Origin of the sequence: Cereibacter ovatus (genome assembly GCF_900207575.1) — a bacterium.
In the GTDB taxonomy this organism is placed as follows: Bacteria; Pseudomonadota; Alphaproteobacteria; order Rhodobacterales; family Rhodobacteraceae; genus Cereibacter_A; species Cereibacter_A ovatus.
In genome coordinates this window covers 336,866-392,442 of the sequence record NZ_OAOQ01000002.1, presented here as the reverse complement: position 1 = coordinate 392,442, position 55,577 = coordinate 336,866, and the positions used below count along the sequence as shown (strand labels likewise).

Sequence of the window (55,577 nt, the reverse complement as noted above, 5' to 3'; positions counted from 1 at the left end):
AATAGAACTCGCCCTGACTGTCATCGCCGCGCAGGATGCAGGACGGATATTTCCAGGTGATCGCCGAGCCGGTCTCGACCTGCGTCCACATCACCTTCGAGCGCGCGCCCCGGCAGTCGGCGCGCTTGGTGACAAAGTTGTAGATGCCGCCGCGGCCTTCCTCGTCGCCCGGATACCAGTTCTGGACGGTGGAATATTTGACCTCGGCATCCTCCAGCACCACGATCTCGACCACCGCGGCGTGAAGCTGGTTGGTGTCGCGCTTGGGCGCGGTGCAGCCTTCCAGATAGCTGACGTAAGACCCCTTGTCGCAGATGATCAGCGTGCGTTCGAACTGGCCGGTGTTCTCGGCATTGATGCGGAAATAGGTCGAAAGCTCCATCGGGCAGCGCGTGCCCGGCGGGATGTAGACAAAGCTGCCATCCGAAAACACCGCCGAATTCAGCGTGGCGAAATAGTTGTCGGTCTGCGGCACGACCGAGCCCAGATACTTCTGCACCAGTTCGGGATGCTCGCGGATCGCCTCTGAAATCGAACAGAAGATCACCCCTGCCTTGGCCAGCTCCTTCTGGAACGTGGTGCCCAGCGAGACCGAATCGAACACGGCATCCACCGCCACCTGTCGCGGCGCGTCCATCCCCTCGGCGCCCTCGATGCCGGCCAGCAGCATCTGCTCTTTCAACGGGATGCCCAGCTTTTCATAGGTGGCCAGCAGCTTGGGGTCGACCTCGTCCAGCGACTTGGGCTTCACCTCCATGCTCTTGGGCTTGGCGTAGTAATAGATGTCCTGATAATCGATCTCGGGATAGTTGAGCATCGCCCAGCGCGGCTCTTCCATCTGCACCCAGCGCCGGAACGCCTGAAGCCGCCATTCGGTCATCCATTCCGGCTCGGCGTTCTTGGCCGAGATCAGCCGAACGATGTCCTCGTTCACACCCTTGGGCGCGAACTCCATCTCGATCTCGGTTTCCCAGCCGTATTTGTATTTCCCGGCCATCGCCTGGACGGTCTCGATCGTCTCGCGATCGACACCGTCACGAACCTCGGGAACCGCCGTTTCTTCCAGTGCCGCCATCGGTCTTACGTCTCCGTTCCAGGGGCGCCCGGCGCCCGTCATCCTCATGCCGCCCGCGCACGAAACCGCTCGCGCGCCGCCACCCAGGCCTCGGCGAAGCGCATCGCATCGGCCTCTGCCACCTCGGGCCCAAGCGACAGCCGCAATGCCGAAGCCGCCGCCACCTCGTCGAACCCCATCGCCGTCAACACCCGACTGGCCCGAACCTTGCCCGACGAACAGGCCGACCCGGCCGAGACGGCGAATCCCGCAAGGTCCATCTGCATCACCTGCGTCTCACCCTTCCATCCCGAAGTGACAAGACAAAGCGTGTTCGGCAAGCGCCGCGCCGCTTTCCCGACAGAAATAGTTCCTTCGCCGTCGCGAGACAACGCCAATTCTAGAATATTTCTAAGTTGCTCGACCGGCTCCCAGACACCATCGGCCAGATCCCGCGCGGCGGCCTCGGCCGCAGCGCCAAATCCGGCAATGCCGATCAGGTTCTCGGTGCCGGCACGCCGACCCATCTCCTGCCCGCCGCCCTTCAGCCGCGCCTCCAGATCCAGCCCCCGCCGGATCACCAGCGCACCCACCCCCTTCGGCCCGCCGATCTTGTGCGCCGAGACAAACCCCACCGCACAGCCCAGCCAGTCGAACGCGAACGGAACCTTGCCAAAAGCCTGCGTCAGATCGCAAACCGCCAACCCCTCGGGCAGATCCTGAATCACACCCGTCTCGGAGTTGGCCATCTGCAACGCCGTGCACCCGGGGTCGGCCACCGCCACCCGGCCCAGCCCATCCACAGCCAGAGACACATCGCACCAGGCCGAAACCGCCTCATGCTCGATCCCGGCACAGACCAGCCCACGGCCCGCACAGGCCAAAGCCGCAGCCTCCGTCGCCCCGGATACGAACACCACATCCGCAGCACCCGCCCCCAGCGCCGACGCGACCTGCGCCCGCGCCCGCTCCATCAGCGCCTTGGCCGCCCGCCCCTCGGCATGAACCGAGGACGGATTGCCCACAAGCTCCATGGCCGCCGCCATGGCCGCCTTCGCCTCAGGGCGCAACGGCGCCGTGGCATTCCAGTCAAGATAGACGCGCAAGCCCACCCTTTACCCTTCATTCTGGCAGAAATATCCGCGGGGGTCCGGGGGCAGCCGCCCCCGGCGGCCGGCCGCGAACGCCTCCACCTCAGTCCTCATCAACCACTCGAAACAGCGCCGGCACCGCCGGACAAGGCCGCATGTCGTTTCTGATGATGTCCGACAGCCGGGTCTGGTGAAGGAAGACATAGACATGGGCAGACAGCCCCTCCCACAGCCGGTTGGTCAAGGATTGTGCACGAGAGCCGGAAACGCCTCCATGTGCGCCAGCGCCGGTATGCATCGCATTCACCGTCTCCTCCACCGCCTCCATGATCTCGCTCACCCGGATCGAGTCCGGGCTGCGCGCCAGACGATAGCCACCACCCGGGCCGCGGACCGCCTCGACCAACCCGGCCCGGCGCAACTTCACGAACAACTGCTCCAGATAGGGCAAGGATATGTCCTGCCGCTTCGACACTTCCGCCAGCGACACCAACTCATCCCCGGCCCTCAACGCCAGCGCCAGATCCGCCAGCGCCACCATCGCATACCGACCCTTGGTCGACAGTTTCATTTTACGTTCCCGCCAAATCCATTGACGCCAAGCGGCAGGCCGCTTAACTCGTTACGGTTCCAGGGCGGGCAACCCGCCCAGGTAGAATGGTTCTAATTTATCCGAGCGTTTTTGTCAACAAATGCGCCACGGAAGAAAAGGCGAGGCGATGCCCGAAGTCATTTTCGCAGGCCCCGAAGGCCGGCTCGAAGGCCGCTACCACCCCCAGAAGGATCGCGACGCCCCCATCGCCATCGTGCTGCACCCCCATCCGCAGTTCGGCGGCTCGATGAACAACAAGGTCGTCTACAACCTGCACTATGCCTTCTACCGGCTGGGATTCACAGTCCTGCGCTTCAACTTCCGGGGCGTCGGCAGGTCGCAGGGCGAATACGATCAGGGCATCGGCGAATTGTCCGACGCCGCGGCCGCGCTCGACTACCTTCAGTCGATGAACCAGAACGCCAAACACTGCTGGGTGGCAGGCTTCTCGTTCGGCGCCTGGATCGGGATGCAGCTTCTGATGCGCCGCCCCGAAATCACCGGCTTCGTCTCGGTCGCCCCGCCGGCGAACATGTATGACTTCTCGTTCCTCGCGCCCTGCCCATCATCGGGCCTGATCATCAACGGCACGGCCGACCGGGTGGCGCAACCGAAGGACACGGTCACACTGGTGAACAAACTGCACGAGCAGAAGGGCATCACCATCACCCACGAACAGATCGAAGGCGCCGACCACTTCTTCAAGGACGAGGAAGCCCACATGGCCCCGATGATCGCCACCGTTTCCGATTATGTGAAACGCCGCCTGACCGAGGCCACAAGGTGACAGACAGGCTCAGCCGGCAACTCGCCTTCCTGTCCGAGGCGGACCGGCTGAAATCCGTCCTGCGTGCCAACCCGCTCTGCGACGCCTCGCGCCGCGAGAATTCGGGCGAACACAGCTGGCATATCGCGCTTTACGCGCTGGTCCTGTCCGACCACGCCGCCCCCGAAGTCCGGATCGACCGCGTGATCCGGATGCTTCTGCTGCATGACCTGGTCGAGATCGACGTAGGCGACACGCCGATCCACGGCAGCCACGATCCCCAGGCGACCGCCAAAGCAGAGGCCGAAGCCGCCAACCGCATCTTCGGCCTGCTCCCCCCGGATCAGGCGACAACCCTCCGCACCCTGTGGGAGGAATTCGAGGCCGGAGAAACCCCCGACGCAATCTTCGCCCGCGCCATCGACCGGGTGCAGCCGGTGATGCAAAACCTCGCCTCGGGCGGTGGAACCTGGCGCGACTTCGCGGTGACCTCGGACCAGCTCGACGCCCGCGTCGGCACCAAGATCGAACGCGGCGCCCCGCAACTCTGGGCCCATGTCCGCAGCCTCACCCGGCGCTATTTCGACGCGCCTGCGCGATAGTCGGTATACCGCCGCATACAGCACTTCCCTTGGCGTGGTTTTTCGGCTATCCGATCCCAGACCAATCCAAACCCGGAGACTCCCATGTCGAAGATCAAGGTAGCGAACCCCGTCGTCGAACTCGACGGCGACGAGATGACCCGCATCATCTGGGACTTCATCAAACAGAAGCTGATCCTGCCCTACCTCGACATCGACCTGCACTACTACGACCTCGGCATCGAGGAACGCGACCGGACCCAGGACCAGATCACCATCGACGCCGCCCATGCGATCAAGAAATACGGCGTCGGCGTGAAATGCGCGACCATCACCCCCGATGAGGCCCGGGTCGAGGAATTCGGCCTGAAACAGATGTGGAAATCGCCCAACGGCACCATCCGCAACATCCTCGGCGGCGTGATCTTCCGCCAGCCGATCATCTGCAAGAACGTCCCCCGCCTTGTCCCCGGCTGGACCCAGCCCATCGTCGTCGGCCGCCACGCCTTCGGCGACCAGTATCGCGCCACCGACTTCCGCTTCCCCGGCAAGGGCAAACTCACGCTGAAATTCGTGGGCGAGGACGGCACCGTGATCGAACGCGACGTGTTCGACGCCCCCGGCGCCGGCGTGACCATGGCGATGTACAACCTCGACGAATCGATCCTCGACTTCGCGCGGGCCTCGATGAACTACGGCCTGAACCTCGGCTGGCCGGTCTATCTCTCGACCAAGAACACCATCCTCAAAGCCTATGACGGCCGCTTCAAGGATCTGTTCCAGAAGGTCTACGAAGAAGAATTCGAAGAGAAATTCAAGGCCAAGGGCATCCACTACGAACACCGCCTGATCGACGACATGGTGGCCTCGGCGCTGAAATGGTCGGGCGGCTATGTCTGGGCCTGCAAGAACTACGACGGCGACGTGCAGTCCGACACCGTGGCCCAGGGCTTCGGATCGCTCGGCCTGATGACCTCAGTGCTGATGACCCCCGATGGCCAGACCGTCGAGGCCGAAGCCGCCCACGGCACCGTCACCCGCCACTACCGCCAACACCAGGCCGGCAAGGAAACCTCGACCAACTCGATCGCCTCGATCTTCGCCTGGACCGGCGGCCTCAAGCACCGCGCCAAACTCGACAACAACGCCGACCTGATGCGCTTCGCCGAAACGCTGGAACGCGTGACCGTCCAGACCGTCGAGGACGGCCACATGACCAAAGACCTCGCCCTTCTCGTCGGCCCGAACCAGAAATGGCTGACCACGATGGGCTATCTGGAAAAGGTCGACGAATATCTCGACCGCGCACTGGGCGCCTGACCCGGCAGGGCGCGGCGGGGCAACCGCCCCCCCCCCCCCCACCCCGACCCCTTGCCCTTTCATTCTGGCCCAAATATCCCGGGGTCCGGGGCAGCGCCCCGGACGCGTCCCCAAGGCCCCCCCGGAATGACCGAGACCACCACCGCCCACAGCCCCCTCGAAGACGCGCAGGCACTTGCCTTCGGCGTCACCATGGCTGCCTTCGGCATCACCATCCTGACCCATCTCGGCCTTGTTACCGGCCAGACCGCGGGACTGGCGGTGCTGATCTCCTATGCCACCGGCTGGGGCTTCGGCGCGGTGTTCTTCCTCATCAACATCCCGTTCTACCTGATCGGCTACCGCCGCATGGGGCTGGCCTTCACGCTCAAGACCTTTCTGGCCGTGGGCCTGATGTCGGCGCTGGTGCACCTCATGCCGCAGTGGGTCCGCTTCGACACGCTGCACCCCGGCTTCGGGGCGGTGCTGTTCGGCATGGTCTCGGGCTCGGCGCTGCTGTCGCTGTTTCGCCATGGCGCCAGCCTTGGCGGCATCGGCATCCTCGCGCTGCTGATCCAGGACCGCACCGGCTTTCGCGCCGGCTGGACGCAACTGGCCTTCGACGCGGCGCTGTTTGCCGTGGCGCTGACACTGCTTGACTGGCCGCTGGTCGCCTGGTCCTTCCTTGGTGCGCTGGTCGTCAACCTGGTGATCGCGATCAACCACCGCCGCGACCGCTACATCGCCACCTGACGCCGAAAGCCTCTGGCTTTTCGGCGCCGGCTGATGTAACGCCGCGACAACCCCTGAACACAACCGAAAGTGTCCCCCGATGGAGCTTCGCAACATCGCCATTATCGCGCACGTCGACCATGGCAAGACGACCCTGGTGGACGAGCTTCTCAAGCAGTCCGGCGCCTTCCGCGACAATCAGGCCGTGGCCGAACGCGCCATGGATTCGAACGACATCGAACGCGAGCGCGGGATCACCATCCTTGCCAAATGCACCTCGCTGGAATGGGGGGGCAAGCGCATCAACATCGTCGACACCCCCGGTCACGCCGATTTCGGCGGCGAGGTCGAGCGGATCCTGAACATGGTCGATGGCGTGGTGCTGCTGGTCGATGCCGCCGAAGGCCCGATGCCGCAGACCAAGTTCGTCACCTCGAAGGCGCTGGCGCTGGGGCTGCGGCCCATCGTGGTGCTGAACAAGGTCGACAAGCCCGACGCCGAACCCGACCGCGCCCTGAACGAGGTGTTCGACCTGTTCGCCAACCTTGGCGCCGATGACGATCAGCTTGATTTCCCTGTTCTTTACGCCTCGGGCCGTTCGGGCTGGGCGGATGAACAACTCGACGGTCCGCGCAAGGATCTGTCGGCGCTTTACGAACTGGTGCTGCGCCATGTCCCCGAACCGCGCCAGCTTGCCCACCGGGACGAGCCGTTCCGGATGCTGGCCACCACGCTGTCGGCCGATCCGTTCATCGGCCGCATCCTGACCGGCCGGATCGAATCCGGCACCGTCAAGGCCGGCGACACGCTGAAGGCGCTGTCGCGCACCGGCGAACGGCTGGAACAGTTCCGCGTCTCGAAAGTGCTGGCCTTCCGCGGCCTGTCGCAAAGCCAGATCGAACTGGGCGAACCCGGCGACATCGTCACGCTTGCCGGCATGTCCAAGGCCACCGTGGCCGACACGCTTTGCGCGCCCGAAATCGACGTGCCGCTGCCGGCGCAGCCGATCGATCCGCCGACGATCTCGGTCACCTTCGGCATCAATGATTCGCCCCTCGCCGGCAAGGACGGCAACAAGGTGCAGTCCCGCGTCATCCGCGAACGGCTGATGAAAGAGGCCGAGATCAACGTGGCGATCAAGGTCACCGACACCCCCGGCGGCGAGGCCTTCGAAGTCGCCGGCCGCGGCGAATTGCAGATGGGCGTTCTGATCGAGAACATGCGCCGCGAAGGGTTCGAGCTGTCGATCTCGCGCCCGCGCGTGCTGTTCCGTGAAGAAAACGGCCAGCGGCTGGAACCGATCGAAGAAGTCACCATCGACGTCGACGACGAATACACCGGCGCCGTGATCGAAAAGCTGACCGGCCCGCGCAAGGGCGATCTGGTCGAGATGAAGCCCGCCGGCGCCGGCAAGACCCGGATCATCGCGCATGTGCCGTCGCGCGGGCTGATCGGCTATCACGGGCAGTTCCTGACCGACACCCGCGGCACGGGCGTGCTGAACCGGGTGTTCCACGAATGGGCGCCGCACAAGGGCCCGATCGAGGGCCGCCGCGTCGGCGTGCTGATCTCGATGGAGAACGGCAGTTCGGTGCCTTACGCCCTGTGGAATCTGGAAGAACGCGGCCATCTGTTCATCGGCGCGCAGGAAGCCGTCTATGAAGGCATGATCATCGGCGAGCACAGCCGCGAGAACGATCTGGAAGTGAACCCGCTGAAGGGCAAGAAGCTGACCAACGTCCGCGCTTCGGGCACGGACGAGGCGGTTCGCCTGACGCCCCCGGTGCGGCTGTCGCTGGAACAGGCCATCGCCTATATCGACGACGACGAGTTGGTGGAAGTGACGCCCAAGATCGTGCGGATGCGCAAGCGGCACCTTGACCCGCACGAACGCAAGCGCGCGGCCCGCGCCGCCGAGTAACACCGATCACAAGGGCGCCCGCCATCCCGGCCGGCGCCCTTTTCATAGCAGGCCAAGGCCGTTCCGAAAGCCCGGTCACGGTCGCAGGTGGCGTCAGGCCGCCGCTGCGTATCCCAGCGGAGCAAAGGGTTCGATCCGGACCGACTCGTCCTCGAAGACGCAGAACGACCCGGGCGCGACTTCCAGCCAGTCGCCTTCGTCCTGCTCCAACGGTTCTGACACCACGGCGCGGCCGCCGCGCCGCAGACTCCAGCGGTGATACAGCGTCGGCGCCTGATCGTCGCTGGCATAGCGCACCGCGTATAGCCGCTGGCCATCGGAAAAGGCCGCGGTCAGCCGCAGATGCGGCGCGCCGCCCTTGTCGCGGGCAAGCGCCTCGAACCGGCGCACGCTGCGTTCCAGCGCGCCCTTGGGGTCGGTCTCCAACCCTTCGGCCAGTGCGACAAGGAACAGCGCCTCGCTGTCTGTCGCGCCCTTGCGGTGGCCGTAAAGCGCATCCGGGATCAGCATGTCGGCATCGCGCCGCAGCGCGTCATAGCCCCCCACCTGACCGTTGTGCATGAAGGCCCAGCGTCCGACCACAAAGGGATGGCAGTTGTTGCGGCTGGTGGCTGTTCCGGTCGAAGCGCGGACATGGGCCAGAAACAGCCCCGATTTCACCTGCGCCGTCAGACTGCGCAGGTTCGGATCGCTCCACGCGGGAAAGACGTCGCGGTAAAGCCCGGGCTCTGGCCGCTCGCCATACCAGGCGAGGCCGAAGCCGTCCGCGTTGATCGCGGTCCGGCATTCGGTGGCGCAATGGCTTTGATGGATCAGGGAATGGCCGGGGCGGCTGACGATCTCCTCAAGGAAGATCGGCGCCCCGATATAGGCGGCCCAACGGCACATGATCTACAGCGCCCCGGGGGCGCGACGGAACGGCGGCACCTTCATGACTGCTCCGGCGTCTTGCTTTGCAGTCATCCTAGCAGGGCCGCCGCAACGCCGCATCACGATTTCGTCGCAAATCCGTCGCACCGGCGAAACGCCGCGCGGTTACTCGACTTCCTCGACCACCACCAGATCGCGGACCGAAGCCCCCCGCGCGTGATCCAGCGCCGCCTGATATTCGGCCGAGTGGTAGCAGGCCACCGCCGCCTCGACCGAAGGGAACCGCGCCACGACATTGCGCGACCGCTCGCGCCCTTCCAACTGGACAAAACGGCCGCCACGGGCAAGGAACACCCCGCCATGCGCGGCAATCGCCGGCCCCGCGCCCCTCGCATAAAGGCCATAGGCTTCGGGGTCGGTCACTTCGACATTCGCAATCCAGAGTGCGGTCGCCATCTCAGCCCCCGATCACGGATTCGGCCGCTTTAATGGCCTGTTCCGCCTGCGAGGCATCGGCCGCGCCTGCCTGGGCCATGTCCGGCCGCCCGCCGCCGCCGCGCCCGCCCAGGGCCTCGGCCGCGGCCTTGACCAGCGCCACCGCCGACAGCCGGTCGGTCAGATCCGCCGTGACACCCGCCGCCAGCGCCGCCTTGCCCCCGGTGTCGGAAATCAGCAGCACCGCGCCCGAGCCCACCCGCGCCTTCATCTCGTCGATCAGGCCCGGCATGTCCTTGCCAGGAACGCCCTGAACGATCTGCGCCAGGAACTTCACGCCGGCGATCTCTTTCGCCTCGGCCCCGGCACCGCCGCCCATCGCAGCCTCGCGCCGCAACTGCGCGACCTCATTCTGCAAGGCGCGGCGTTCGTCGACCAGCGCCTTCACCCGGTCCACCAGCTCGGCCGGGGCGGCTTTCAGCGCGGCGGCGACCTCGGCCAGCCGCTTCATCTGCTCGTTCAGGTAGGCAAGCGCGCCTTCGCCGGTCAGCGCCTCGATCCGGCGAACGCCGGCCGAGGATGCCGAATCGCCCAGAATCACGCACAGTCCGATGTCGCCCAGCCGCGCAACATGGGTGCCCCCGCACAGTTCCAGCGAATAGGTCCGCCCGTCGGCGCCCTTGCCGGACCCGTCCAGCGCCCCCATCGAAACCACGCGGACCTCGTCGCCATATTTCTCGCCGAACAGCGCCTGCGCGCCCAGCGCACGGGCATCGTCGGGCGTCATGATCCGCGTCTCGACCGGGCCGTTGGACCGGATGAAGCTGTTGACCTCGGCCTCGACCGTGGCCAGCTCCTCGGCCGACAGGGCCTTGGAGTGGCTGAAGTCGAAACGCAGACGATCCGGCGCGTTCAGGCTTCCGCGCTGGGCCACATGATCCCCCAGCGCACGGCGCAATGCTTCGTGCAGAAGGTGGGTGGCCGAGTGATTGGCCCGGATCGCAGACCGCCGCGCGTGATCGACAGCCAACTGAGCGCCCTGCCCCTGCCGGATCTCACCCTCGGTCACCTCGGCGAAATGCAGGAACAGACCCTGGGACTTCTTCACATCGGTGATGCGCGCCCGCCCCGAATCGGTGGACAAGTCGCCCATGTCGCCCACCTGACCGCCCGATTCCGCATAGAACGGCGTCTGGTTCAGAACGATCTGCACCGACTGGCCGGAAGTGGCCACCGCCTGCGCCGCGCCGCCCGCGACAAGGGCCACAACCTGCCCTTCGGCGGTTTCGGTGTCATAGCCCAGAAACTCGGTCGCGCCGTGCTTTTCGGCCAGATCGAACCAGATCGCGGCATCCTTGGTTTCGCCCGAGCCTGCCCAGCTGGCCCGCGCCTTGGCCTTCTGCTCGGCCATCGCGGCTTCGAACCCGTCGGTATCGACCTTGCGGCCCTTCTCGCGCAGCGCATCCTGCGTCAGATCCAGCGGGAACCCATAGGTGTCATAGAGTTTGAACGCCGCCTCGCCCGGCAGCGCCGCGCCCTCGGGCAGGTGGCCCAACTCATCCTCAAGCAGCCGCAGACCACGGTCAAGCGTCTGACGGAAGCGGGTTTCCTCAAGCTTCAGTGTTTCCTCGATCAGCGCCTGACCGCGCACCAGTTCGGGATAGGCCGCGCCCATCTGGCGCACCAGCGCCGGCACCAGCCGGTGCATCACCGGATCCTGCGCACCCAGAAGATGCGCGTGGCGCATCGCGCGCCGCATGATCCGGCGCAACACATAGCCGCGGCCCTCGTTCGACGGCATCACCCCATCGGCAATCAGGAAACTGGTCGAGCGCAGGTGATCCCCAATCACCCGGTGGTGGGTCTTGCCCGGACCATCCGGGTCCGACGAGGTCGCATTGGCCGACGCCTCGATCAGGCTGCGCATCAGATCGGTGTCATAGTTGTCGTGCTTGCCTTGCAGCAGGGCGCCGATCCGTTCCAGCCCCATGCCGGTGTCGATCGACTGCATCGGCAAGGGCGTCATCGAGCCGTCGGGATGCTGCTCGTTCTGCATGAACACAAGGTTCCAGATCTCGATGAAGCGATCGCCGTCTTCATCGGCGGACCCGGGCGGGCCGCCCCAGATGCCGGGGCCATGATCAAAGAAGATCTCGGTGCAGGGGCCGCAGGGGCCGGTCGGACCCATCATCCAGAAGTTGTCGTTGGTGGGAATGCGGATGATGCGATCATCAGGCAGGCCCGCCACCTTCTTCCAGATCGCCGCCGCCTCGTCATCGGTGTGATAGACCGTGACCAGAAGCCGATCCTTCGGGATGTCGAAATCCTTGGTCAGAAGTTCCCATGCAAAGGGGATCGCATCGGATTTGAAATAGTCGCCAAAGGAAAAGTTCCCCAGCATTTCAAAGAAGGTATGGTGCCGCGCGGTGTAGCCGACGTTGTCCAGGTCGTTGTGCTTACCGCCCGCACGCACGCATTTCTGCGCCGTGGTCGCGCGGGTGTAGTCGCGACGCTCCAACCCGGTGAAGCAGTTCTTGAACTGCACCATCCCCGAGTTGGTGAACATCAGCGTCGGGTCGTTGCGCGGAACAAGCGGGCTCGACTCGACCACCCGGTGGCCATTGCGTCGGAAATAGTCGAGGAAGGTAGAGCGGATATCGTTCAACGACGGCATGAGAGGGCCCCTGTCAGGCGGATCTGAGCTTCGCCGACCCGTTTAGCCCCCCGCGCCGAGGCTGTCCACCTCGACGCGGGGCCGCGTCACATGTCCACCAGATCGTCGTCCTTGCCGGACTCTCCGGTCGAGAAATCAAGCCCGTGCGAGGCGCGGATCTTGTCCTCGATGTCATGGGCAACCGAAGGGTTCGAGCGCAGGAAAGCCTTGGCATTCTCGCGCCCCTGACCGATGCGCTCGTCGCCATAGGAATACCACGACCCCGACTTCTCGACGACACCGGCCTTCACGCCCAGATCGACCAGTTCGCCGGTTTTCGAGATGCCCTCGCCATACATGATGTCGAATTCGACCTCGCGGAACGGGGGCGCCACCTTGTTCTTCACCACCTTCACCTTGGTGGTGTTGCCGATCACGTTGTCACGGTCCTTGATCGCGCCGGTGCGGCGGATGTCCAGGCGGACGCTGGCGTAAAACTTCAGCGCGTTGCCGCCGGTGGTGGTTTCGGGGTTGCCGAACATCACGCCGATCTTCATGCGGATCTGATTGATGAAGATCACCATGCAGTTCGACCGGCCGATGCTGGCGGTCAGCTTGCGCATCGCCTGGCTCATCAGACGGGCCTGAGAGCCCATCTGCATGTCGCCCATGTCGCCCTCGATCTCGGATTTCGGCGTCAGCGCCGCCACCGAATCCACCACGATCAGGCTGACCGCGCCCGAGCGCACCAGCGTATCCACGATCTCCAGCGCCTGTTCGCCGGTGTCAGGCTGCGAGATCAGCAATTCGTCAAGGTTGACGCCAAGTTTCTTGGCATATTGCGGATCCAGCGCATGTTCGGCATCGACAAAGGCGCAGACCCCGCCCTTTTTCTGTTCCTCGGCCACCACATGCAGCGTCAGGGTGGTCTTCCCCGAACTTTCCGGCCCGTAGATCTCGATGATCCGCCCTTTGGGCAGACCGCCGATCCCCAGCGCGATATCGAGGCCGAGCGAGCCGGTCGAGGTCGCCTCGATCTCCATCACCGGGCTGTTCGCGCCCAGCTTCATGATCGAGCCCTTGCCGAACTGCCGTTCGATCTGTGCCAGTGCGCTTTCCAGCGCCTTCGCCTTGTCCATCTCGCGCCTTTCGTTCAAGTCGAGCAGGTTCGCCGTTCCCATGTCGGGTTCCTTATCCCACAGCCGCGCCGGGCCAGCAATCTGTTGCGATGTTCGCCTTATGTTCGTCAATATGCGACCCAATGGCGAACATGGCAACCGGATTCTCCGATGGATGCAGCTTCCGGCAAAAACGGTTAAGGGCTAGTTTACAACGATAGGGCACGAGAGAGGCCCGGCTGCAAAAAGGGACAGAATGCTCGTATTCTGGGAACAACGGCTGGCGTTTCTGGCCACGCCCAAAACGGGGACGACCGCCATCGAGGCGGCCCTCGAATCGCTCGCCACGGTGTCGATCCAGCGCCCGCCCAACCTGAAGCATACCACCGCCCAACGCTACCGGCGCTTCATCGGCCCCTATCTCGAGGCCGCCGCGGGTGAGGAGTTCACCCTTGTCGCACTGATGCGCGAGCCGCGCGCCTGGCTTGGCAGCTGGTTTCGCTATCGTCAGCGCGAAGATATCCTCGATCAGGCGAGAAGCACTGCCGATCTCGGCTTCGACGATTTCGTCCGGGCTTATGCCAGCGACCCGCAACCGGACTTTGCGGCCGTCGGCTCGCAGGCACGGTTTCTGGACGCAAAGAGCGGCAAGGGTGTGGACCGGATCTTCCGTTACGAAGACATCGGCGGGTTCATCGACTTTCTGGAAGAGCGGCTGGGGTGCGAGATCATCCTGCCCCGGCTGAATGTCTCGCCCTCGGCCTCGCTCGATCTGTCTGACGAGTCAGAGGCGCTACTGCGGCAGGTGCTGGAAAAAGATTTCGCGCTTTACGAATCGCTGGGGTGACGGGCTGCCGGCACCTGAACGTTCCTTGGCAGGTGCGACAGTGTGCTGTGTCACATGCATCCATACTGGCCAGCGCGGGCCTAGGCCGCGCTGGCGGTGGCGTTGGCGGCAGCCACCGCCCCTTCAAACGCCCGACGGGATATTCATCAGCAAACCTGCCCTTGCACCGTTGCCGTCAGATCGTTGAGCGAGAACGGCTTGGGCAGGAAGACCGAATTGGGAATGCGGGCCTGCGATTCCGCAAGACATTCCTCGGCGTAGCCCGAAACAAAAATAACACGCACGTTCGGCCGCTCCTTGAGCGCATGGCGAACCCAGGTGGGGCCATCCATGCCCGGCATGACCACATCCGTCACGAACACATCCACCTCAAGCGCAGGATCGTCCAATGCTTTCAACGCCTCTTCGGCGTTTTCCGCTTCGATGACGGTGTAGCCCCGCATCCGCAGCGCACGCGAGGCAAAAGCCCGGACCGGCGCTTCATCCTCGACCAGCAGCACCACCCCTTCACCCCGGCGCAGCGAGACCGGAGCGGGGACGGCAACCGGGCAGGCCTCGGCTGGCAGTGGATCGCCGTGGATCGGGAAATACAGATGGAACACGCTGCCCTCACCGGGCTCACTGTCGACGAAAATGAACCCGCCGGACTGTTTGACGATTCCATAGACCGTGGACAGGCCAAGGCCGGTCCCCTCGCCCGGGCGCTTGGTGGTGAAGAAGGGCTCGAATATCTTCTGAAGCCGGTCAGGCGGAATCCCCGTGCCACCGTCGCGGACCCGGATCACGGCATAGTCGCCGGGCGGAACGACTGCACGATCACGGCGCAATTCCTCGGGAAGGGTCAGCGCCTCTGTCTCGATCCCGATCACGCCGCCCTCTGGCATCGCGTCGCGGGCATTGACCACAAGGTTCATCAGCACCTGCTCAAGCTGCCGCTTGTCCGCCCGGATCGGACCAAGCTCGGCGGCATGGGTCAGGCGCAGCGTCACCCTCTCGCCCACAAGCCGGTTCAGCAGATGGGTCAGATCCGACAGCGCCTCTTGCAGGTCGATCCGTTCCGGCTTCAGCGTCTGCTTGCGCGAGAAGGCCAGAAGCTGACCCACAAGGCTTGCCGCCCGGTTCGCGTTCTGGTGGATCTGCACCAGATCGGCAAATTCGGGATCTTCGCGGTCGTGGCGCAAAAGCAGCAGATCGCAGTGCCCCGAGATCGCGGTCAGCAGATTGTTGAAATCATGCGCAATCCCGCCTGCGAGCTGACCAATGGCCTGCATTTTCTGGCTTTGGACAAACTGCGCCTCAAGCGTCTTGAGCGCAGTGGCATCGTTGAGAACCGCCAGCACCGCCGGGCGCCCCTGCTCGACGATCCGCCGAAGGGCGATCTGAAGGAACAGGTCTTCTTCCGAGCGGCGCAGACGCAGCACTTCAGCCCCGCCCGGCATCCGCTCGGTTGCGACATCGGCAAGCCAGTCGGTGACCGACCGACCAAGCCCTTCGAACAGGTCGGAAAACATCGGCCGCGCGTCAGGGTCCAGATGCAGAAGGTCGCGCGCCGCGCGGTTGGCCAAGCGCAGACCGCCATCGCCGGAAAGTTTCAGCAGCGCCACCGGCAGGTGTTCGAAATCCGCGACCTCGGCCGCGTGGTCCGAACGGGGCGCCACCGGCATCAGGTAGATCTCGCGCCGTTCGCCCACCCCTTCGACCTCGGCCAGAATCGCGCGCACCGGGCCGTCGGCCGAAGCGATCTCGACCTCTTCGCCCGAGCGGGGTGAGAGGTCGGTAAAGATGCGGTCCAGCCGCTTTGGCCGCTGACCGATCAGGCGCCGCAGCGCCTCGTTCGCGAACAACACGACGCCGGTCTTGTTGGCGATCAGCATCGGCAGACTCAGCGCCTCGGCCCCGCGCCCGCCCGCGGCGCTGCGATCCTGAAACTCTTCCAGCCGCCAAAGGAACCGCTCTTTGTCGACGCGATGCACCGACAGGCGGGTGTGGCCTCGCCGGGTCACCACATCTTCGCGCGCGGCCCCGCTTTGGGCGGCACGCGCCTGCAACCGGAACAGGACCGAGGCAGGACTGGCGAAATGATCGCTGAGCGCCGCGACAAGCGTGGCGCCCCCCCGGTCGCCGAAGCGTTCCGCCGCCGTGCGGTTCTGGTATCCGATCTTGCCCACGCCATCGGTGGTGAAGCAGGGCGCCGCATCCTCGCCCACAAGACGCGACAGCCTGTGGTCAAGGTCACGCTCGCGCAGGCTATGCCATGCCATCAGGCCGCGCCACATCAGCACGACCGCCCCGAATGTCAGCGCCACCATCGCCGCGCCAAGCTGCATATGCAGATCAGGAGCAAACAGCGCCGTCACAAACGCCCCGCCCGCCACCGCGAGAAGCAGCCAGAGCCGGGAGCCTGCCCCCCCGTCCATCAGTTCTGCCGCCTGCCTGTGCACTCGCACCCCCTGCACCGGATTCGTCCGCAGCACAATTCGGCGCCCAAATCATTAACCAGTGCTTAATCCTGATCCGGAAACAGTGGGTCAAGTTCATCCAATTCGTCGCAACAGCGACAGAAAGAACCCATCCCCCCCGTCAAGCGGCGTCAACCGCAGGCGCGACACCCTTTCCCAGCCCGGCCTGCGGGCCAGCAAGGCATGGATCTGGTCGTCGTTTTCCTCGTCCAACACCGAGCAGGTGGCATAACCAAGATGCCCCCCGAGCCGCACCAGCGCCGCCGTCTCATCGAGAATGGCGGCCTGCGTGGCAACCAGCGCCGCCAGACGTGCAGGCGTCAGGCTCCATTTGCCCTCGGGTGCGCGGCGCCAGCTTCCCGAACCGCTGCACGGCGCATCGGCCAGCACAAGGTCAAAGGGCGCCTCGCGCCGCGTGTCGGCTGTGGACAACAGCCGCACCCGGACGCCGGCCCGTTCGGCCCGCGCCGGCAGATCGCGCATCCGACGCGGATCGGCGTCATGGGCAAACAGCGTCAACCCGGCACCACCGGCCATCGCCAGCGTCTTGCCACCCCCGCCCGCGCAATAATCCAGCACCCGCGCGCCCGCGACCAGCGGCAGCGCCTGAACCACCGCCTGCGAGGCCGCATCCTGCAACTCGACCAGACCGTCGCGATAGGCGGCCGAGCCGTGGATTTTCCGCGCACCTTCCGTCACTTCCAGCGCCGTGGCGGCCAAGGGATGCGGTCGCGCCACGATCCCTTCGGCGGCAAGGGCTTCGATCGCCGCCGCCACGCTGGCACGCGCAAGGTTCACCCGCAGGAATACCGGCGCCCGATGACGCAGCGCCTGCATCACCGCAGCAAAATCCGCGCCCAGACTGCCCTGAAGCCGCGGGGCAAGCCAGTCGGGGCAGTCAAGCGACTCAAGCGCGGATGGCGGCTGCGGCGCAAGTTCCGGCCCCGCGGGCGGCGCGGGGGCATGGCCCTCGCCGCAAAACAGCGCGCCCACATCCGCCCCGGCCGCGCGCAGCCCGCCAAGGATCAGCCCGCGGCCCGTTTCCGCCCCACCCAGCCGCGCGAAAGACCGCCGGCAGCGCAGCGCGTCAAACACCAGATCGCGCACCGCCGCCCGGTCGCCCGATCCGGCATAGCGGCTGGCACGGCCCCAGTTGGTCAGCGCCTGTTCGGCCGGGGCGCCGGCAAGGATGCGGTCAAGGATGCCGATGGCGGCGGAAAGGCGGGCTGCGGGGGTCATGGCGGTTCCGAAAATATGCCGCGAAGGCATGACACGGCCGAACGGGCGTGGCAAACAGCATCTGAAATGGCAAGGATGACACCGATGGCGCTGAATTTCCGCCAGACCGAGATCCTGGACATCGCCCGGATCGAGGGCCGCGTGGTGGTCGAACAACTGGCCGAACGGTTCGCGGTGACGCTTCAGACCATCCGGCGCGACCTGACCGAGCTGGCCGATGCCGGCCTGCTGGATCGGGTGCATGGCGGCGCGGTGCTGCGCACCGGCGTCAGCAACATCGGCTATGAGGAACGCCGCCGCATGAACGAGGCCGCCAAGGCCGCCATCGGCCGCGCCTGCGCCCGCGCGATCCCGGACAATTCCTCGATGATCCTGAACATCGGCACCACGACCGAGGCGGTGGCGCGCGAACTTCTGGGCCATCGCAACATCACCGTGGTCACGAACAACATGAATGTGGCCAACATCCTTGTCGCCAATCCATCCTGCGAGGTGATGGTGGCGGGCGGGCAGCTTCGGCGCTCGGACGGGGGGCTGGTGGGGGATCTGACGATCCAGTTCATCGAACAGTTCAAGGTGGATTTCGCGGTGATCGGCACCTCGGCGCTGGACCCCGACGGCGATCTGCTGGATTTCGATCTGGCCGAGGTGCGGGTGTCGAAGGCGATCCTGCGCCAGTCGCGGCAACGCTTCCTTGTCACCGACGGATCGAAACTGGGGCGCAAGGCGCCGGTGCGGATCGGCTCTTTGAAGGAGCTGGATGCGGTGTTCACCGATACGCCACTGCCCGAGGATCTGGCCCGGCGCTGCGATGGCTGGGGCACCGCCGTCACCGTTGCCGGGCAAATGGGCGACTGATCGCAGGCAGAAGCCCCCCCAGAACGGCACCATCAGACCAAGAGGCCATCGTGACGACAGACATCCGCTTCAAACGCGCCGACGGAAACACCGACCTGCCCCTGCCCGCCTATGCCACCCCGGGCGCCGCGGGGATGGATCTGCGCGCCTTCCTGCCCGACGGGCCGGTGACGTTCGAACATGGCCAGCTTCGGATCATCTCGACCGGGTTTTCGGTGGAACTGCCGCCGGGAACCGAGATGCAGATCCGCCCCCGGTCCGGCCTTGCGCTGAAGCATGGCTTCCTGATCCCGAACAGCCCCGGCACCGTGGACAGCGATTACCGCGGCGTGGTGATGTGTGGGCTTTACTATCTGGGCTCCGATCCCTTCACCATCCGTCACGGCGACCGCATCGCGCAGGCGGTGGTGGCGGATGTCCGGCACTGCCGGCCGGTCGAGGTCGATGACCTGTCAGACAGCGAACGCGGAACGGGCGGCTTCGGCTCGACCGGGTTGCGCTAAGGCCCGAGGGCGCAGGGCGCAGCGAAAGGCCCCGCCGATCTGCATCGACGGGGCCGGTCTTTGTTCCCTGCGGGCAGGTGCGGCGGGCAAGGTCTTCCCGCCGCACAAACCTTCAGGCGTGATAGGCGGATTCGCCGTGCGAGGTCTGGTCAAGACCGATGCGCTCGCTTTCGGTATCCACCCGCAGGCCCACGATCAGGTCAGCGATCTTGAACGCCACGACCGAGACGATGGCCGTCCAGATGATGGTCACGACAATCGCCTGGATCTGGACGATGGTCTGGCCGACGATGGAATAGTCGTCGCCGTTGACCCCGCCCAGCGTTGCCGCCGAGAAGATGCCGGTGCCGACCGCGCCGATGATGCCGCCGATGCCATGGATGCCGAACACATCAAGGCTGTCGTCATAGCCCAGCGCGTTTTTCACCGTGGTCACGAACACATAGCAGATGACCGACGCCACCGCACCCAGCACGATCGCCCCCATCGGACCGATGGTGCCACAGGCCGGCGTCACCGCCACAAGGCCCGCGATCATGCCCGAAGCCGCACCCAGCATCGAAGCCTTGCCGCGCGCCAGCGCCTCGATCAGCGACCAGGCCACGACCGCGGCCGCGGTGGCGACGAAGGTGTTGATCATCGCCAGCGTCGCGCCGCCATTGGCTTCAAGGTTCGAACCGACGTTGAAGCCGAACCAGCCGAACCACAGCATCGAGGCGCCGATCATGGTCATCACCATCGAATGCGGTGCCATGTTCTCTTTGCCAAAGCCCACGCGCTTGCCGACCATGATCGCGCCGATCAGCGCCGCCACACCGGCGTTGATATGGACCACCGTGCCGCCCGCGAAGTCGATCGCACCCCAGTTGAAGATCAGGCCGTTCGCGTCCCAGACCATGTGCGCGATCGGGAAATAGGCAAAGGTGACCCAGATCACCGAGAAGATCAGCACCGCCGAGAACTTGATCCGCTCGGCAAAGCCGCCGACGATCAGCGCCGGCGTCAGCGCGGCAAAGGTCATCTGGAAGCAGATGAACAGATATTCCGGGATCACGAACTCGTCCGAGAAGGTGGCCGCCATGCTGTCGGGGGTCACACCGGCAAGGAACAGCTTGCCCAGACCGCCCCAGAACGGGCTGTCACCGCCGCCGAAGGCAAAGGAATAGCCGTAGATCACCCAGATCACCATCACCACGCAGGCGATCAGCGTGACCTGCATCAGCACCGACAGCATGTTCTTGGCGCGCACAAGGCCGCCGTAAAACAGCGCGATGCCCGGCAGGATCATGAAGAACACCAGCACGGTGGACATCAGCATCCAGGCGACATCGCCCTTGTCCATGACGGGGGTGACGGCCTCGGTCACGGCTTGCGCGGCCTCGGTCGCGGCGTCCTGTGCCCAGGCCGGCAGGGCGGCAACCGCGCCCAGCGCGGACAGGCCCAGATAATGCGAAAGTTTTCTCATTTTTTCCTTATCCCTCTCCCGTCCGCGTCAGAGCGCGTCATCGTTGATTTCGCCGGTGCGCACCCGGACGGCCTGCTCGACATCAAGCACGAAGATCTTGCCGTCGCCGATCTTGTCGGTCTTGGCGGTGGTGCGGATCGTCTCGACCACCGGATCGGCAAGGCTGTCGGGCACCACAATCTCAAGCCGGACCTTCGGCACGAAGTTCACGGCGTATTCGGCCCCGCGATAGATTTCCGTGTGTCCCGACTGTGAGCCGAAGCCCTTGATCTCGGTCACCATCATGCCACGCACGCCGATGGTGGTAAGCGCCTCGCGCACCTCCTCGAGCTTGAACGGCTTGATTGCTGCAATGATGAGTTTCACGACGATCCCCTGTTGTTGCACTTCGGCCCCTTGTTCGGGCCTCATGCCGCCAGAAGGCTTGTTTGGAAGGCGGCGGACAACAAAAGCGCGGCAAGGCAGGGCGCATCGGCGGGAAAAGTTGCACATTTTTTGCACTGATTTGCACTAATGCCCAATTTTAATGCGACATGAGGAGATGATTTAAACCCGCCGCCGCTCCACATTCTGCCGGGCGGAGAGTAGAGTCGCGCAAAAGTCCACGGGACATCAGGCAGGCAAGGCAGAGATGAGCGGGTCGAACGGGCGGCGGCCGCCGCCACTGGTGGCAGACAGGCGCTATGGCGCGCCGGCGCCAAAGAAGCCATCAGGCGGCAAGGGGGCGGGCACACGCCGGCCGCCGGCCGCGCCGCGACGCAAGCGACGCAACCCGCTGGTGGCGCTGGTCTCATGGCTGGTGCGGCTGGTCTGGGGGATCGTCTGGGGCATCGGCTGGCGCATCGCGCTGGCGGTCGGGCTGGTGGTGGGGCTGTCGTCCTACTACTTCTATTCGCAACTGCCCGAGGTGTCGCAACTGGTGGACGGCCGCGCCCGCGGGTCGGTCACCATGCTGGACCGCGAAGGCCGCGTCTTCGCCTGGCGGGGCGAGACTTTCGGCGGCATGATCACCTCGGATCTGGTGTCGGAACATCTGCGCAATGCGGTGGTCGCAACCGAGGACCGCCGCTTTTACACCCATTTCGGCATCAGCCCGCGCGGCATCGCCTCGGCGGTCAGGATCAACCTGGCCGAAGGGCGCGGGCCGCTGGAAGGCAACGGCGGCTCGACCATCACGCAGCAGGTGGCGAAACTTCTGTGCCTTGGCGTGGCCTACGACCCCAAACAGTGGAAATCCGAAGCCGATTATGAAGCCGACTGCCGCCGCGGCGGGATCTGGCGCAAGGTCAAGGAAATGCCCTTCGCCTTCGCGATGGAGGCGAAATACACCAAGGCCGAAATCCTGACGATCTACTTCAACCGCGCCTATCTGGGCGCCGGTGCCCGCGGCTTCGAGGCGGCGGCGCAACGCTATTTCGGCAAGTCGGCCAATGACGTGAACCCGGCCGAGGCCGCGATGCTGGCAGGGCTTCTGAAGGCGCCGTCCTATTACGCGCCGACCGCGAACCTCGAACGCTCGCGCGACCGGGCCCGCGTCATCATCGGCCTGATGGAAGAACAGGGTTTCCTGACCCGGGCCGAGGCCGACCACGCCCGCCGCAACCCCGCGCAACTGTCGGAAGCGGCGCAAAGCCGATCCGGCGGGTTCTTTGCCGACTGGGTGATGGAATCCGGCCCCGCCTTCCTGACCAAAGAGACCACCGAAGACGTCATCATCCACACCACGCTGGACCAGAGCCTGCAAAAGGCCGCCGAAAGCGCGCTGGCCGATGTGTTTGCCACCAAGGTCAGCGCCGGGTCCAAGGCGCAGGCCGCCGTGGTGGTGATGTCGGCGGATGGTGCGGTGCGCGCCATGGTGGGCGGGCGCAAGCTTGAGGCCGCGGGATCGTTCAACCGCGCGACGCAGGCGCTGCGCCAGACCGGATCGGCCTTCAAGCCGTTCATCTATGCCACCGCGCTGGATCTGGGCTTCAGCCCGTCGGATTTCGTCGATGACAGCCCGCTGACGGTGATGGTGAAGGGGTCCGGCCCATGGACGCCCGCGAACTATGACCGCGAGTTCCGCGGTCTGGTCACGCTGACGACGGCGCTGAAGCAATCGCTGAACATCCCCGCCGTCCGCGTGACCGAGGCGGTCGGACGCGACAAGGTGCGCACCGTTGCTTCGGAATTCGGCATCCAGAACAACCTGGCCGCCGGCCCCGCACTGGCGCTGGGCGTGTCCGAGGCGACGCTGCTGGAAATGACCGGCGCCTATGCCGGCATCCTGAACGGCGGCTCGGCGGTCAAGCCCTATGGCCTGGTCGAACTGCGGCTTCAGGGTGACGACCAGCCGCTGATCGGGCAAGAGGGCGGCATCGGCGAGCGGGTGATCTCGGAAAAGGCCGCGCAGCTTCTGACCTACATGATGACCGAAGTCATCAACACTGGCACCGGCACCCGCGCCCGCCTGCCGGGACGCGAGGCCGCCGGCAAGACCGGCACCACGCAGGCCGCGCGCGATGCGTGGTTCGTGGGCTTTACCGCCGATTACGTTGCCGGCGTCTGGATGGGCTATGACGACAACACCCCCCTGAAGGGCGTGACGGGCGGCGGCCTGCCCGCCGACATCTGGCGCGAGGTGATGCTGCGGGTTCACGAAGGTGTGGTGCCGCGCCCGCTGCCAAAGATCATCCCCGAGCCGCGCCAGCCGCCGAAGACCGCGGCCGATGTGCGCACCGCGCCGGTGCCGCAGGACACCGGCGACTGGCAGGCCGCACCGCGCCCGCCGCAGGACACCGGCGACTGGATGGCCGCCCCGCGCCCGCCCAGCGCAGGCGAACAGATCGTGCGCGACGTGCTGGGCATCTTCGGCGGCGGCCGGAACTGAGCCGGCAGGTCGCGACGATACCGCTTGGGGGCCGCCACCGCTGAGGCGTGCAGGCAAGGGTGCATACCCTGCCCCGTTGCCCGTAGCCGGGTGACCCAGGGTGGCACAGCCGGACAGGGCGCGGGCATCGCGCGGCACCGGGATCTGCGGCCTTGCCGGATGTCACCATATCCGCGGCAAAGCCGGCTGAAAGCGGCGCCCAGATCCGGCACCTTGCCCCGCTGCCTGCACGGCAAGCCACCGATCGCAGGGCCGCCCGCACATGAAAAACGCCGCCCTCGCGGGCGGCGTTTTCCTGTGGGTCCAAAGCGGAACCGACGATTTACACGCGCCGGATCAGCCGGCGCGGCGCAAGGCTTCGGTCAGGCCCGCGATCGAGCCGCGTTCGCGGTCCAGCATGGCGCCGATCTCGGCCCGTTCGGACGCAAGCATGTTCACGCCCTCGATGATGATGTTGAAGAACGCCGGGCGGCCCGACTTGTCCGAGACATGCCAGCGCACCTCGAACGGCTCTTCGCCCCGCAGGAAGGCGGTCGAGACCACCTCGACCGCGCTTTTCATCGGACGGGTCTCGTTCACGCGGATCTGGCCGCCGATCAGTTCGCGGAAGCGGCGGCCGTATTTGCGGCTGACATAGCCCTGATAGGCGGCGGTGAAGGCCTGCATCTCGGCCGCCGAGGCGCGGCGGGCGGCCACGCCCAGCGCGGTGCGGGCGATGGCGGGAACATCGGCATAGCGCGCGAACAACCGCTCGAAATCGGCAAACATCGACCGCTCGGGCCGGCCCGAGTTGATGATGCGGTTGACCTCGGCCACCGCCTGTTCGACCAGAGAACGGGCGGCGCTCGGGTCAAGGGCAAGCGCAGGCCGCGGCAGGATGCCTGCCGCAACAGCGGCAAGCAGGCCCAGCGTCACGGCCCGACGGTCGGGCCTTGCGAGGGCAGGGAAGTCATCGGGCATCGAAATCCTCGTAGGGGTCGGCAGCATAGGGATCGATGAAGGCATCGTCCGCCCCGCCGTTCTGTCCAAGCGCAAAGCGCCGGTTCTGAAGATGGGTCAGCCGTGTCTGTGCATAGCTGTCCGCGCTTTCATATAGAACGGAATCGATCGTATCGGAATAGCGGGCGCGATCACCAAGCTTTGAGCCGGCCTTGATCGCCGTGGCATAGGTCCGCTCGGGCGTGGGCAGAATCATCCTTACCGGGTTCATCGCGACATCGACCACGGTGCCGACAAGGTCACGCTCGGTCTTGGGGCCAAGGAACGGCACCTCGCCATAAACGCCCTCGGACACGCCCCAGACATGCAACGTCTCGCCAAAGTCGGTCTGGCGGCCATCCAGCCCCATCGCCCGCGCCGGATCGAACAGGCCGCCGATGCCGATGGTGGTGTTCACCGCAAAGCGGGCGGTGTTTTCCAGCGCCGCGACGGGCCGGCCCTGAAGCAGGCTGTTCACCACATCGCCCGGCAGATCCAGGTTGCCGGCAACGTTCGACACCCCCCGCTCGACCGGATCGGGCAGCACCGAATAGGCGCGCGAGGCCGGGCGCAGGATCGCACGGTCGACGCCCTTGTTGAACTCGTGGATCTGGCGATTGTGCGCCTCATCCGGATCGTTGATCGCCTGCGAGGGCCCCGCTGTCCCGGCACAGGCCGAGACGAACGCCCCAAGAAGCGATAGAAGAACGCATCGGGTGGCGATTCGGCAGCCGCCAAGGGTCAACAGTGGGTTTTTCACGCTCATGGTCCTTTCCGGAAGGATACCGTGCAGAGTGGAATCGCATTTGCGAACAAGCCCCAAGGCATACGCACCTTGGGCCTTGCAGGCAACGCGCGAATGGCCGCGTTTGCCCATGATATGAAGAATGCCGCGCATTTGGGCGGCGGCGAACGAAACGAAAGGATGGCCGGCACGACCATCCGGAAACCGAAGGGGATGCCATGACCGGACCCGACATCCGCAAGGGGCTGGACGAGCTGCGTGCCGCGCGCCGCCTGTCGCTGGGCGCGCTGTCTGCCGCCTTTTTGTTCAGCGTCTTTGTCAACCTGCTGATGCTGACCGGGCCGCTTTACATGCTTCAGGTCTATGACCGCGTCCTTGGCTCGCGGTCCGAAGAGACGCTTCTGGCGCTGTCGCTGCTGGTGACGTTCCTGTTCGTGGCCATGGGCTTTCTGGATCACGCCCGCGCGCGGGTGATGGCCCGGGTGGGCGCGCGGTTTCAGGACCGGCTTGACCGCCGCGTGTTCGAAGCCTCGATGCGCCGCCTTGCGCTGGCGCCGAACGATCCCGCCGCGGTGGCCGCCCAACGCGATCTGGAATCGGTGCAACGGCTTTGGTCCTCGCCGGTGCTGCTGGCGCTGTTCGACATTCCGTGGACGCCGCTGTTCATCGGCGCGATCTTCGTCTTTCACCCGTGGATGGGCTGGCTGGCGGTGGGCGGCGGCGTGACGCTGATCCTTGTCACGCTTCTGAACAAGCAGATGGCCGAGGTGCCGATGCAGCGCGCCAACTCGGGCTCGCTTCAGGCCGACCGCTTTGCGGAAAACCTGAAATCCGAAGCCGAGGCGGTGCAGGCGCTTGGCATGGCCGGCAACGGCTTTGACCGCTGGCAGAAGGCGCGCGGGGCGGCGCTGGAATCAAGCATTGCCGCCTCGGATCTGACGGGCGCCTTCGGCACGCTGACCAAGACGCTGCGGCTGTTTCTGCAATCGGCCATGCTGGGCCTTGGGGCGTGGCTGGTGCTTCAGGGCGAACTCAGCGCGGGTGCGATGATCGCGGGCTCGATCCTGATGGGCCGCGCGCTGTCTCCGATCGAAACCGCCATCGGCCAGTGGTCGCTGGTGCAGCGGGCGCAGGAAGGCTGGCGCCGCATGGCCGAACTGCTGAGCCGCCAGCCGGTCGAGCCTCCGCGCACCGCCCTGCCCCGCCCCCGCGCGATGATCGAGGCGCTGAACCTGAGCGTGATCCCACCCGGGGAAAACGTGGCGGTGGTGCGCGGCATCACCTTCCGGCTGGACCCGGGTCAGGCGCTGGGCGTGATCGGGCCGTCGGGATCGGGCAAGTCGACGCTGGCGCGCGCACTGATCGGGGTCTGGCGCCCGGCCGCGGGCAAGGTGCGGCTGGATGGGGCGGCGCTGGATCAGTATGATCCGGACGTTCTGGGCAGCTATATCGGCTATCTGCCGCAGCGCGTGACCCTGTTCGAAGGCACCATCGCCGAGAACATCGCCCGGCTGAAGGGCACCCCCGACGGCGAAGCGGTGGTGGCCGCCGCGCGCAAGGCCGCCGCGCATGACATGATCGTGGCGCTGCCCAACGGCTATGACACCCGTGTGTCGGCCATGGGCGGGCGGCTGTCGGGCGGCCAGATCCAGCGCATCGGCCTTGCCCGCGCCATGTATGGCAACCCGGTGTTTCTGGTGCTGGACGAGCCGAACTCGAACCTCGACAACGAAGGGTCTCAGGCACTGAACGCGGCCATCCGGTCTATGAAACAGGCGGGCGGCTCGATCTTCATCATGGCCCACCGCCCCGCCGCCATTCAGGAATGCGACCTGTTGATGGTGATGGACCACGGCCAGCGCACCGCCTTCGGGCCGCGCGATCAGGTGCTGCGCGAGATGGTCAAGAACCACACCGAAATCGTCAAGAACGCCGGCCCCGGAGGAGTGACATGAGCCGCCCCGCACCCTGGTCCAGCCGCAAGCCGCTGCTGCTGGGCTTTGCCACCCTCGCCATCCTGCTCGGGGGCTTCGGCACCTGGAGCATCTTCTCCTCGATCTCGGGGGCGATCGTCGTCTCGGGCCAGATCGAGGTCGAACAGAACCGTCAGGTGGTCCAACACCCCGACGGCGGCGTGGTCGAAAGCATCGCGGTCACCGAAGGCGCCACGGTCAAGGCCGGCGACATCCTGCTGACCTTCGACGGCACCTCGCTGCGGTCGGAACTGGCCATCGTCGAAGGCCAGCTTTACGAACTGATCGCGCGCCGCGCCCGGCTGGAAGCCGAACGCGACGATTCCGACAGGCTGAAATTCATGCCCGAACTGGTTGCGGCCGCACAGCAGCGCCCCGCGGTGGCGGATCTGATGGACGGCCAGCAACGCCTGTTCGACGCCCGCCGCGAAACTCTGGCCCGCCAGATCGAACAGACCGAAAAGCGCAAGGCACAGATCGCCAGCCAGATCGAAGGCGTGGATTCCCAGATCGACGCGCTGGGCACGCAACTGACGCTGATCGAACAGGAACTGACCGATCAGGAAGGTCTGCTGTCCAAGGGTCTGGCGCAGGCCAGCCGCGTTCTCAGCCTGCAACGCGAAGAGGCCCGCCTGCGCGGCGAACTGGGCGAACTGGCGGCCTCGCGCGCCAATGCCGAGGGCCGCGTGACCGAACTGGATATCGAGATCCTCCGCCTCGGCTCGACCCGGCGCGAGGAAGCCATCACCCAGTTGCGCGACTTTGGCTATCGTGAACTGGAACTGGTCGAACGCCAAAGCGCGCTGACCGAACAGATCGCGCGCCTTGACCTGCGGGCGCCGGTGTCGGGCGTGGTGCTGGGGCTTCAGGTGACCACCCCCCGCTCGGTGGTGCGCCCGGCCGATCCGGTGCTGTATCTGATCCCGCAGGACCGCCCGCTGGTCATCGCGGCCAAGGTGCAGCCGATCCACATCGACGAGGTCGCCGTGGGCCAGCCGGTCCGCCTCGTGTTCTCGGCCTTCTCCAGCCGCACCACGCCGGAACTGATGGGGCATGTCTCGGTGCTGTCGGCCGACGCCCTGACCGATCAGCAGAACGAGGCCCCCTATTACCGCGCCGAAATCGTGCTGGACGAAGGAGAGCTGCAAAAGCTCGAAGACCGCACCCTGCTGCCCGGCATGCCGGTCGAAGCCTTCATCCGAACGGGCGAGCGCACGCCGCTGGCCTACCTGCTGAAACCTTTCACCGATTATTTCAACCGCGCCCTGCGCGAGACCTGAACCCAAGACATGGGCTTGCCGGCCCGGGGCGGCAGGGCTAGCCTCCGCCCCGAACCAGCCGGAGATCCCCGATGACCATCGAAGCCCGCCTTGCCGAACTTGGCGTGACCCTGCCCGACGCGCCGGCCCCGGCCGCAAACTACGTCCCCTTCGTGGTGACGGGAAACCTCGTCCATGTCTCGGGCCAGATCAGCCAGACCGCGGACGGGATGATCAAGGGCCGCCTCGGCGCCGACATGGAAACCGAAGCCGGCGCCGCGGCCGCAAAAGCCTGCGCCATCAGCCTGCTGGCCCAACTGCGCCGCGCCTGCGACGGCGACCTGACACGCCTCGTGCGGGTCGTGAAGCTGACGGGTTTCGTGAACTCGACCCCCGACTTCACCGACCAGCCCAAGGTCATCAACGGCGCCTCGGACTTCCTTGTGGCAGCCCTCGGCGATGCCGGCCGCCATGCCCGCTCGGCCGTCTCGGCCGCCAGCCTGCCCTTCGGCGTCGCCGTCGAGATCGAGGCGATCTTCGAGATCCGCTGATGCGCATCCCCCTGCCCGCCCCGTTCCTGCACCTGCCCATCGCCCACCGCGCCCTGCATGACCGCAGGGCGCGCCGGCCCGAAAACTCGCCCGCCGCCATCCGCGCGGCAATCACGGCCGGCTATGCCATCGAAATCGACCTGCAACTGTCGTCCGATGGCCAAGCGATGGTGTTCCACGACGAAACCCTCGACCGCCTGACCCACGCCTCCGGTCCCGTCGCCGCCCGCACCGCCGCCGACCTCGGCCGCATCCCCCTGCGCGACAGCGACGACACCATCCCCACCCTGCCCGAGGTGCTGACCCTCGTCGCAGGCCGCGCCCCCCTGCTGATCGAGATCAAGGACCAGTCCGGCACCCTCTGCCCGGCAGTTGGCCCACTCGAAGCCGCCACCGCCCGCGCCCTGCAAGACTACACCGGCCCGGTGGCCGTGATGTCCTTCAACCCGCACAGCATCGCCGAAATGGCCCGCCTCGCCCCCCACCTTCCGCGCGGCCTCGTCACCTCGTCCTACCGCCCCGAAGACTGGGCCCCCGTCCCGACTGAAACCTGCGACCGCCTGCGCGCGATCCCCGACTACGACCGCACCGACGCCAGCTTCCTCTCACACGAAGCCCCCGACCTCGACCGCCCGCGCGTGGCCGAACTCAAGGCGCAAGGCGCCGCCATCCTGTGCTGGACCATCCGCTCACCAAAGGACGAAGCCGCCGCCCGCCGCATCGCCCAGAACATCACCTTCGAACACTACCTCGCCCCACTTCCCACCTGACAGCCCCCTTCATTCTGGCACAAATATCCTCGGGGGGCGCGGGGGGCAGACAGCCCCCCGCTCCACCGGTTCCGGAAACACACCCCGCATGACCCGACCCGAGATCGAGATCACCGCCCACGCCTCCATCGCCGAGATCCCGGAAACCTGCTGGGATGCGGTGGCCTGCCCCGAAGCGGCCACGGGCCGGCCCGAAGACCCGTTCACCACCCACCGCTTCCTGTCGGCACTGGAACGCTCAGACTCGGTCGGGCCGGGCACCGGCTGGCAGCCGCTGCCTCTGGTGGCGCGTGCCGACGGGCGCCTGATCGCCGCGGCGCCGCTTTACGCCAAAAGCCACAGTCAGGGCGAATATATCTTCGACCACAACTGGGCCCATGCCTACGAACGCGCGGGCGGGCGCTATTACCCCAAACTGCAACTGGCGGTGCCTTTCACCCCGGCCACCGGCCGGCGCTTCCTGACCCGCCCGGGGGACGAAGACACCGGCCGCACCGCCCTGATCCGCGGCACGCTGAACCTTGCCGAACGCAATGCGCTTTCCTCGCTGCACGTCACCTTCTGCACCGCGGCCGAGGCCGAGGCCGGCGCCCGCCTTGGCCTCATGCCGCGCACCACCCAGCAGTTCCATTGGGAAAACCGCGGCTACACCAGCTTTGCCGACTTCCTTGCCGACCTGTCGTCGCGCAAGCGCAAGGCCATCCGCAAGGAACGCGACACCGCACAGGCCTTCGGCGGCACCATCCGCTGCCTGACCGGCGACCAGATCGAGCCCGCCCATTGGGATGCCTTCTGGGCCTTCTATCAGGACACCGGCAACCGCAAATGGGGCCGACCCTACCTGACCCGTCGTGCGTTTACGGAATTTCACGACAGGATGCGCCACGACATCCTGCTGGTTCTGGCCGAACGCGCCGGCCGCCCGGTCGCGGGCGCGCTGAACTTCATCGGGCGGCGCACGCTTTTCGGCCGCTACTGGGGCTGCACCGAGGATCACCCCTGCCTTCACTTCGAACTCTGCTATCATCAGGCCATCGACTGGGCGATCGCCCATGGCCTGCACCGGGTCGAGGCCGGCGCGCAGGGCGAACACAAGCTGGCCCGCGGCTATCTGCCGGTTCCGGTCCATTCACTGCACTGGTTCGCAGATCCGGGCCTGGCCGAGGCTGTCGCGCGCTATCTTCAGGCCGAACGTCGCGCCACGACCGAAGACATCGAGGTTCTGACCGCCTATGGCCCGTTCCGCCGCGGCGGCAACGACGAGTGACCGACGATGGACATGCCCCAGCCCCCGGAAGGAGATGACCGATGACCGACCCGATCGATCCCGCAGATCTTGCCCCGCTGATCGCCAGCGGCTGGCGCCATGACGACAGCCGCGGCGCGCTCTGCAAGACCTATCGCTTCGACACCTTCGTGGATGCCTTCGGCTTCATGACCCGTGCCGCGCTCTGGGCCGAGAAATGGAACCACCACCCGGAATGGCGCAATGTCTATGGCACGGTCGAGGTGACGCTGACCACCCATGACGCGGGCGGGCTGACGGCCCGGGATGTGAAACTTGCGCGTCGGATGGACGACCTGACCCGCGGCTGACGGGCAAACGCAGGCGGGAAAGGGCGGGCGGGGGATCCCGCTCTGGCCGTCGAGGATGGGCGGACGGACCTTGCACCGACCCGCCCGCACCCCGCAGATCAGATCGCAGCCAGCAGCGCCTCGCCGCCCGAGGTCTCGCAGACGCCGGGGCTTTGCTCCAGGTGAAGCACCTTCACCACCCCGTCCACCGCCTGCAACGCATAACGCTTCGACCGTCCGATCAGCCCGACGGGCAGCGCGTCGAAATCAAGACCCATCGCCTTGGTAAAGGCGCTTTCGGCATCCGACAGCAGGGTGATGCCGGCCTCGGTCGCGCCGGTCGCCTCGCCCCAGGCTTTCATCACGAAGGGGTCGTTCACCGCGATGCAGATCACCTCGTCCACGCCCTTGTCGCGGAACTGCGGCAGGGTGCGGATGAAGCTGGGCACATGGGCCGAATGGCAGGTGGGCGTGTAAGCGCCCGGCACGGCAAAGATCACCACATTGCGGCCCTTCAGCCGGTCAGACAGCGCCACCTGCTCGGGGCCCTCGGCCCCCAGCCGGATCAGCGTGGCCTCGGGCAGCCGGTCCCCCACCGAAATCCCCATTTCCGTCTCCCTCGCGCGTTGCGTTTCCGATGTTCCGGGATATAGGGTCCGACCCGGCGCCCGACCAGTCGTTTTGTCGCAGGCGCGGTAACAGAGGTGTAGGATGTCGGATATCGTGGTGATCGGGGCCGGTCAGGCCGGGGCGGCCCTTGTGGCGAAACTGCGTGCCCTGGGCCATTCCGGCAGCCTGACCCTGATCGGCGCGGAACAAAGCCCGCCCTACCAGCGCCCGCCGCTGTCCAAGGCCTATCTGCTGGGCGAGATGGAGGAAACGCGGCTGTGGCTGCGCAACCCCGCCTTCTATGCCGAAGCCGGGATCGATCTGCGCCTTGGGCAGCCGGTCACCGCCATCGACCGCACGGCCCGGACAGTGACAGTGGACGGGCAGACGGTTCACTATGACCAGTTGGCGCTGACGACCGGATCAGTCCCGCGCCGCCTGCCCGATGCCGCAGGCGGGGCGCTGGCCGGGGTGCATGTCGTGCGCACGCTGGCCGATGTCGATGCAATGCGGAAAGAATTCGCAGCGGGCCGGCGGCTGGTGGTGATCGGCGGCGGCTATGTCGGGCTTGAGGCGGCCGCCGTGGCCGCAAAGCTGGGCCTTCAGGTCACCGTGGTCGAAATGGCACCGCGCATCCTGCAACGGGTGGCCGCGCCCGAAACCTCGGACTGGGTCCGCGCGCTGCATACCGCCCACGGCGTCCGCATCATCGAAGGCATGGCGCTGGACCGGCTTGTGGGAGAGGGCCGGGTTCAGGCCGCGCGGTTGGCCGACGGCACCGAACTGCCGACCGATTTCGTGATCGCAGGCGTGGGCATCCTGCCCGCCACCGCACTGGCCGAAGCCGCGGGACTGGCACTGGACAACGGCATCGCGGTCGATGCGCAGGGCCGCACCTCGGACCCGGCGATCTGGGCCGCGGGGGACTGCACCTCTTTTCCGTGGCAAGGCGGGCGGTTGCGGCTGGAGTCGGTGCAGAACGCCATCGATCAGGCGGAACTGGTGGCCGCGAACATGCTGGGCGCGGGGCAGGACTATCGGCCGATGCCGTGGTTCTGGTCGGATCAGTATGACATGAAATTGCAGATCGCGGGACTGAACCTTGGCTATGACCGGGTGGTGACGCGCGGGCCGGAAGGGGGCGCGGTCTCGTTCTGGTATTTCCGCGGCGATGCGTTACTGGCCGTGGATGCGATGAACGATCCGCGCGCCTACATGGTCGGCAAGCGCCTGATCGAGGCCGGCCACAGCCCCGCCCCCGCGCAGGTCTCGGATCTGTCGGTGCCGCTGAAGGCGCTGCTATGAGGATCATCGGCGGGGCGCGGCGTGGACTTCGGCTGGCCGAGGTCGGCGCGGGTGATGCCGCGGCCCATCTGCGCCCGACCTCGGACCGGGTGCGCGAGGCGATCTTCAACCTGCTGATCAATGGCGGCTATGGCAATCCGGTGGCGGGGGCGCGGGTGCTGGACCTGTTCGCCGGCACCGGCGCGCTGGGGCTTGAGGCGCTGTCGCGCGGCGCGGCCGATGTGATCTTTGTCGAAAGCGGCGCCCCGGCGCTGGCGCTGCTGCGCCAGAACATCGGGCTGATGCGCGCCGCAGACAGTTGCGAAATCCAGCGCCGCGATGCCACACGCCCCGCGCCGCCCCCCGCCGCGCCTGTCACGCTGTGCTTTCTTGATCCGCCCTATGGCAAGCGGCTGGGCGAGGCGGCACTGGCCGCCCATGCCGGCTGGCTTGCCCCCGGCGCGCTGGTGGTGTGGGAGGAAAGCCAGCCCCCCACCCCGCCCGACGGCTTCACCCAGCTTGACCAGCGCCGCTACGGCGAGACGCTTGTCACCATACTTGAGGCGCCATGACCCTTCCGACCCAGCCCCCCCATATCAAAGCCGTGATCTTCGATTGCGACGGCGTGCTGGTGGACAGTGAACCCGCAGCCTTCGCCATGCTGGGCGAGGATATGGCCCGCCACGGCCTGCCGCTGACCCATGCCGAGATGGAGGCGCATTTTCTGGGCGGCACCATTCCCGGCGCCGCCGCCAAGGCCCGCGCGCTGGGGGCGGATCTGCCCGCGAACTGGGTCGATGATTTCTATGAACGCCTTTACGCCCGGCTGGCCGAAGGCACGCCGCTGATCCCGGATGTGCTGGGGGTGATTGCGGCGCTGGATGCGGCGGGCATCGCCTATGCGGTGGGGTCGAACGGGTCAGACCGCAAGATGCAGGTGACGCTGGGCCAGCACCCGGCGCTGCTGGCAAAGCTGCACGGCCGGCTGTTCTCGGGGCAGACCCTTGGCGCGCCAAAGCCCGCGCCCGATCTTTACCTGCACGCCGCCCGCGCGCTTGGCGTGCCCCCCGCCCATGCCGCCGTGATCGAGGACAGCCCGACCGGCGCCCGCGCCGCCCGCGCCGCCGGCATGACCTGCTTCGGCTATGCCCCCCACGGTCAGGCATCGGCGCTGCGGGCCGAAGGCGCCATCCCCTTCACCGACATGCGGGACTTGCCCGGACTTCTGGGCCTTTGATCCTCACGGAATTGCGAAGGGTTCGCAATTTTGCTTGACCTTTTGCGAATGCATCGCATTTTCATTCCATGCGGATACGATGGCTTGCCACCCTGACCGGAACCCTTGCGCTGCTGCTGGCAGCCCCGTCCGATGCGCGCGAGCCGCGGATGAAGGTGGCGACCACCTTCACGGTTCTGGCCGACATGGCGCAGAACGTGGCCGGCGACGCGGCCGAGGTGGTCTCGATCACCCGCCCCGGCGCCGAGATCCACGGATACGAGCCGACGCCGCGCGACATCGTGCGGGCATGGGATGCCGACCTGATCCTGTGGAACGGGCTGAACCTTGAGCTTTGGTTCGCGCAGTTTCTGGACAACCTGAAGGACGTGCCCTCGGTCACGCTGTCCGACGGGATAGACCCCATCGCCGTGGCGGGCGGCGAATATCGCGGCAAACCCAATCCGCACGCCTGGATGGGGCTGGATAACGCTCTGATCTACATCGACAATATCGCCCACGCGCTGGCCACGCACGACCCCGCCAATGCCGCCACCTACCGCGCCAATGCCGAAAGCTACAAGGCCCGCCTGCGCGAAGCGATCGGCCCCTTGCGCGACCGGATCGCGGCGCTGCCCGAAGATCGGCGCTGGCTGGTGACCTGCGAGGGCGCATTCCCCTATCTGGCCCGCGATTTCGGCCTGAAAGAGCTGTACCTCTGGCCGATGAACGCCGATCAGGTCGGCACCCCGCAACAGGTGCGCGCGGTGATCGATGGCGTCCGGCAGCACCGCATCCCGGCGGTGTTCTGCGAAAGCACGGTGAACAACGCCCCCGCCCGTCAGATCGCGCGCGAAACCGGCGCCGCCTATGGCGGGATGCTGTATGTCGACAGCCTCAGCACGCGGGACGGGCCGGTGCCGACCTATCTCGACCTGATGCGCGTCACCGCCGAGACCATCGCGGCCGGGCTGGAACAAGGAGACGGCTGATGCAGATGGCGCCCCCCCCCGAAGGCGAGGGCATCCTTGTCCGCGATCTGACGGTGACCTACCGCAACGGTCTGACCGCGCTGCACCACGCCAGTTTCGCCCTGCCGCGCGGCACGGTGACGGCGCTGGTGGGCGTGAATGGCGCGGGGAAATCCACGCTGTTCAAGGCAATCATGGGGCTGGTGCCGGCGGGCGCCGGCCAGATCCGCCTTCTGGGCCGGACAGTGCCGCAGGCGCTGCGCGAAAACCTTGTGGCCTACGTTCCGCAGGCCGAGGAAGTGGACTGGACCTTCCCGGTTCTGGTCGAGGATGTGGTGATGATGGGGCGCTATGGCCACATGGGCCTGCTGCGCCGCCCCAAGCCCGCCGACCGCGCCGCCGTGACCGAGGCGCTGGCCCGCGTGGGAATGGAGGCCCTGCGCCATCGCCAGATCGGGGAACTGTCGGGCGGGCAACGCAAGCGGGTGTTTCTGGCCCGCGCACTGGCGCAAGAGGGTCAGGTGATCCTGCTGGACGAGCCCTTCACCGGCGTCGATGTCCAGACCGAGGCCGAGATCATCGCCCTTCTGCGCGAGTTGCGCGCCGAGGGGCGGGTGATGCTGGTCTCGACCCACAACCTTGGCTCGGTCACCGAGTTCTGCGACCGGACGGTGCTGGTGAAAGGCACGGTGCTGGCCCATGGCCCGACCGAGACCACCTTCACCCACGCCAATCTGGAACGCGCCTTTGGCGGCGTGCTGCGCCGCTTCACCCTGTCGGGCACGCTGCTGCACGACGACGACGACCCGCGCGAGGTCAGCATCCTGACCGACGACGAACGCCCCCTTGTGGAATACGGCGGCCGGATCCGCCGGCAGGAGGGCGAATGACCTTCGCCGCGCTGACCGAGCCTTTCCTGTATGGCTACATGGCCAATGCGATGGCGGTTTCGGCGCTGGTGGGGGCGGTCTGCGCGTTTCTGTCGTGTTTCCTGATGCTGAAGGGCTGGTCGCTGATCGGGGATGCGCTTTCGCATTCGGTGGTGCCGGGGGTGGCGGGGGCCTACATGCTGGGCCTGCCCTTCGCGCTGGGGGCCTTCCTCGCCGGAGGGCTGGCGGCGGGGGCGATGCTGTTTCTGTCGGATCGCAGCGGGTTGAAGCCGGACGTGGTGATCGGGCTGATCTTCACCTCGTTCTTCGGGCTGGGGCTGTTCATGATCTCGGTCGATCCGATGGCGGTGTCGATCCAGACCATCGTGATGGGCAACATTCTGGCGATCTCGCGCTTTGACATGATCCAACTGGCGGGGATCGGGGTGGTGTCGCTGACGATCCTGCTGGCGACGTGGAAGGATCTGATGGTGACCTTCTTTGACGAAAGCCACGCGCGATCCATCGGGCTGCGGACGGGGGCGCTGAAGGTGCTGTTTTTCACGCTGCTGTCGGCCTCGGTCGTGGCGGCGATGCAGACGGTGGGGGCGTTTCTGGTGATCGCGATGGTGGTGACGCCGGGCGCCACCGCCTATCTGCTGTGCGACCGCTTTCCGCGCCTTCTGACGATGGCTGTGGCCATCGGCACGGCAACCGGCTTTCTGGGCGCCTACATGTCCTATTTCCTTGACGGGGCGACGGGGCCGGTGATCGTCACGCTTCAGACCGCACTGTTCCTGCTGGCCTTCGCCTTTGCGCCCAAGCACGGGATGCTGGCCGCCCGCCGCCGCGCCGCGCGGGCACTGGAGGCCGAATGACCGAGACGCTGTTGTTCCCGTTTCAGTTTCCCTTCATGCAGACGGCGTTCCTGATCTGCATGCTGGTTGCGGTGCCGACAGCGCTGCTGTCGTGCTTTCTGGTGCTGAAGGGCTGGGCGCTGATGGGCGATGCGATCAGCCATGCGGTTCTGCCGGGCGTGGTGCTGGCCTATGTCACCGGCCTGCCGTTGCTGCTGGGCGCCTTTGCCGCCGGCATGACGTGCGCGCTGGCCACGGGCTTTCTGGCCGGGAACAGCCGGGTCAAGCAGGACACCGTGATGGGCGTGGTGTTTTCGGGCATGTTCGGGCTGGGGCTGCTGCTTTACACCTCGATCGAGACGGACGTGCATCTGGATCACATCCTGTTTGGCAACATGCTGGGGGTGGGGGCGCAGGATCTGCTGGTGGCGGGGGCGATCTCGGCCACGGTGACGGCGGTGCTGCTGCTGACATGGCGCGACCTGCTGCTGCATGCCTTCGATCCGGGGCAGGCGCGGGCGTCGGGGCTGCGGGTGGGGGTGCTGCATTACGGGCTGCTGACGGCGCTGGCGCTGACCATCGTGGCCACGCTGACGGCGACCGGGCTGATCCTGGCCATCGGCCTCTTGATCGCGCCGGGCGCCATCGCCTTCCTGACCGTGCGCCGCTTTGGCGCCATGCTGGCGGTGGCGGTCGCTGTCTGCCTTGGCGCGATGCTGGCCGGCACCTATGCCAGCTTTTTCCTGGACAGCGCGCCCGCGCCCACCATCATCCTGATCCTGAGCGGGATCTTCGTGACCGTGTTCCTGCGCCGCCAATGGCAGGTGCGGCGCGCGACGATGGCCGCCGCGCGCCCGCAGGGCTAGGCCGCGGCCACCATCGCCTTGATCGCCGCGACATGGTCGGGGCTGGCGCCCAGCGCATCGGCGGCAAGGCGTGCGGCCTCGGGCAGCAACTGATCCGGCGGCACGATCCGGTCAAGGATGCCCCAGGCCAGCGCCTCGTCGGAGGTGGCCTTCACCCCCGCCATCAGGATCATCCTGGCACGCGCCGGCCCCGCCAGCGCCACCAACCGCCCCACGTCCGAGGGCTGCGGCCGAAAGCCCAGCCGCATCACCGGATAGAACAGCCGCGTTTCGGGCACCGCGATCCGCAGATCGCAGGCCAGCGCCATCCCCATCGCGCCGCCCGCGATGGTGCCGTTCAGTGCCGCCACCGTCAGGCAGGGCAGCGCCGCCACCGCGGCCGACAGCCGTTCCCAGACCGGATCGGTGGCAAGACCGGCGCGGGCCTCGTCCAGATCCGCCCCGGCCGAGAACACCCGCCCCGCCCCGGTCAGCACCAGGGCGCGCACGCCATCCGCCGCAGCCGAGGCCACCGCCGCCTCGATTTCGCCAAGCATCGCCCGGGTCAACGAGTTCGCCTTGTCGGCGCGATCCAGCGTGACGATCCGCAGCCCGCCCTCATCTGCCGTGCGGATCATTATTCCACCAGCCCCACGGCACGGCGGATCGTCTCGTCCCGCAACGAGATTTCCTGACCTAGCCACTTGTCCGCACCATGCCCGCACATCCACAACAGCGCCCTCGCCGGCCAGTCGGCAGGGATATGCACCGAAGGGTCAAGCCGGCTGACCGGGTTCACCCCGCTTTCGCGGATCGCGTCCTGCATCCCGGTGGCGACCGTGCCGGGCGACAGGCCCATGATGCGGATGCGGTTCACCGCCTCTTCCAGATGGGCGCAGCGGGTCAGCATCGCGGCCCCGGCCTTGGAACTGCAATAGGCGCTCCAGCCTTCCAGCGCGTTCTGCGCCGCGCCGGAACTGACGGTGATGATGGTGCCGCCCTTGCCGCGCATGTGCGGAATGGCCGCGCGCATCCCGAAGAACACGCCCTTCAGGTTGATGTCGATGGCACGGGCCCAGGCGTCGGGGTCGCTGTCGGCCATGCGGGCGATCGGCTCGATCACGCCGGCGTTGTTGATCAGAACGTCGATCCGCCCCGCCGTGGCCACCACCGCGTCGATGGCGGCCCGGGTCTGGCCCCAGTCGCCCACGTCGCAGCGGATCGCGAAGGCGCCGCCGCCGATCTCGGCGGCCAGTGCGGTGATCTCGGCCTCGCTGCGCGCCAGCAGGGCCACCCGCGCGCCGGCCTGGGCAAAGACCCGCGCCGCGGCCGCGCCGATGCCGCGACTTGCCCCGGTGATCACCACCACCCTGCCCTGAAGATTGATCATTGCGCGCTCCTTCCCGTGGTCGTCCTGACAAACTTGTTAGCCGATGATTGCATTCGACGGAAAGGCTTGACCCTCTGGAACGCGCAGAAGATTGTGGGCCATCGTTCGTACCGGGGAAGGCTGATGATGTATTTCAGGACACTGGCGGGCAGCACCGCGCTGACGGCTCTTGTGGTGGCGGGGCAGGCCTCGGCAGATGTGACGCCCGAACTGGTCTGGCAAAGCTGGCAAGAGATGGGCGCCGCGGCAGGGCAGGGCCTGACCGCCGCGAACCAAAGCCGCAGCGGCGACACGCTGAAACTTGAAGGCGTGCGCCTTCACTTCGAACAACCGGGGATGCTGATCGACGGCGTCATCCCCGAGGTGAACCTGACCCAGCGCGGCGACGGCACTGTTGAAATAACCATGTCGCCCGAATTTCCGGTGGACATGACCGTGCAGGACGACCCCGAGGAAGGCGCCCCGCCGCCGGAACCGACGACGGTGGAACTGACGATCCGTCAGCCGGGCCTTGTCATGGTGGCGGCAGGCGACGGGGGCGCGGTTTCGTCGGTCACGCTGAACGCGCCCTCGTCGACGGTGGCGATCACCAAGGTCGATGGGGTCGATGCCAAGACGATGGATCTGGTGGCCGAAGTCTCGCTGAGCGATCTTGGCGGCACCTACCGGACCGAAGGCGCCGACAAGCGCGCGATCACCAGCGACTTTACCGCCGCCGTGGCCGAGATGACCTTTGCCATGACCGATCCCGAAAATGGCGGCAAGGCGAACGTGCGCGCCAGCGCAACCGACATCAAGGGCACGTCCGCGGGGCAGATGATCGGCCCGATCGGCATGACGGATCTTGCCGGCGCCCTGCGCGACGGGGCCACCTCCAACGGCCGGTTCACCTACGGCCCGGCCACGGTCGAATTCGACGTGACCGATGCCACGGACAGGATGAAAGGCTCCAGCAGCGTCGCCAGCGGGCATCTTGAGGTGGGGATGAACGAAGGCGGCCTGTCCTACAAGGGCGGCGCCAAGGGCGTGAACCTGACGCTCAGCGGCAATCAGATCCCGTTCCCCAGCTTTAACATGTCCTATGCCGAAGCCGCGTTCGAACTGCTGGCCCCGGTGGTCAAGGCCGATGCGCCGCAGGGGTTCCGGCTGCTGACGAAAGTGGTGGATCTGAAGGTCTCGGACGAGATCTGGGCCATGTTCGACCCGATGAAGCAGCTTCCGCGCGATCCGGCAACGCTGGTGGTGGATGCGACGGGCACGGCGAAGCTGGATGTCGATCTGCTTGATCCGGTGGCGGTCGAACAGCTGGGCGGCAAGGCGCCCGGCACGCTGGAATCGCTGTCGCTGCAAGAGATGAAGCTGACGCTGGCCGGCGCGACGCTGACCGGCAACGGCGGTTTCATCTTCGACAACACCGATACCACGACCTTCAACGGGATGCCCGCACCGACCGGCAAGCTGGACATGAAACTGGTCGGCGCGAATGCGCTGATCGACAAGCTGGTGGCCATCGGCCTTGTGCCCAACGATCAGGCGATGGGGGCGCGGATGATGCTGGGCATGTTCGCGCGTCCGGGCGAGGGTCAGGACACGCTGACCTCGACGCTGGAATTCAAGGACAAGGGCTTTTACGCCAACGGCCAGCGGCTTCAGTAACCGCGGCAAGACCTTTGCGACAGGCGGCCCCTTTGCGGGGCCGCTTTCCATTCCGGGCCCCGACTTGTTTCCGCGCCCTGCGCGGCTTACCTCGGGGCTGAACCACAGGAGTCCGCCATGACCGAACCGCTCGACCGCCTGACCGATCGGCTGCTTGATGCCGCCCGCCGCGCCGGGGCCGAGGCCGCCGATGCGATCGCGGTGCGCGGCACGTCGCTGTCGATCGACATCCGCGAACGGGCGCTGGAACAGGCCGAACGCGCCGAAAGCACCGAGATCGGCCTGCGGGTGCTGATCGGCGGCCGGCAGGCCTGCGTTTCGGCCTCGGACATGTCGCAGGCCACGCTGCTGGCGATGGCCGAACGCGCGGTGGCCATGGCCCGCGAGGCGCCGGAAGACCCGACCGTGGGACTGGCCGATCCGGGCCAGATCGCGCGCGACCGCGACCCGTCCGGTCTGGAACTGCACGACCCGGCCGAGGAACCCGCCCCCGCGACACTGGAACAGGATGCCCGCCGGGCCGAGGCCGCGGCGCTGGCGCATCCGGGCATCTTTCAGGTCGAAGCCTCGGGCGCCTATTCCCGGCGCGAGGTTCATCTGGCGGCAACGAACGGCTTTTCCGGCGGCTATGTCCGCACGTCGCGGTCGGTCTCGGCGGTGGCCTTCACCGGGCAGGGCACCGGGATGGAACGGGACTGGGCCGGCGAATCACGCGTCTTTGCCGCCGATTTGCCCGGCGCAGAGACCGTGGGCCAACTGGCGGCCGAACGTGCGCTGGCCCGCGTGGGCGCCCGCAAGCCGCCGACCGGCCATTTCCCGGTGATCTATGACGAACGCATCGCCGCCTCGCTGATGGGGCATCTGCTGTCGGCGGTGAACGGCAGCACCATCGCGCGGGGCGGATCGTGGCTGCGCGACGCGCTGGGGCAGCAGGTGCTGCCGGCGGGGCTGTCCTTCATCGAAGATCCGTTGCGCCCGCGCATCGGCCTGTCCCGCCCCTTTGACGCCGAGGGCCTGCCGACGCGCCGCCGCGCCATCGTGGAAAACGGCATCCTGACCGGCTGGACGCTGGATCTGGCCACCGCGCGCAAGCTGAAGATGGAAAGCACCGCCAATGCCGCGCGCAGCACCACACAGCCGCCGCAGCCGTCGGTGTCGAACACCGAACTGACACCCGGTGATCTGACGCGCGCCGGGCTGATCGCGCAGATGGGCACCGGGCTTCTGGTCACCGCGCTGATGGGGTCGTCGGTCAACGGCAACACCGGCGATTATTCCCGCGGCGCCTCGGGTTTCTGGGTCGAGGGTGGCGAGATCGTCGGCCCGGTGAACGAATGCACCATCGCAGGCAATCTGCGCGACATGCTGCGCACCATCATTCCTGCAAACGACGCGCGGGCGCATCTGTCCAGCCGGGTGCCCAGCCTTCTGGTGGAGGGTCTGACGATTGCCGGGGCATGACCTTGCCCTGCTGACCGAAGCCGCACGCGAGGCTGGCCGGATCGCGCTTGGCTTCTGGAAGAACAGCCCGCAGGCATGGGACAAGGGCGCCGGCGCCGGCCCCGTGACCGAGGCCGACCTTGCGGTGAACGATCACCTTGCCGCCCGTCTGCGCGCGGCGCGGCCCGATTACGGCTGGTTGTCCGAAGAAAGCACCGACACCGCCGCCCGGCTGTCGGCGCGGCGGGTGTTCATCATCGACCCGATCGACGGCACCCGCGCCTTCATGGCCGGCGAGGATACATTCGCCCATTCCCTTGCCGTTGCCGAAGCCGGCCGGGTGATCGCGGCGGCGGTCTATCTGCCGGCGCTTGACCGGCTTTATACTGCCAGCGTTTCGGCACCGGCGATGCGCGACGGCCAGCCGATCCGCGCCTCGGGCCGCCCGGAGGCCGCGGGCGCCACGCTGCTGGCAACCCGCCCCACGCTGGGCGAAAGCCACTGGCCCGGCGGCGTGCCGGATGTGAAGCGCAGCTTCCGCACCAGTCTGGCGTTCCGGCTGTGCCTTGTGGCCGAGGGGCGCCATGACGGGATGCTGACCCTGCGCGAGGCATGGGAATGGGACATCGCCGCCGGCAGCCTGATCGCGGAACGCGCCGGCGCGACGGTCACCGACCGTTTCGGCCAGCCGCTGGGATTCAATGCCGCGCATCCACAAACCGCCGGCGTCATCGCCGCGCCCGCGGGCGTTCACGCCGATCTGCTGGGCCGCCTGACGGCCTGAGCGGGCCGTGTCCGGGTGCCCCCCCGCCCCCCGGCGCGGGGGATCAACAGCCGGGCACCACACAGGTCCGTGGCGTGCAGGTGGGGCACCACCGGCCCCGGTGCGGGATCGGGGCCACCTGCGGCAGGGATGACGGCGGGCCATTGCCCGAACACGCGGGACAGTCCAGAAAGCGGCGCCGCCCCGGCGCGGCGAATCGCGGAAGATGCTTCCCATGACCTTCGTTCCCGCGCCCGATCCTGTTGGCTTCCGACGGCTTGATCCGATCCGCGCGCGGGATGCGGGTCCGGGGACGCGCCCGCCGACGCCGCTTTTGGTGACGGCCACGGCCACCACGGACAGGGACACAGGCCGGATCGCGACGGCAGGGGGGATCGCCTCGGCCGTGGCGCATGGCGCGCTGATCCTGTGGCTGCTGTTGGGCGGCCGGATTTTCCAGCCCGCCCATGCACCCGCGGTTGCGGCGGTCTCGGTCTCGGTGCTGACGACGGCCGAGTTCGCGGCCCTGACCGCCCCCCAGCCTGCGCCGCCGCCCGATCCGCCACAGGCTGCCCCACCACCGGCAGAGGCCGATCCCGCGCCGGCCCTGCCGCCGCGCCCGGCCGACCTTGACCCGCCCGCCGATCTGGCCCGCCAGCCGATGCCCACCGCCTTGCCCGAAGACCGTTTCCGTCCCGATCCGCCGCCGGAACAGATCACATCCGACCCGCCCCCCGACCGGCGACCACAGCGCCGCCCAGACCCGCCGCGCCCGGATGAAACGCCGAACGATCAACCCCGGCGCACACAGCCCCGGCAGGCAGCCCCTGCCCCGCAAGCCGCGACCGGCCAGCCGGCCCCGGCGGTCGCCGCCGCATCGCCCGGCCAGATCGACCGGCTGAAAGCGAAATGGGGTGCCGAGATCCGCCAGCGGGTCCAGCGCCGCACACGCGCGGCGCGGGGGATGTCCGGCGAGGTGGCGATGCTGCTGGTCGTCGACCGCAGCGGGGCGCTGATCTCGGTCGGGGTCGCGCGGTCGTCGGGCAATCCGCGGCTGGATGCGATGGCATTGCGGGCGGTGCGGGCGGCCGGGCGCTTTCCGCCCGCCCCCGCCGGTCTGACCGACGCCAGCTACAGCCTTTCGCTGCCGATCAGCTTCGTCCGCTGACCGATCAGATCGGGTAGAACTTGCCCGCCGGCGACAGGGTGAAGATCTCGCATCCGTCCGCCGTCACGCCGACCGCATGTTCGAACTGCGCCGACAGCGACTTGTCGCGGGTCACGGCGGTCCAGTCATCGGCCAGAACCTTGGTCTCGGGGCGGCCAAGGTTCACCATCGGCTCGATGGTGAAGAACATGCCTTCCTCAAGCTCGGGGGTGCGATCTTCGGTGTGGTTGCCCAGCGGCGTGACCTTGCGGCCCTGCTCGTCATAGCGGAAGTTCGCGTAATGCAGCACGTTCGGCGGCGCATGGAACACCCGCCCCAGCCCGTGGCCGCAAAAATCGCGCACCACCGACATGCGGTTGGCCTCGACATAGGTCTGGATCGCGCAGCCGATGTCGCCAAAGGTGGCGCCGGGCCTGACCGCCGCGATCCCCTTCATCAGCGCGTCATGGGTCACCTGGATCAGCCGCTCGGCCTTGCGCGACAGGGTGCCGGCCACATACATCCGGCTGGTATCGCCAAACCAGCCATCGACGATCACCGTCACGTCGATGTTCAGGATGTCGCCGTCCTTCAGCACCTTGGCACCCGGAATCCCGTGGCAGACCACATGGTTGACCGAGATGCAGGATGCGTGCTGATACCCCTTGTAGCCGATGGTGGCCGAGGTGACGCCACGACGCCCGATCTCTTCGGTGATGAAGCGGTCGATGTCGGCCGTGGTCACCCCCGGCTGGACAAGGGGGGCCAGCATGTCAAGGATCTCGGCCGCGACACGACCGGCCGTGCGCATGCCGGCGAAATCCTCGGGCTCGTAGATCCGGATGCCGTTCTTGGTGATGCGACCGCGCGTCTCGTCCACTGCGCCTGAATCCTTCTGGTCCTGATATCGGTTGAAGATAGTCAACATCTGCGACCTTTGCCAGATCCGTGCCAGCGGCGAAAGGTTTGAAACACCGCGCGGGCGGGCCTATAGCTGAACAATCCGAAGGAGACGCCGATGACCGCGAACCCAACCGCCGCCATGCTTGTGATCGGAGACGAGATCCTGTCGGGCCGCACCCGCGACGGCAACAGCCATTACCTTGCCGGCGAGTTGACCCGCCACGGCATCCGGCTGTGCGAAATCCGGGTGGTGGCCGACGACCGCGATGCCATCATCGCCGCGGTGAACGCGCTGCGCGCGGCCTGGGATCACGTATTCACCTGCGGCGGTATCGGCCCGACCCATGACGACATCACCGCCGAGGCCATCGCCGCCGCCTTTGGCGTGCCGATCGCCATCCGCCAGGATGCCCATGACCTTCTGGCCGCGCATTACGCCCGCACCGGGTTGGAGTTCAACGAGGCCCGCCAGCGCATGGCGCGCATCCCCGACGGCGCCCGCCTGATTGAAAACCCGGTCTCGGCCGCGCCGGGCTTTACCCTGGGCAATGTGCATGTGATGGCGGGGGTTCCGAACATCTTTCAGGCCATGGTCGCCTCGGTCATGCCGACGCTGACCGGAGGCGAGCCGCTTCTAAGCCAGTCGCTGCGCGTGGACCGCGGCGAGGGCGAGATTGCCGCCCCCTTCGCCGCGCTGGCGGCCGAGTTTCCCGACCTTCAGATGGGCAGCTATCCGTTCATCCGGAACGGGGCCTATGGCGCCAATCTGGTGATCCGGGGCACCGATGCCGGCCGGATCTCGGCGGCGATGACGCGGCTGGCCGCGCTGTTTCCGCAGCCGCAATGACGCCGGATGCGCTTTTCGCCACGCTGGATGCGACATGGCCCGCCGCCGGCCTGACACGGCAGGGCCCGTGGACGATCCGCGAAGGGCGCGGCGGCGGTCAGCGCGTCTCGGCCGCCACCGCGGACGGCCCGTGGCAGCCCGGCGACATCGCCACCGCCGAGGCGGCAATGGTGGCCCTTGGCCAGCGCCCGCTGTTCATGCTTCGCACGGGCGACGAGGCGCTGGATGCGGCGCTTGAGGGCCGCGGATACCGCATCAACGATCCGGTGACGGCCTATGCCGCGCCGGTCGCGACGCTTGCCGCCGATGCGCCGCCACATATGTCGGCCTTTCCGCATTGGCCGCCCCTGGGCATCGTGCGCGATCTTTGGGCCGAAGCCGGCATCGGCCCCGCCCGCGTTGCGGTGATGGACCGGGTGACCGGCCCGAAATGCGCCATCCTTGGCCGCCAGAACGACCGCGCCTCGGGCGCCTGTTTCGTGGCACTGCACGGGCAGGATGCGATGCTGCATGCGCTGGAGGTGACGCCCGCGCTGCGCCGGATGGGTTCGGCCGCGGCGATGGTGCGCCGCGCGGCCTGCTGGGCCGGTGAGCAGGGCGCCACGCGGCTGTCGCTGGTGGTGACAAGCGCGAACCTGCCGGCCCGCGCTCTCTATGCTTCTCTGGGCCTGCAAGGTGTGGGACAGTATCACTATCGCACGACATAAGCCCCAGAGAGGCCGAGCAGGTGCCAGCGACAGCATTGCGACAGGGGGCCGGGCGCCGCCGCCGTCCGGTTTTGACAGCCGTGACGGCGCTGGTCCTGATCGCGCATCCCGCCTTTGCCGCAGCCCTTGACCTGCCGGCGCCATGGGCGCTTGCCGCCCGGACCGAGACGCCCGCTTCCAGCTATCGTCTGCCCATCGGGCGGTGGGTGCCACAGGGCCTGCCCACCCGCGAGATCGAAGGCGCGGTGACACGCAGCGCGTTTCAGCGCCCGCTGGAGGGCGGATCGACCCTTGATCTGCTGACCCCGCTGCGCGCGGCGCTGGAAGCCCACGGCTTTCGCCCGCTGTTCCAGTGCGAAACCGAAAGCTGTGGCGGGTTTGACTTCCGCTATGCGGCCGACGTGCTGCCGGAACCGGAAATGCATGTCGATCTGGGCGATTTCCGCTTTCTGTCGGCGTTGCGCGACACCCCCGACGGCCCCGAGGCGATCAGTCTTCTGGTCAGCCGTTCGGCCGCGACGGGGTTCGTGCAACTGGTGCGGGTCGGCGCCCGCGTGCAGGCCGCGCCGGTCCCGGACCTGTCGGCCTCGTCGAAATCGCCCGAACCGCAGCCCGGGACGATCGGTGACCGGCTGTCCGACGGCGGGCCTGTGGTGCTGGAAGATCTGGCGTTTGCCAGCGGCTCGTCCCGGCTTGAGGATCGCAGCTATCCCGCGCTGGCCGATCTGGCGGACTGGCTGAAGGTCGATGCCGCGCGCCGCGTGGCCATCGTCGGCCATACCGACGCCTCGGGCAGTCTTGAGGCGAATGTCACTGTCAGCCGGGCCCGCGCCGCATCGGTGCGCGAACGGCTGATCTCACGCCACGGCGTTCCAGAGGCGCAGGTCACCGCCGAGGGCGTGGGCTATCTTGCCCCGCGCGACACCAACCGGACCGAGGACGGCCGCGCCCGCAATCGCCGCGTCGAAGTGGTGCCGACAGCGCCCTGATCACCAGTGATCCGGGCCCTTGTCCATATAGCGCCGCGCCAGAAAATCGATGAAGGCGCGCACCTTGGGCTGGGTGAACCGCCCCGGCGGATAGACGGCATAGATCCCCAGCGTCTCGACCGGCAGGCCGGGAATTGCCTCTTCCACCAGCCCCTCGCGCATCGCCTCGGCGTAAAGGAAGGACGGCAGATAGGCGATGCCAAGCCCGGAAATGGCAGCATTCAGCAGCGATTGGCCGTCGTTCACCGTCAGCCAGCCCGCGGTGCGGACCTGCCGCTTTTCGCCGGTGGGCGAGATGATCTTCCACACATTTCCATTCGCCTGATTGGAATAGTGCAGCAGCTTGTGGTCGTTCAGATCGTCGATCTTCGCAGGCCGGCCGTGGCGCTGGAAATAGCTGGGGGCTGCAATCATCCGCTTCGCCGTTTCGGTCAGCTTGCGGGCGCGCAGGGTGGAATCCTCCAGCTCGCCCACGCGGATCGCCATGTCGAACCCTTCCGAGATCAGTTCGACATAGCGGTTGTTCAGCACCATGTTCACGGTGATCTCGGGGTATTCGGCCAGAAAATCGGCCAGAATCGGCGACAGCAGGTTCACCCCGAAATCGGTCGCGACCGAAATCCGCAGCAGCCCCGAGGGGGCCGACTGCATCGAGGTCACCAGCGCATCCGCCTCGCCCGCGTCATTCAGCACCCGCCTTGCGCGGTCGTAATAGGCAAGGCCGATCTCGGTCGGGCTGACGCGGCGGGTGGTGCGGTTCAGAAGCCGCGCCCCCAGCCGAGCTTCCAGTGCCGAAACATGCTTCGACACGGCCGATTTCGAGATCCCCATCTTCTTGGCGGCATCGGTAAAGCCGCCCTGATCCACGACGGTGGCGAAGGCTTCCATTTCCGTCAGTCGGTCCATTGTGGATTCCCCAGCGCACAATCAGAGGCTTTTGCCATTACTGATCCTGAAATCGGGCAGGATTGCGGAAGCGGGCGGGCAAACTGCGGATGATTGGTGCAGCCTGCCGCGCCGGAACGATTCGCGGCGCCCTGCGCCCTGCCCTGCGACGACGCGCGCGGGGGTTCCCTTGCGTCACGGTCACAATGTCGCGTAGCCAAGCCCGCAAGCGCAAGAAAATTGCGTCACGCTGTCGCGCTGCGTTGCAGCACCGGCATGGGTGGCATGCAGCATTAGGGAGAAGTCAAGAATTCCATGAGGTTTATATCAGAGGCCAAAGGAGAACGACCATGAAACATGCACCTCGTCCGATGACTGCCGCCCGCGCCGCCGAAATGACACCGGCGTATTTCACGCCCGAGCGGAACACCCGGCAGCTTCGGAGCCTCAGCATTCTTGACCAGATGTATGGCTACTACAGCCGCGACTGATCTTCATGCCGCGCGAGACGGCCGGCGCGTCAGCCCGCCGTCTCGACGCAATGCCGCCGGAACGCCTGCTTCAGCATGTCAAGTTCCGCGCGCAACAGATCCACCTCGGCCCGCAGATCCTGATCAACCGGCTCGCCGGTCAGGATCGTGACATGGGCCAGCGTCTGATCCGATGCCCGGTCACGGATCAGGATGACCTGCCCCCCTTCGGACAGAACCTCGGGCGGGATCGGCAGACGCACCTGCCATTCGCCGGGACGACCCGGCACAGCGGTCACATCCGGCGCGGGCAATGCCGTGTCGTGGTGGACCGCCTCAAGTTCGGGTGCGGTCGCAGCCCCCGTCAACAGCCCCTGCCAGATACCGGCGCGGATGGCAGTCTGCATCAGGATCATCGTCACAGCTCCCGTGTTGGCGGCCATGGCCGCGCCCCTGCCGGATGATCGGCGCCGCACGCGTGCAGCCTGCCGGCCGACCACAGGGTGTCGCGTGCCGCGCCTGTCATGGCTACACCTCGGCCCGCGGGCGCCGGCCAAGCGTGAGATCGCGCAGCAGAACCCGGTTCATCCGCGGCGCATCAAAGATCAGGTCAAGCCACAGCCTGTCCACCCGCGCCTCGTCGATCGCGGTGTAGCCAAGGTCGAACTCGACCACCGGCGCCACCTCACCGGGGGGCAGTTCGCGCACGATCTGTTCGGTGTTGGGGCCGTGGCGGACGTTCAGCCGGGCATAGATGCGCATCGGCCGTTCCAGATCCAGCGCGGTTTCCAACCGGATCAGATGCCGCTTTTGCAGGCCCTGCGCCGCCGCATCCGGCAGATCCAGCACCAGCGACAGAAAGCGGCCATCAAAGCCGAACACCTCGATCCGCAGACCATAGGGCGCAAGGTCGGCCTCGCCCGTGGTGCGGATCTGGCGCAGCGTGATTTCGCTGTCGCGGCAGTCGTGGAACAGCGTGGCACCGGGGGCGATCTCGGCGCGGGGGGGCGCGGGGGCCATGCCGGGCAGCGGCGCCGGCAGGCGCCACAGATCCGGGCGCCACGACCAGTCGGTGCCCAGCGGCCGGCGCATCGCGGTCGAGCCGATCATCGGCAGCCGCAGCCGATCCTCGGCCACATGCAGCAAGCGGTCGATCTGGCGCCGCAGCGCCCGCCCGCGCCCGCGCAACAGCCGCAGCGTGGCGGGATCGACGGCGGCAGCGGCGGCATCGGCGGCCCGACGCCAGCGCCGCAGCGCAGCCCTGTGCACAAGCCGGTCGATCACAGTGTCAAAGCGCCGGCCCATGGTCAGTTGCGCGCGGGGCCGCGGTTCGCAGCCTTCATCGCGGTCACGAAGGCCCCGATCAGCCGCTTGCCGTTCTCGCGCGCCAGCGGGGCCGCGGCGGTGCCGGTCGCGGTCAGCGTCACCAGCCGCCCCTTCAACGACACCACCGCGCGCCAGCTTTCGGTCTGGCCATGATGGCCGCGGCTGGTATCGCGCAGCCGCAGCAGAAAGGCATCGTCCACGCCCCAAGCCTCAAGCATCTCGACCCGACGCGGATCGCCCGACCGGCTGAGCGCCGCCCGACCGGCATCCGAGGCGAAAAACGCCGCCAGTTCCTGCCCCCGACCGTCCAGATCCATCCCCGATCCCGGCGCGCCCACCACCGCGGTCAGGATCGCGGGGGGGCGGTCGGTCACGCCCTCGCACCGGCCGATCAGCACAAGGCCGGTCCGGGCCGACGCCTCTTTGTCGATGCAATAGCCCGAAGGGGGCGCGACACGCACCCCTTCGGCCAGCACAGCCGGCGCAAGGCTCAGCAAAAGCGCGGCCAGACCGGCCCTGACGGTCCAGCGCCTCATCGGGCGTGACCCTTGCGGCCGAACCGCATCTGCGCCCCGCCGCCCGAACCGCGGCGCCGGGGCTGCTTCGACCTGTCGGGACGCGCGTTCCTCATCCTGGCCTCTGGCATGGTGGCTGTTTCGGGAATACTGGCGCCAACCCTGCGCGGCAAGCAGGATCGCGCCGCCCCCGCCCCGCCCGGCGGCACAGGGCGTCACAGGGGCCGCCCGCCCGATTGCATTTCCCGCCCCCCCGGACTATTTCCCCTTCAACGCCGCGACCGGAAGGGCAAGCCCCGCATGAACTGGATCTCCAACTACGTCCGCCCGAAGATCAACTCGCTGTTCTCGCGCCGCGAGGTGCCCGAGAACCTGTGGACCAAGTGCCCGGAATGCGGAACGATGCTGTTTCACCGCGAGCTGGCCGAGAACCTGAATGTCTGCTCGACCTGCGACCATCACATGGGCATCAGCCCGCGCGATCGGTTCGCCGCGATGTTCGACGGCGGCATCTTCACCGAGGTCGAGGTGCCGCAGCCGCTGGCCGACCCGCTGGTGTTCCGCGACCAGAAGAAATACCCCGAGCGGATGAAGGCCGCCCGCAACGCGACCGGCGAAAAAGAGGCGATGCTGGTCGTCGAAGGCGAGATGGCCCGCACCCCCGTGGTCGCCGCCGCGCAGGATTTCAGCTTCATGGCGGGCTCCATGGGGATGTATGTCGGCAATGCGATCATCGCCGCCGCCGAACGCGCCGTGCAGCGCAAATGCCCGCTGGTCCTGTTCGCCGCAGCCGGGGGCGCACGGATGCAGGAAGGCATCCTGTCGCTGATGCAGATGCCGCGCACCACCGTCGCGGTGCAGATGCTGCGCGAGGCCGGCCTGCCCTACATCTGCGTGCTGACCCATCCCACCACCGGCGGCGTCACCGCATCCTATGCCATGCTGGGCGATGTGCAGATCGCCGAACCCAACGCCCTGATCTGCTTTGCCGGCCCCCGCGTGATCGAACAGACCATCCGCGAGAAACTGCCCGAAGGCTTCCAGCGCGCGGAATATCTGCTCGATCACGGGATGCTTGACCGCGTGACCCACCGCAAGAACATGCGCGAGGAACTGGTCACCATCCTGCGGATGCTGATGAACCAGCCCCCGGCGATCAAGGGCGACCTGCCCGCCCCGGAGATCAAGCCGGTGATCGACCTGCCGCCCCCCGCCACCCCCGAAGCCGTGATCCCAGAGAAAGCCGCCGAGTGAGCCTGCCCGCCTCGGACCTCATCCTGCAGCGGATGATGTCGCTGCATCCGAAGATCATCGACCTGACACTTGACCGGGTGCATCGGCTTCTGGCAGCACTCGGCCACCCCGAACGCCGCCTGCCCCCGGTGATCCATATCGCCGGAACCAACGGCAAAGGATCGACCCAGGCGATGATCCGTGCCGGGCTGGAATCGCAGGGGCAGAAGGTCCACGCCTATACCTCGCCCCATCTGGCGCGGTTTCACGAACGCATCCGCCTTGCGGGCGATCTGATCTCGGAACCGGCGCTGTCAGCCCTGCTGGACGAATGCCTGGACGCGAACGGTCCCGAGCCGATCACCTTCTTCGAAATCACCACCTGCGCGGCGCTGCTGGCCTTCGCCCGAACCCCCGCCGACGTCACACTTCTGGAAGTGGGCCTCGGCGGCCGGCTCGACGCGACCAATGTGGTGGACAGCCCCCGCCTGACGATCCTCACCCCGATCTCGATCGACCATCAGCAGTATCTGGGCGAAACCCTGCCCGAGATCGCCGGTGAAAAGGCCGGCATCCTGAAACGCCTCACCCCCTGCATCGTCGGCCCGCAACTCCCCGAGGCGCTTGCCGTGATCGAGACCCGCGCCGCCCGCCTCGGCGCCCCCCTCCTTGCCCATGGCCAGCACTGGCACGCGTTCGAAGACCGCGGCCGCCTGATCTTTCAGGACGAAACCGGCCTTCTCGACCTGCCGCTGCCGAACCTGCCCGGCCCCCATCAGATCCAGAACGCCGGCGCCGCACTGATGGCGCTGCGCCACCTCGGCCAACCCGAAACCGCGGCCGAAGCCGCCGTCACCCGCGCCGACTGGCCCGCACGGATGCAACGCCTGCGCCGCGGCCCGCTGGCGGACAGCGCCCCCGGCATCGAACTCTGGCTCGACGGCGGCCATAACCCGGCCGGAGGCGAAGCCATCGCCGCCACCCTCGCCCGGATGCCCCCACGCCCGACCCACCTGATCTGCGGGATGCTGAACACCAAGGACGTGACCGGCTACATGCGCCCGCTCGCACCGCACACCACCCACCTCCACGCCGTGGAAATCCCCGGCGAACAGAACACGCTGCCCGCCGAAACCACCGCCACCAGCGCCCGCGCCGCCGGTATAAAGGCCAGCACCGCCACATCGGTCACCGCGGCCCTTGCCACGATCGCAACTCAAACCCCCGCCGCCCGCGTCCTGATCTGCGGCTCACTCTACCTCGCCGGCACGATCCTGCGCGAAAACGGCTGAAGCCCCCCGGGGCATCCCCCTTCATTCTGGCCCAAATATCCCGCGGGGGTCCGGGGGCGCGAAGCCCCCGGCGCCCGGCCCATGGCACGAACCGCACCGCCCGGGAACCATACCCGGCGCCGACCCTCAACGCAGATGGCTGCGGAACATCCCCACCACCTGCTCATAGACCGCGCGCTTGAACGGCACGATCGCCGCGATCATCTCATCCGCCCCGATCCAGCACCAGCGCGAGAATTCGGCATGATCGGTGCCGATTCCCACCTGATCGTCGGTGCCCAGATAGCGGAGCAGGAACCACTTCTGCCGCTGGCCGCGGTATTTCCCGCCCCAGACCTTGCCCAGCAACTCGGGCGGCAGATCGTAGGTCACCCACTCCGGCGCCTTGGCCACGAACTCGACCAGATCGGCGGTGATGCCGGTCTCCTCGCACAACTCGCGCAGGGCGGCTTCGCGGGGCTTCTCGCCCTCGTCGATCCCGCCCTGCGGCATCTGCCAGGCCGGCACCGGGCTGTCGATGCGCTGCCCGGCAAAGATCAGCCCCTCGGCATTGATCAGCACGATCCCCACACAGGGCCGATAGGGCAGCGCCTCGGCGTCGATCACACGGTCCATCCCCGCCCCCCTATCACGGTTTCGGCGCGATGGCCGACAGGCCCTTCAGGATATCGACGGCATAGGCCAGCTGATAATCCTCGTCGCGCAGCTTGGCGGCTTCCTCGGCGCGGGCGCGTTCGGCTTCCATCTGCTTCTTCTCGTCTTCGGTCATCGAATCGTTCGACAGCACGCCGCGCAGGTCGGCCTCGGACCGGCTGCGCGCGGCGGCCGACGCCTGCGCCTCGGTTTCGGTCTCGGCCTCGGTTTCGGCGGGCTTTGCCGGCGGCTGGTTCACCACGATGTCGGGCGCCACACCCAGCGCCTGGATCGACCGCCCCGAGGGCGTGTAATAGCGCGCCGTGGTCAGCCGCATCGCGCCCTCGCCGCGCAGCGGGATCACGGTCTGGACCGACCCCTTGCCAAAGCTTTTGTTGCCCACCACGATCGCCCGGCGGTGATCCTGCAACGCACCCGCCACGATCTCGGAGGCCGAGGCCGAACCGCTATTGATCAGCACCACCATCGGCTTGCCGCCGATCAGGTCGCCCGGCGTGGCGTTGAACCGCTCGCCATCGCCAGCCTCCCGACCGCGGGTCGAGACGATCTCGCCCTTGTCAAGGAAGGCATCCGACACCTGAATCGCCTGCGTCAGCAGCCCGCCGGGGTTGTTGCGCAAGTCCAGCACCACGCCATTCACCTTGTCGAGCCCGCCCAGTTCCTTGGCGCCCTTTTCCAACCCCTCTTTCAGCCCCGAGAAGGTCTGATCGTTGAAGGTGGTCAGCCGCACCACCACGGTATCGCCAACCACGCGGCTGCGCGCGGCGACCAGCTTGATCGTGTCGCGGATGATCGACACGTCGAACGGCTCGGTCTTGCCCTCGCGGACGACGGTGATGATGATCTCGGACCCCACCGGCCCGCGCATCATGTCCACCGCCTGATCCAGCGTCAGACCCAGCATGGATTCGCCGTTCACATGGGTGATGAAATCGCCCGCCTCGATCCCGGCGGCATCCGCGGGCGTGCCATCCATTGGCGAGACGACCTTCACGAAGCCGTCCTCTTGGGTGACCTCGATGCCCAACCCGCCGAATTCGCCGCGGGTCTGCACCTGCATGTCGTCGAAATCCTCGGGCGGCAGATAGCTGGAATGCGGATCAAGCGAGGTCAGCATCCCGTTGATCGCGGCCTCGATCAGCTTGTCGGTCTCGACCTCTTCGACATACTGGCCGCGGATGCGTTCGAAGATGTCGCCGAACAGATCAAGCTGTTCATAGACCGATTTCGAGCGCGCCTGTTCCTGCGCGACAAGCGGGCCGGCCACCTGCGTCGTCAGCAGCAGGCCGGCGACGGTGCCGCCCAGCGCGGCCATCACGTATTTCCTCATGGCGGTCCTAATCCCCGTTTGCCCCGAACCACTCTGCCGGATCGACCGGCGCGGCCCCTTGCCTAAGTTCCAAGTAAAGCGTTTCCGTATCGCGGGCGCCAGCACCCTGACCGGCGCCCCCCGCCCCGTCGCCCATCCCCCCGTCGCCCCCCATCAGCCCCAGCGGCGCACCGGCC

General features: G+C 67.1%; 56 protein-coding genes (2 of these 56 running past the window's edge). 32 read left to right on the top strand and 24 right to left on the bottom strand.

Annotated features, from left to right (window positions below; translation table 11 throughout):
* The 3 genes from sufB to iscR all read right to left on the bottom strand — a co-directional run.
* On the bottom strand, positions 1-1,075 hold the 5' portion of the coding sequence (gene sufB, locus CRO07_RS04160; RefSeq protein ID WP_097029414.1) for a Fe-S cluster assembly protein SufB. The gene continues 455 nt to the left of window position 1, outside the view; only the first 1,075 of its 1,530 coding nucleotides appear in the window; the start codon lies at positions 1,073-1,075; the stop codon falls past the left edge of the window.
* Positions 1,076-1,119: 44 nt separating this feature from the next.
* The gene (locus CRO07_RS04155; RefSeq protein ID WP_097029413.1) at positions 1,120-2,166 is read right to left on the bottom strand and encodes a cysteine desulfurase family protein; all 1,047 of its coding nucleotides are present in this window, start codon (positions 2,164-2,166) and stop codon (positions 1,120-1,122) included.
* 82 nt (positions 2,167-2,248) lie between these two features.
* On the bottom strand, positions 2,249-2,716 hold the full coding sequence (gene iscR / locus CRO07_RS04150; protein ID WP_097029412.1) for a Fe-S cluster assembly transcriptional regulator IscR: 468 nt from the start codon (positions 2,714-2,716) through the stop codon (positions 2,249-2,251).
* A gap of 148 nt (positions 2,717-2,864) precedes the next feature.
* On the opposite strand from iscR, the gene CRO07_RS04145 reads away from it, so the two are divergent.
* The 5 genes from CRO07_RS04145 (at position 2,865) to typA (ending at position 8,036) form a co-directional block, all read left to right on the top strand.
* The gene (locus CRO07_RS04145; RefSeq protein ID WP_097029411.1) at positions 2,865-3,524 is read left to right on the top strand and encodes an alpha/beta hydrolase; all 660 of its coding nucleotides are present in this window, start codon (positions 2,865-2,867) and stop codon (positions 3,522-3,524) included.
* On the top strand, positions 3,521-4,105 hold the full coding sequence (locus CRO07_RS04140; protein WP_097029410.1) for an HD domain-containing protein: 585 nt from the start codon (positions 3,521-3,523) through the stop codon (positions 4,103-4,105). Before CRO07_RS04145 ends, CRO07_RS04140 begins: the two co-directional genes overlap by 4 nt.
* 84 nt (positions 4,106-4,189) lie before the next feature.
* The gene (locus tag CRO07_RS04135) at positions 4,190-5,404 is read left to right on the top strand and encodes an NADP-dependent isocitrate dehydrogenase (protein ID WP_097029409.1); all 1,215 of its coding nucleotides are present in this window, start codon (positions 4,190-4,192) and stop codon (positions 5,402-5,404) included.
* 126 nt (positions 5,405-5,530) lie between these two features.
* A complete protein-coding gene (locus CRO07_RS04130; RefSeq protein WP_097029408.1) occupies positions 5,531-6,136 on the top strand; it encodes a YitT family protein in 606 nt (201 codons plus the stop codon).
* Between the two features lie 79 nt (positions 6,137-6,215).
* Positions 6,216-8,036: a translational GTPase TypA gene (typA, locus tag CRO07_RS04125; protein ID WP_097029407.1), complete on the top strand. Its 1,821-nt coding sequence runs from the start codon at positions 6,216-6,218 to the stop codon at positions 8,034-8,036.
* Positions 8,037-8,129: 93 nt separating this feature from the next.
* Here typA and CRO07_RS04120 read toward each other — a convergent pair whose 3' ends face one another.
* The 4 genes from CRO07_RS04120 to recA form a co-directional block, all read right to left on the bottom strand.
* On the bottom strand, positions 8,130-8,924 hold the full coding sequence (locus CRO07_RS04120) for a class II glutamine amidotransferase (RefSeq protein WP_097029406.1): 795 nt from the start codon (positions 8,922-8,924) through the stop codon (positions 8,130-8,132).
* A gap of 147 nt (positions 8,925-9,071) precedes the next feature.
* Entirely contained in the window at positions 9,072-9,362 is a 291-nt protein-coding gene (locus tag CRO07_RS04115; RefSeq protein WP_097029405.1) for a DUF1330 domain-containing protein, read from the bottom strand.
* A gap of 1 nt (position 9,363) precedes the next feature.
* Positions 9,364-12,015, bottom strand: a complete 2,652-nt coding sequence (alaS, locus tag CRO07_RS04110; protein WP_097029404.1) for an alanine--tRNA ligase — start codon at positions 12,013-12,015, stop codon at positions 9,364-9,366.
* Between the two features lie 86 nt (positions 12,016-12,101).
* Complete coding sequence (gene recA, locus CRO07_RS04105) at positions 12,102-13,175, bottom strand: recombinase RecA (protein WP_097029403.1); 1,074 nt, start codon at positions 13,173-13,175, stop codon at positions 12,102-12,104.
* Between the two features lie 193 nt (positions 13,176-13,368).
* Here recA and CRO07_RS04100 point away from each other — a divergent pair, with 193 nt between their 5' ends.
* Positions 13,369-13,959 (top strand): hypothetical protein, encoded by a 591-nt coding sequence (locus tag CRO07_RS04100; protein WP_097029402.1) that lies wholly within the window; start codon positions 13,369-13,371, stop codon positions 13,957-13,959.
* Positions 13,960-14,105: 146 nt separating this feature from the next.
* Here CRO07_RS04100 and CRO07_RS04095 read toward each other — a convergent pair whose 3' ends face one another.
* Positions 14,106-16,376: a hybrid sensor histidine kinase/response regulator gene (locus CRO07_RS04095; RefSeq protein WP_176504486.1), complete on the bottom strand. Its 2,271-nt coding sequence runs from the start codon at positions 16,374-16,376 to the stop codon at positions 14,106-14,108.
* A gap of 117 nt (positions 16,377-16,493) precedes the next feature.
* Complete coding sequence (locus CRO07_RS04090) at positions 16,494-17,657, bottom strand: RsmB/NOP family class I SAM-dependent RNA methyltransferase (RefSeq protein WP_097029484.1); 1,164 nt, start codon at positions 17,655-17,657, stop codon at positions 16,494-16,496.
* 84 nt (positions 17,658-17,741) lie between these two features.
* On the opposite strand from CRO07_RS04090, the gene CRO07_RS04085 reads away from it, so the two are divergent.
* Both CRO07_RS04085 and dut read left to right on the top strand, forming a co-directional pair.
* Positions 17,742-18,515, top strand: coding sequence for a DeoR/GlpR family DNA-binding transcription regulator (locus tag CRO07_RS04085; RefSeq protein ID WP_097029401.1), 774 nt, complete (start codon positions 17,742-17,744; stop codon positions 18,513-18,515).
* 50 nt (positions 18,516-18,565) lie between these two features.
* Positions 18,566-19,018 carry a dUTP diphosphatase gene (gene dut, locus CRO07_RS04080; protein ID WP_097029400.1) on the top strand — a complete coding sequence of 151 codons (453 nt, stop codon included), beginning with the start codon at positions 18,566-18,568 and terminating at the stop codon, positions 19,016-19,018.
* A gap of 112 nt (positions 19,019-19,130) precedes the next feature.
* Here the strand turns inward: dut and CRO07_RS04075 are convergent, their stop codons facing one another.
* Positions 19,131-20,483 (bottom strand): ammonium transporter, encoded by a 1,353-nt coding sequence (locus CRO07_RS04075; RefSeq protein ID WP_097029399.1) that lies wholly within the window; start codon positions 20,481-20,483, stop codon positions 19,131-19,133.
* A gap of 27 nt (positions 20,484-20,510) precedes the next feature.
* Entirely contained in the window at positions 20,511-20,849 is a 339-nt protein-coding gene (locus tag CRO07_RS04070) for a P-II family nitrogen regulator (protein ID WP_097029483.1), read from the bottom strand.
* Between the two features lie 265 nt (positions 20,850-21,114).
* On the opposite strand from CRO07_RS04070, the gene CRO07_RS04065 reads away from it, so the two are divergent.
* Positions 21,115-23,352, top strand: a complete 2,238-nt coding sequence (locus tag CRO07_RS04065; protein WP_176504480.1) for a transglycosylase domain-containing protein — start codon at positions 21,115-21,117, stop codon at positions 23,350-23,352.
* 336 nt (positions 23,353-23,688) lie between these two features.
* Here the strand turns inward: CRO07_RS04065 and CRO07_RS04060 are convergent, their stop codons facing one another.
* Together CRO07_RS04060 and CRO07_RS04055 are read right to left on the bottom strand one after the other, a co-directional pair.
* Complete coding sequence (locus tag CRO07_RS04060) at positions 23,689-24,312, bottom strand: MlaC/ttg2D family ABC transporter substrate-binding protein (RefSeq protein ID WP_097029398.1); 624 nt, start codon at positions 24,310-24,312, stop codon at positions 23,689-23,691.
* Complete coding sequence (locus CRO07_RS04055) at positions 24,302-25,096, bottom strand: MlaA family lipoprotein (protein WP_097029397.1); 795 nt, start codon at positions 25,094-25,096, stop codon at positions 24,302-24,304. Before CRO07_RS04055 ends, CRO07_RS04060 begins: the two co-directional genes overlap by 11 nt.
* A gap of 197 nt (positions 25,097-25,293) precedes the next feature.
* Between CRO07_RS04055 and CRO07_RS04050 the strand changes: the two genes are divergently transcribed.
* The 6 genes from CRO07_RS04050 (at position 25,294) to CRO07_RS04025 (ending at position 31,224) form a co-directional block, all read left to right on the top strand.
* Positions 25,294-27,030, top strand: a complete 1,737-nt coding sequence (locus CRO07_RS04050) for a type I secretion system permease/ATPase (protein WP_097029396.1) — start codon at positions 25,294-25,296, stop codon at positions 27,028-27,030.
* Positions 27,027-28,328, top strand: a complete 1,302-nt coding sequence (locus CRO07_RS04045) for an HlyD family type I secretion periplasmic adaptor subunit (protein WP_097029395.1) — start codon at positions 27,027-27,029, stop codon at positions 28,326-28,328. Before CRO07_RS04050 ends, CRO07_RS04045 begins: the two co-directional genes overlap by 4 nt.
* Before the next feature lie 71 nt (positions 28,329-28,399).
* Complete coding sequence (locus CRO07_RS04040) at positions 28,400-28,858, top strand: RidA family protein (RefSeq protein ID WP_097029394.1); 459 nt, start codon at positions 28,400-28,402, stop codon at positions 28,856-28,858.
* Positions 28,858-29,628 (top strand): glycerophosphodiester phosphodiesterase family protein, encoded by a 771-nt coding sequence (locus CRO07_RS04035; protein ID WP_097029393.1) that lies wholly within the window; start codon positions 28,858-28,860, stop codon positions 29,626-29,628. Before CRO07_RS04040 ends, CRO07_RS04035 begins: the two co-directional genes overlap by 1 nt.
* An 88-nt stretch (positions 29,629-29,716) precedes the next feature.
* Positions 29,717-30,895 carry a GNAT family N-acetyltransferase gene (locus tag CRO07_RS04030; protein ID WP_097029392.1) on the top strand — a complete coding sequence of 393 codons (1,179 nt, stop codon included), beginning with the start codon at positions 29,717-29,719 and terminating at the stop codon, positions 30,893-30,895.
* 41 nt (positions 30,896-30,936) lie between these two features.
* The gene (locus tag CRO07_RS04025; protein WP_097029391.1) at positions 30,937-31,224 is read left to right on the top strand and encodes a 4a-hydroxytetrahydrobiopterin dehydratase; all 288 of its coding nucleotides are present in this window, start codon (positions 30,937-30,939) and stop codon (positions 31,222-31,224) included.
* Positions 31,225-31,322: 98 nt separating this feature from the next.
* Here the strand turns inward: CRO07_RS04025 and CRO07_RS04020 are convergent, their stop codons facing one another.
* On the bottom strand, positions 31,323-31,811 hold the full coding sequence (locus tag CRO07_RS04020; RefSeq protein WP_097029390.1) for a peroxiredoxin: 489 nt from the start codon (positions 31,809-31,811) through the stop codon (positions 31,323-31,325).
* Positions 31,812-31,914: 103 nt separating this feature from the next.
* Here CRO07_RS04020 and CRO07_RS04015 point away from each other — a divergent pair, with 103 nt between their 5' ends.
* From CRO07_RS04015 to CRO07_RS03985, 7 genes are all read left to right on the top strand, one after another.
* Positions 31,915-33,117 carry an NAD(P)/FAD-dependent oxidoreductase gene (locus CRO07_RS04015; RefSeq protein ID WP_097029389.1) on the top strand — a complete coding sequence of 401 codons (1,203 nt, stop codon included), beginning with the start codon at positions 31,915-31,917 and terminating at the stop codon, positions 33,115-33,117.
* A complete protein-coding gene (locus tag CRO07_RS04010) occupies positions 33,114-33,668 on the top strand; it encodes an RsmD family RNA methyltransferase (protein WP_097029388.1) in 555 nt (184 codons plus the stop codon). Before CRO07_RS04015 ends, CRO07_RS04010 begins: the two co-directional genes overlap by 4 nt.
* Complete coding sequence (locus CRO07_RS04005; protein ID WP_097029387.1) at positions 33,665-34,333, top strand: HAD family hydrolase; 669 nt, start codon at positions 33,665-33,667, stop codon at positions 34,331-34,333. Before CRO07_RS04010 ends, CRO07_RS04005 begins: the two co-directional genes overlap by 4 nt.
* 68 nt (positions 34,334-34,401) lie before the next feature.
* Positions 34,402-35,304, top strand: a complete 903-nt coding sequence (locus tag CRO07_RS04000) for a metal ABC transporter substrate-binding protein (RefSeq protein WP_097029386.1) — start codon at positions 34,402-34,404, stop codon at positions 35,302-35,304.
* Entirely contained in the window at positions 35,304-36,173 is an 870-nt protein-coding gene (locus CRO07_RS03995) for a manganese/iron ABC transporter ATP-binding protein (protein WP_097029385.1), read from the top strand. Before CRO07_RS04000 ends, CRO07_RS03995 begins: the two co-directional genes overlap by 1 nt.
* A complete protein-coding gene (locus CRO07_RS03990) occupies positions 36,170-37,030 on the top strand; it encodes a metal ABC transporter permease (RefSeq protein WP_097029384.1) in 861 nt (286 codons plus the stop codon). The genes CRO07_RS03995 and CRO07_RS03990 overlap by 4 nt, the downstream gene beginning before the upstream one ends.
* Positions 37,027-37,875, top strand: coding sequence for a metal ABC transporter permease (locus CRO07_RS03985; protein ID WP_097029383.1), 849 nt, complete (start codon positions 37,027-37,029; stop codon positions 37,873-37,875). The genes CRO07_RS03990 and CRO07_RS03985 overlap by 4 nt, the downstream gene beginning before the upstream one ends.
* Here CRO07_RS03985 and CRO07_RS03980 read toward each other — a convergent pair.
* Together CRO07_RS03980 and CRO07_RS03975 are read right to left on the bottom strand one after the other, a co-directional pair.
* Positions 37,872-38,492 (bottom strand): enoyl-CoA hydratase/isomerase family protein, encoded by a 621-nt coding sequence (locus CRO07_RS03980; RefSeq protein ID WP_097029382.1) that lies wholly within the window; start codon positions 38,490-38,492, stop codon positions 37,872-37,874. The two genes, CRO07_RS03985 and CRO07_RS03980, sit on opposite strands and share 4 nt — an antisense overlap.
* A complete protein-coding gene (locus CRO07_RS03975) occupies positions 38,492-39,244 on the bottom strand; it encodes an SDR family oxidoreductase (RefSeq protein ID WP_097029381.1) in 753 nt (250 codons plus the stop codon). The genes CRO07_RS03980 and CRO07_RS03975 overlap by 1 nt, the downstream gene beginning before the upstream one ends.
* Positions 39,245-39,367: 123 nt before the next feature.
* Here CRO07_RS03975 and CRO07_RS03970 point away from each other — a divergent pair, with 123 nt between their 5' ends.
* From CRO07_RS03970 to CRO07_RS03955, 4 genes are all read left to right on the top strand, one after another.
* The gene (locus CRO07_RS03970) at positions 39,368-40,900 is read left to right on the top strand and encodes a DUF2125 domain-containing protein (RefSeq protein ID WP_097029380.1); all 1,533 of its coding nucleotides are present in this window, start codon (positions 39,368-39,370) and stop codon (positions 40,898-40,900) included.
* Between the two features lie 117 nt (positions 40,901-41,017).
* Complete coding sequence (locus CRO07_RS03965) at positions 41,018-42,361, top strand: TldD/PmbA family protein (protein WP_097029379.1); 1,344 nt, start codon at positions 41,018-41,020, stop codon at positions 42,359-42,361.
* A complete protein-coding gene (locus tag CRO07_RS03960) occupies positions 42,348-43,124 on the top strand; it encodes a 3'(2'),5'-bisphosphate nucleotidase CysQ (RefSeq protein ID WP_097029378.1) in 777 nt (258 codons plus the stop codon). The genes CRO07_RS03965 and CRO07_RS03960 overlap by 14 nt, the downstream gene beginning before the upstream one ends.
* Before the next feature lie 214 nt (positions 43,125-43,338).
* The gene (locus tag CRO07_RS03955) at positions 43,339-44,271 is read left to right on the top strand and encodes an energy transducer TonB family protein (RefSeq protein WP_097029377.1); all 933 of its coding nucleotides are present in this window, start codon (positions 43,339-43,341) and stop codon (positions 44,269-44,271) included.
* Between the two features lie 4 nt (positions 44,272-44,275).
* Here the strand turns inward: CRO07_RS03955 and map are convergent, their stop codons facing one another.
* Positions 44,276-45,130, bottom strand: coding sequence for a type I methionyl aminopeptidase (map, locus tag CRO07_RS03950; RefSeq protein ID WP_097029482.1), 855 nt, complete (start codon positions 45,128-45,130; stop codon positions 44,276-44,278).
* A gap of 138 nt (positions 45,131-45,268) precedes the next feature.
* On the opposite strand from map, the gene CRO07_RS03945 reads away from it, so the two are divergent.
* The 3 genes from CRO07_RS03945 (at position 45,269) to CRO07_RS03935 (ending at position 47,696) form a co-directional block, all read left to right on the top strand.
* Positions 45,269-46,000: a competence/damage-inducible protein A gene (locus tag CRO07_RS03945; protein WP_097029376.1), complete on the top strand. Its 732-nt coding sequence runs from the start codon at positions 45,269-45,271 to the stop codon at positions 45,998-46,000.
* Complete coding sequence (locus tag CRO07_RS03940) at positions 45,997-46,707, top strand: GNAT family N-acetyltransferase (RefSeq protein ID WP_097029375.1); 711 nt, start codon at positions 45,997-45,999, stop codon at positions 46,705-46,707. The genes CRO07_RS03945 and CRO07_RS03940 overlap by 4 nt, the downstream gene beginning before the upstream one ends.
* An 80-nt stretch (positions 46,708-46,787) precedes the next feature.
* Positions 46,788-47,696: an OmpA family protein gene (locus CRO07_RS03935; RefSeq protein WP_235840924.1), complete on the top strand. Its 909-nt coding sequence runs from the start codon at positions 46,788-46,790 to the stop codon at positions 47,694-47,696.
* Here CRO07_RS03935 and CRO07_RS03930 read toward each other — a convergent pair whose 3' ends face one another.
* Positions 47,697-48,602 (bottom strand): LysR family transcriptional regulator, encoded by a 906-nt coding sequence (locus CRO07_RS03930; RefSeq protein ID WP_097029373.1) that lies wholly within the window; start codon positions 48,600-48,602, stop codon positions 47,697-47,699.
* 329 nt (positions 48,603-48,931) lie between these two features.
* Here CRO07_RS03930 and CRO07_RS03925 point away from each other — a divergent pair, with 329 nt between their 5' ends.
* Positions 48,932-49,072 (top strand): hypothetical protein, encoded by a 141-nt coding sequence (locus CRO07_RS03925; protein ID WP_097029372.1) that lies wholly within the window; start codon positions 48,932-48,934, stop codon positions 49,070-49,072.
* Between the two features lie 29 nt (positions 49,073-49,101).
* Here CRO07_RS03925 and CRO07_RS03920 read toward each other — a convergent pair whose 3' ends face one another.
* From CRO07_RS03920 to CRO07_RS03910, 3 genes are all read right to left on the bottom strand, one after another.
* Positions 49,102-49,494 carry a hypothetical protein gene (locus CRO07_RS03920; protein WP_235840923.1) on the bottom strand — a complete coding sequence of 131 codons (393 nt, stop codon included), beginning with the start codon at positions 49,492-49,494 and terminating at the stop codon, positions 49,102-49,104.
* Positions 49,495-49,579: 85 nt separating this feature from the next.
* Positions 49,580-50,356 (bottom strand): DUF6478 family protein, encoded by a 777-nt coding sequence (locus tag CRO07_RS03915; RefSeq protein WP_097029371.1) that lies wholly within the window; start codon positions 50,354-50,356, stop codon positions 49,580-49,582.
* Between the two features lie 2 nt (positions 50,357-50,358).
* On the bottom strand, positions 50,359-50,913 hold the full coding sequence (locus CRO07_RS03910; protein ID WP_097029370.1) for a cation transport ATPase: 555 nt from the start codon (positions 50,911-50,913) through the stop codon (positions 50,359-50,361).
* Between the two features lie 279 nt (positions 50,914-51,192).
* On the opposite strand from CRO07_RS03910, the gene accD reads away from it, so the two are divergent.
* Both accD and CRO07_RS03900 read left to right on the top strand, forming a co-directional pair.
* On the top strand, positions 51,193-52,146 hold the full coding sequence (gene accD, locus CRO07_RS03905; RefSeq protein WP_097029369.1) for an acetyl-CoA carboxylase, carboxyltransferase subunit beta: 954 nt from the start codon (positions 51,193-51,195) through the stop codon (positions 52,144-52,146).
* Entirely contained in the window at positions 52,143-53,417 is a 1,275-nt protein-coding gene (locus CRO07_RS03900) for a bifunctional folylpolyglutamate synthase/dihydrofolate synthase (protein WP_097029368.1), read from the top strand. The genes accD and CRO07_RS03900 overlap by 4 nt, the downstream gene beginning before the upstream one ends.
* A 126-nt stretch (positions 53,418-53,543) precedes the next feature.
* Here CRO07_RS03900 and CRO07_RS03895 read toward each other — a convergent pair whose 3' ends face one another.
* The 3 genes in view from CRO07_RS03895 to CRO07_RS03885 are tightly spaced (at most 13 nt apart) and all read right to left on the bottom strand, a layout consistent with a single transcriptional unit that may run on beyond the window.
* A complete protein-coding gene (locus tag CRO07_RS03895; RefSeq protein WP_097029367.1) occupies positions 53,544-54,032 on the bottom strand; it encodes an RNA pyrophosphohydrolase in 489 nt (162 codons plus the stop codon).
* 13 nt (positions 54,033-54,045) lie between these two features.
* A complete protein-coding gene (locus tag CRO07_RS03890) occupies positions 54,046-55,401 on the bottom strand; it encodes a S41 family peptidase (RefSeq protein ID WP_097029366.1) in 1,356 nt (451 codons plus the stop codon).
* Positions 55,402-55,408: 7 nt separating this feature from the next.
* Positions 55,409-55,577 carry the final stretch of a murein hydrolase activator EnvC family protein gene (locus CRO07_RS03885; protein WP_097029365.1) on the bottom strand. The gene runs 944 nt beyond the window's last position, so the window shows 169 of its 1,113 coding nt (coding positions 945-1,113); the start codon falls outside the window, past its right edge; the stop codon is at positions 55,409-55,411.

Bases quoted from the DNA above. Each gene is read 5' to 3' on its own strand.
- iscR (WP_097029412.1), bottom strand. From the start codon at position 2,716: ATGAAACTGTCGACCAAGGGTCGGTATGCGATGGTGGCGCTGGCGGAT.
- CRO07_RS04145 (WP_097029411.1), top strand. From the start codon at position 2,865: ATGCCCGAAGTCATTTTCGCAGGCCCCGAAGGCCGGCTCGAAGGCCGC.
- CRO07_RS04135 (WP_097029409.1), top strand. From the start codon at position 4,190: ATGTCGAAGATCAAGGTAGCGAACCCCGTCGTCGAACTCGACGGCGAC.
- CRO07_RS04130 (WP_097029408.1), top strand. From the start codon at position 5,531: ATGACCGAGACCACCACCGCCCACAGCCCCCTCGAAGACGCGCAGGCA.
- typA (WP_097029407.1), top strand. From the start codon at position 6,216: ATGGAGCTTCGCAACATCGCCATTATCGCGCACGTCGACCATGGCAAG.
- CRO07_RS04120 (WP_097029406.1), bottom strand. From the start codon at position 8,924: ATGTGCCGTTGGGCCGCCTATATCGGGGCGCCGATCTTCCTTGAGGAG.
- CRO07_RS04115 (WP_097029405.1), bottom strand. From the start codon at position 9,362: ATGGCGACCGCACTCTGGATTGCGAATGTCGAAGTGACCGACCCCGAA.
- alaS (WP_097029404.1), bottom strand. From the start codon at position 12,015: ATGCCGTCGTTGAACGATATCCGCTCTACCTTCCTCGACTATTTCCGA.
- recA (WP_097029403.1), bottom strand. From the start codon at position 13,175: ATGGGAACGGCGAACCTGCTCGACTTGAACGAAAGGCGCGAGATGGAC.
- CRO07_RS04100 (WP_097029402.1), top strand. From the start codon at position 13,369: ATGCTCGTATTCTGGGAACAACGGCTGGCGTTTCTGGCCACGCCCAAA.
- CRO07_RS04095 (WP_176504486.1), bottom strand. From the start codon at position 16,376: ATGGACGGGGGGGCAGGCTCCCGGCTCTGGCTGCTTCTCGCGGTGGCG.
- CRO07_RS04090 (WP_097029484.1), bottom strand. From the start codon at position 17,657: ATGACCCCCGCAGCCCGCCTTTCCGCCGCCATCGGCATCCTTGACCGC.
- CRO07_RS04085 (WP_097029401.1), top strand. From the start codon at position 17,742: ATGGCGCTGAATTTCCGCCAGACCGAGATCCTGGACATCGCCCGGATC.
- CRO07_RS04075 (WP_097029399.1), bottom strand. From the start codon at position 20,483: ATGAGAAAACTTTCGCATTATCTGGGCCTGTCCGCGCTGGGCGCGGTT.
- CRO07_RS04065 (WP_176504480.1), top strand. From the start codon at position 21,115: ATGAGCGGGTCGAACGGGCGGCGGCCGCCGCCACTGGTGGCAGACAGG.
- CRO07_RS04060 (WP_097029398.1), bottom strand. From the start codon at position 24,312: ATGCCCGATGACTTCCCTGCCCTCGCAAGGCCCGACCGTCGGGCCGTG.
- CRO07_RS04055 (WP_097029397.1), bottom strand. From the start codon at position 25,096: ATGAGCGTGAAAAACCCACTGTTGACCCTTGGCGGCTGCCGAATCGCC.
- CRO07_RS04050 (WP_097029396.1), top strand. From the start codon at position 25,294: ATGACCGGACCCGACATCCGCAAGGGGCTGGACGAGCTGCGTGCCGCG.
- CRO07_RS04045 (WP_097029395.1), top strand. From the start codon at position 27,027: ATGAGCCGCCCCGCACCCTGGTCCAGCCGCAAGCCGCTGCTGCTGGGC.
- CRO07_RS04040 (WP_097029394.1), top strand. From the start codon at position 28,400: ATGACCATCGAAGCCCGCCTTGCCGAACTTGGCGTGACCCTGCCCGAC.
- CRO07_RS04035 (WP_097029393.1), top strand. From the start codon at position 28,858: ATGCGCATCCCCCTGCCCGCCCCGTTCCTGCACCTGCCCATCGCCCAC.
- CRO07_RS04030 (WP_097029392.1), top strand. From the start codon at position 29,717: ATGACCCGACCCGAGATCGAGATCACCGCCCACGCCTCCATCGCCGAG.
- CRO07_RS04025 (WP_097029391.1), top strand. From the start codon at position 30,937: ATGACCGACCCGATCGATCCCGCAGATCTTGCCCCGCTGATCGCCAGC.
- CRO07_RS04020 (WP_097029390.1), bottom strand. From the start codon at position 31,811: ATGGGGATTTCGGTGGGGGACCGGCTGCCCGAGGCCACGCTGATCCGG.
- CRO07_RS04015 (WP_097029389.1), top strand. From the start codon at position 31,915: ATGTCGGATATCGTGGTGATCGGGGCCGGTCAGGCCGGGGCGGCCCTT.
- CRO07_RS04010 (WP_097029388.1), top strand. From the start codon at position 33,114: ATGAGGATCATCGGCGGGGCGCGGCGTGGACTTCGGCTGGCCGAGGTC.
- CRO07_RS04005 (WP_097029387.1), top strand. From the start codon at position 33,665: ATGACCCTTCCGACCCAGCCCCCCCATATCAAAGCCGTGATCTTCGAT.
- CRO07_RS04000 (WP_097029386.1), top strand. From the start codon at position 34,402: ATGCGGATACGATGGCTTGCCACCCTGACCGGAACCCTTGCGCTGCTG.
- CRO07_RS03995 (WP_097029385.1), top strand. From the start codon at position 35,304: ATGCAGATGGCGCCCCCCCCCGAAGGCGAGGGCATCCTTGTCCGCGAT.
- CRO07_RS03990 (WP_097029384.1), top strand. From the start codon at position 36,170: ATGACCTTCGCCGCGCTGACCGAGCCTTTCCTGTATGGCTACATGGCC.
- CRO07_RS03985 (WP_097029383.1), top strand. From the start codon at position 37,027: ATGACCGAGACGCTGTTGTTCCCGTTTCAGTTTCCCTTCATGCAGACG.
- CRO07_RS03980 (WP_097029382.1), bottom strand. From the start codon at position 38,492: ATGATCCGCACGGCAGATGAGGGCGGGCTGCGGATCGTCACGCTGGAT.
- CRO07_RS03975 (WP_097029381.1), bottom strand. From the start codon at position 39,244: ATGATCAATCTTCAGGGCAGGGTGGTGGTGATCACCGGGGCAAGTCGC.
- CRO07_RS03970 (WP_097029380.1), top strand. From the start codon at position 39,368: ATGATGTATTTCAGGACACTGGCGGGCAGCACCGCGCTGACGGCTCTT.
- CRO07_RS03965 (WP_097029379.1), top strand. From the start codon at position 41,018: ATGACCGAACCGCTCGACCGCCTGACCGATCGGCTGCTTGATGCCGCC.
- CRO07_RS03955 (WP_097029377.1), top strand. From the start codon at position 43,339: ATGACCTTCGTTCCCGCGCCCGATCCTGTTGGCTTCCGACGGCTTGAT.
- CRO07_RS03945 (WP_097029376.1), top strand. From the start codon at position 45,269: ATGACCGCGAACCCAACCGCCGCCATGCTTGTGATCGGAGACGAGATC.
- CRO07_RS03940 (WP_097029375.1), top strand. From the start codon at position 45,997: ATGACGCCGGATGCGCTTTTCGCCACGCTGGATGCGACATGGCCCGCC.
- CRO07_RS03930 (WP_097029373.1), bottom strand. From the start codon at position 48,602: ATGGACCGACTGACGGAAATGGAAGCCTTCGCCACCGTCGTGGATCAG.
- CRO07_RS03925 (WP_097029372.1), top strand. From the start codon at position 48,932: ATGAAACATGCACCTCGTCCGATGACTGCCGCCCGCGCCGCCGAAATG.
- CRO07_RS03920 (WP_235840923.1), bottom strand. From the start codon at position 49,494: ATGGCCGCCAACACGGGAGCTGTGACGATGATCCTGATGCAGACTGCC.
- CRO07_RS03915 (WP_097029371.1), bottom strand. From the start codon at position 50,356: ATGGGCCGGCGCTTTGACACTGTGATCGACCGGCTTGTGCACAGGGCT.
- CRO07_RS03910 (WP_097029370.1), bottom strand. From the start codon at position 50,913: ATGAGGCGCTGGACCGTCAGGGCCGGTCTGGCCGCGCTTTTGCTGAGC.
- accD (WP_097029369.1), top strand. From the start codon at position 51,193: ATGAACTGGATCTCCAACTACGTCCGCCCGAAGATCAACTCGCTGTTC.
- CRO07_RS03895 (WP_097029367.1), bottom strand. From the start codon at position 54,032: ATGGACCGTGTGATCGACGCCGAGGCGCTGCCCTATCGGCCCTGTGTG.
- CRO07_RS03890 (WP_097029366.1), bottom strand. From the start codon at position 55,401: ATGAGGAAATACGTGATGGCCGCGCTGGGCGGCACCGTCGCCGGCCTG.